Consider the following 57,671-nt stretch of genomic DNA (forward strand, 5'->3'; position numbering starts at 1 on the left):
CATGCCTTCGCTGACGCCGATCGGGGCATCGGAGGTGGTGTCGGTGCCGCCGCCGACACCGGCATCAATGCGTCCGGCGGCGATCGCGTCACCGACGGTGACGATCGCCTGCAGGCCGGTGCCGCAGGCCAATTGGAGGTCGTGGGCCGGGGTGTAGGGGCTGAGCTTGCTGCCGAGCACGCTCTCGCGGATCATGCCGTGCTCGCCGACGCGCTTGAGCACAGCGCCGCCGACGACCATGCCGAGGCGCTCGCCCTGCAGGCCGAACCGGCTCACCAGACCGTCCAGCGCGGCGGTGAACATGTCCTGGTTGGAGGCGTGGGCGTAGGCCTTGTCGGAGCGGGCGAACGGAATCCGGTTGCCGCCCACGATCGCAACCGGGCGCGGGCCCTTCTTTGCCGTGCTCTTCGCTGAACGGGCTTTGGTTGTCACTCGAGTCTCCAAGGTCTCGTCGGGTGCCCGGTGGGCCGTTCGGCGCGGAAGTCTGCGCGCGGATCGGCACCCCGTCGCGGTTGGTTTACTTTAAACTTACTCTGGAGTAAGTTAATTGTCGACACCGTACCCCGGAAGTGTGCGTGAATTCGCCCCGGGGCATGTACGTGAGCGAAGCGTCAGCCAGTGAACAATTAAATACAGCCGATCTGATCGGTCATGACGGAGCCGAGCGCCAGCGAGGTGCAGTCATGAGCGATCAGACCATTCGGCAGCGCAGCCACCGGCGAGCCGAAACCATGACACACGAGACAGAAAAGGGAGAAACAGTGGCAGCCAGCAAGAGCAAGGGTGCTCCCAATCTCTACGGATCGTTCGTACACTCCGCTCCCGGTCAATTCCTGGCGAGCAAGCTCGGGTTGCCGCAGCCGGAGAACCTGCGCCGCTACCGGGCCGGTGAGCCGCCGCTGCCCGGTCCGGTGCTGCTCGGCGGCAAGGGTCGGGTCGCCGAACCGGTGCGTACCCTGCTTTCGGACTACACCTTCGCCGACGCGCCCGCGTCCGGGCAGAAGTACGGCGCGCTGGTATTCGACGCGACCGGCATCGGATCGGTCGAGGACCTGTCGCAGCTGTTCGAGTTCTTCCAGCCCGCCATGCGCAGCGTCGCCGGGTCCGGGCGCATCGTCGTGATCGGCACCACCCCCGAGCTGACCGCCAGCGTGGACGAGCAGATCGCCCAGCGCGCGCTCGAGGGCTTCACCCGCTCGGTGGCCAAGGAGCTGCTGCGCGGCGCCACCGCCCAGCTGGTGTACCTGCACCCGGAGGCCTCCGCGACCGCGTCCGGTCTGGAATCCACGCTGCGCTTCCTGCTTTCGGCCAAGTCGGCCTTCGTCGACGGTCAGGTCATCCGGGTCGGCAAGGCCGACGCGATCGCCCCGGCCGCCTGGGACAAGCCGCTCGACGGCAAGGTCGCCGTGGTCACCGGCGCCGCGCGCGGCATCGGCGCGACCATCGCCGAGGTGTTCGCCCGCGACGGCGCGACCGTGATCGTCGCCGATATCCCGGCCGCCGGTGAGGCCCTCTCGGCCACCGCTAACAAGGTAGGCGGCACCGCGCTCGCGCTCGACGTGACCGCGCCCGACGCCGCCGAGAAGCTGGCGGAATTCGCCACCGAGCGCTTCGGCGGCATCGATATCGTCGTGCACAACGCCGGCATCACCCGCGACAAGCTGCTCGCCAATATGGACGAGGGCCGCTGGAAGTCGGTCATCAACGTGAATCTCGCCGCACCGCACCGCATTACCGAGGGGCTGGTGGCGCGTGGCGCGCTGAAGGAGGGCGGTCGGGTTATCGACGTGTCCTCCATCGCGGGTATCGCGGGCAACCGCGGCCAGACCAACTACGGCGCCTCCAAGGCCGGTGTCATCGGCATGGTCGATGCCGAGGCGCCGAAGCTGGCCGAGAAGGGCATCACCATCAACGCCGTCGCGCCCGGTTTCATCGAAACCGCCATGACCGCGGCCATCCCGCTGGCCACCCGTGAGGCCGGTCGCCTGATGAGCTCGCTGCTGCAGGGCGGCCAGACCGTCGACGTCGCCGAGACCATCGCCTACTTCGCCAGCCCGGCGTCGAATGCGGTGAGCGGCAATGTGGTTCGGGTCTGCGGGCAGAGCCTGATCGGAGCATGATGTCCGAGATGATCACGCTCACCGAACCTCCCAAGAACAGCAGCCTTTTCGTGAAGGCCGCGCTCGGTGCGGTGCCGGTGCCACCGATCTCGGCGCGCAAGTCGACGGTGCCCGACCGCGTCGTGCGGCTGGACGGCGTGCGCGTGGATCCGGATCACCTGGCCGCGTACTGCCGGGCGACCGGGCTGCGGTTCGGTGATTCGTTGCCGCTGACCTATCCGTTCATCCTCAGCTTCCCGCTGGCGATGCAACTCGTTGTGGCACGCGACTTTCCGTTCGTCGCGGTGGGTGCGGTGCACGCGCAGAACCTGATCGAGCGCAGCCGCGCGATCTCGGTGAGCGAGCCGCTGGACTTCGAAACCCATATCGAGAACCTGCGCGAGCACCCGAAGGGGCTGCTCGTGGACGCGATCACCGAGGTGAGTGTCGGCCGGGAACAGGTGTGGCGTCAGGTCACCACCTTCCTGCACCAGCAGCGCACCTCACTCTCGGGTGAACCCAAGCCCGAGCCGAAGCCGGAAGAGGTTCCGCCGCCGCCGATGCGGACCACTCGGGTGGATCAGAAGATGATCACCCGATATGCCGCCGCCTCCGGTGACCACAACCCGATCCACACCTCGGCATTGGGCGCCAAGGCATTCGGCTTCCCGAAGGCGATCGCCCACGGCATGTGGTCGGCCGCGAATATCCTCGCGAATATCGAGGGCCGGATTCCCGACCAGACCACGTATGCGGTCAAGTTCGGCAAGCCGATCCTGCTGCCGTCCACGGTGAATGTGTACGCCGACCAGGTCGACGGCGGTTGGGATCTGGCGTTGCTGCACCCGAAGAAGGGCTACCCGCACCTCACGGCCACCCTGCGCTGAGCCGACGCCGAAGCCGCACCCCGGGTCCGGGGTGCGGCTTCGGCGTTTCCGGGCTGCCGCCGCACGAGTTCGCCTCCCGCGCATGGAATCGCCGGGCCAACCAGCGCGCACCGCAACAAAACGGGCGCGCCATTCGGCAAGCGCCGATCGGTACGGGTCGCGCCGCGCAAGAATTCACTTCACGCACACACGAAATAGCCGGGCAATCAGTGCGCGCCGCGATAGAACGGACACGCCATCGACGAAGGCGAGCGCCGATCGGTTGCGGGTCATGCCGCCCAAGAATTCACTTCACGCACACGGAATGGCCGGGCAATCAGTGCGCGGCACGACAGAACGGGCGCGGCATCGGCGAAGCAGCGAGGCTGACCGGCGGTCGGGTCAGCAGTCGCAGCAGCAGTCGCATCCGTCGCAGCCGCAGTCACAGCAGTCGCAGCAATCGCCGCAGCCGCAGTCGCAGTCGCAGTCCTTGATCCAGGCGTCCTTGCGCTTGCCGTTGCATGGGTTGGTGTGGTCGGCGCAGCAGGCGTAGCCGGTGCAGTAGACACCGAGGACCAAGGCGAGCGCCTCGCCGATTCCCGGGCGGCTTGGCGGCTTCTCGAATCCGGTATTCGGCGGCATGGGGTACTGCATGGTCGCGGAGTGCCGGGATGTGCTGCAGGCGTGGGCGGTTGCGCCGATGCCGCGGCCGACTCTGCGCACTAGGGCGTGCAGTGGGTCGAGCAGCATCCAGCGGATGGTGGGGACTTGGTCGAGTCCGGTCTGCGTGACTGCTGTACGGAGGTGCGAATCCGACTGCCGCAGCAGTTCGTAGGCCTCGGGCATGGTGGTTCCGGTGGCCGCGAGTGGGTTGAAACGGCCGCGGGTCCGGTCTTCGTCGAAGTCCTCGACGGCGTCGGCGAGGTGGGCGATGCGGCCGAAATGCCTACCCGCCTCGCGCAAAGCGGCGACGTTATCCGGGCGGTCGGCCAGAACCGCTGTGTGAGCGAAGAATTCCGACGCACAAATCTGCGTAGGTGCGGTCAGATCGTCGAGAGAGATTGTGCGAGACGCATTTTCCGTCGTTTCGCGCATACTCCGTGGCAAAGCGTTCGCCGCACCATTGCGTTCAACACCGGCCGAAGCGAGAGCTTCCAGTTGCGACTGCGCATTGATCGCGGCGACAAGCGGTTCCACATCGAGGCCGATCAGAGATGCCTGCGATCGCGCTCGGTCTGCCCAGCGGCTGGATACCTTCGTCATCGGACGGCGGGTGAGTACGGAGCTGTCACCGTCGTCGACGTGATCGCGAATCTTGGCCGATCCCAATAAGAGTGACGCGGTGGAAGCCAGCAGTACGCCCGGCGAATCCGCGGTCGCCACCTCGGCCCGACGCATTCCGCGCAGCGCGCACGGGCCGGCGGTGGTCCGCCCCATCGGACCGGACATCTGTGCCTCGGTCAGCACACTCAGCACTATCGCATCGGTATTGGTCGCCGCCCGCGCCAACTGCCCGTGCCCATCCCGCAACCCCAGACACAGCCCACACATATGAGTACGCCACTCGGCCGCATCGATCCCGTACTTCTCGGCACCATGCGCACACGGCCGCAACATCCCGAACAAATCCGCCCCGTTCCCCGACCACTGCGCCGGTCCACTCTCTTGATCTCCCGCACTCTCGCAGCCCATCAACATCGCCGCAAGCCGGGCCGCCGCCCACCCATGCGCGCAGCCTGTGCATAGACCTCATACCCTCATACCTACTGCCCCTATGCGGGGTGCGTCGTCCAGGGATCAAGATCAGGTGGCACTGGTGGCGGGGGGTTCTCGGGCGATGCCGCCATAGATTCCACGTGATCACGTGTCCAATTGAGGGGGGTGGTGGCGTTCGGGTTGGGTGGGCTGCGGTGGGTCCTGTTGTTCTGCACCGACTTCCAGAGGGTGCTCGACCCGGATGGTTTGGCGTTCCGTGGTTTTGCCGTTGCAGTGCTGGGCGCGTCGTGTGCCGTACCCGACTTACCTCCCGCAGTCGCGTAGGCAGGCGGACGGCTTCCAGCTCGGTCGACTGGCTGTGGTTGCGTTCTCGAGCGTTTGGAAGGGGGGTGAGTGGCGGTTGTGGGTGAGGGGTGCATTCAACCGCGTTGTCACTGCGCTCGGGGAGCTGTTGGAGCGGGTAGCGCTGTGAGCTATCTGGACGCGGCACCAGCCCACCGGCTTATGGTCCGCTAGATCCCGTTTCGCCCACGTGACCTGCTCGGAGCCAGGAACTACTCGGCCTTCTTGCGACCCGCCAGACCGCGCCAGGCCAGGTCGTCCAGGAGGTCTACTGCCTCGGCTACTTCGATGCGGCCGCTGGCCACTCGGTCGGCGATGGCTTCGCCCGCGCCGATGACGGCTACGGCGACTACGTCGAAGTTGGTGCCGGGTTCGGCGTGTTTGGCGCTGGATTCGAGGAGTTTGGCGGTCAGTTCGATGACTCGTTCGCGGGCGTTCTCGATTTCCGAGGCGAAGGCTTGCTGGCCGATCGCCTGGCGATAGAGCACCTGCCAGGAGTTGCGGTTGCGGTCGACGAAGCCGAGGAAACCCTCGAGGGCCGTGCGGACCTGCTCATGGGGGGACAGCTGCGGGTTGCCCGCCGGTGCCACCGATTCGATGAAGCGCAGTCCCTCTCGCTGGATGCAGGCGCGGAAGAGTTCATCCTTGGAGCCGTAGTAGAGGTACAACATCGGCTTGGAGATCTTCGCCTCGGCGGCGATCGCGTCCATAGACGTGTCGTGGAACCCTTTACGCGAGAACACCTCGACTGCGGCGTCGAGCATCTGCTGCTCACGAACCGCCCGAGGAAGTCGCTTCGTCCCGCCCGCCATTCACTCTCCTACCGCATGGTGAAACTCTTATATTACTCCAAGGTAAGTTCGGCGGGTCGGATTGCGCATTCGTGACATCACGCGCTATCGGCGCTGAGCTCGATTTCCTTCGGACCGCGATGTCCTTGGATTTGCTGGCGCAGCTGTTCAAGCGTCCAGCAGAGCGATACTACGGCGCTCCGCAGACAGGGCGGCTGTACAACATACGACGACGCCGCTGAAGGGCCGCTCGGAAAGGTCCGCTCAGCAGGACTGCAGCGCGCCCTTGTACCGGGCCATCCGTAGCACCGATGCGTCGACCCGGGCCGCGCTCAGGCGTCCACTCGACACCGCCTGCTCCAGGCGGTCCAGCACCTGTGGCACCGCGTCGGTGGTGATCCAGAGCGCGTTGTCGGCACCGGCGATCAGCGCGGCCTCGACCGCGTCCTCGATGCTCATCCGGCTGGTGATGGCGGCCATGCCGCCGAGGTCGTCGGTGAAGATGGGGCCCTGGAACGGTGCCGCGCCGTAGCCGGTGCCGTCGCGCAGCAGCGCCATGGCCTGCGGGCTGATGCTGGCGGGGACGTCGGGGGTGGTCAGGCCGGGGACGTCGAGATGACCGACCATGACGGCCGCGCCGGAGTCGGTCAGCTGCCGGAACGGCACGAGGTCGACATTCTGCAACTGCGACAGCGGCGGGGTGCGCACGGCGCCGGTATGCGAATCGCCCGATCCGGAGCCGTGGCCGGGAAAGTGCTTTATGACCGTGCCGACGCCGACCTCGTTCATGGCGCGGATGTAGGCGGCGGCGTATTCGGCGACCACATCGGGGTCGTCGGAGAAGGACCGGTCGCCGATCACGGAGTCGTCGGGCTGGCTGCTCACGTCGACGTCCGGGGCGAAGTCCACCGTCACGCCCAGATCCTTCAGCTTGCGCCCGCGAGTCACGGTGGCGTCGTGGAACTCCTCGGGAGTCATGGTCTGGGCGGTGACCCGGGCCGATGGAGCCGGGCCGATCAGGTCCTTGGCCCGGGAGACCCGGCCGCCCTCTTCGTCGATGGTCACCATCAGTGGCACCTTGGCCGCGGCCTTGACCTGGTCGATCAGGCCATTGGCCAGCAGCGACCTATCGGTCCAACTGCCCACGAAAATCCCGCCGACCTGCGAGGTACGCACCACGTTCGTGGCATCGGCGGCGCCGCTGACACCGACCGTCAGCAGCTGGCCCAGCTTCTCGCGCAGGGTGAGTTTCGCGAGATAGTCCGCATCGCAGTCGCGCTTGCCCGTGGTGGCGGCGGGTGCGGCGGAACCGGTCGTGGCGCCGGGAGTTGCGGAACGCGACGGCGCGGGGCCGGAGTCGCCGGCGGAGCAGCCGGTCGCGACGGCGGCGAGGATTGCGAGCAGGACGAGAGGCGTCTTCCGCATGAGTGCCCACGGTAATCGGCGCGCTCGAGTGGGTCCGAGTCAGGTACTGCTAGCGGCCAGTCGTCGAGTCCGGCGGGCCAGGTCGGAAATTCGGCTGCCGTCGTAGCCGAACACCGCACTGTGCAGCCGGTCGTGGAATGGGTCGGTCCAGTGGGCCGGGATTCCGACGCCGCCGACGAGGACTCCGGCGACCGAACCCGCGGTGGCCCCATTCGAGTCGGTATCGCAACCGCCTTGCACGGTGAGTCCGATGGTGCGCGTGAAATCGCCTGCGCCCCAGAGTAGACCGGCGGTGACGAGGCAGGCGTTCGGAATGGCGTGCACCCAGTTGTAATGGTCGTGGCGGCGGTGGATGGCGTCGACGGCCTGCTCCCATGGCATGCCGGTCTCGTGGTCGGCGATCACCTCGGCGACCGCGGCGTGCAACCTCGAACCTTCCGGAAGGCATTGCTGGGCAATGGATAGCGCCGACGCCATGTCGTCGGCGGTGAAGGCGGCGGCGACCAGCGCGGCCGCCCACATCGCCGCGTACACACCATTGCCCGTATGCGAGAGACCGGCGTCGCGGGCAGCGAGTTCGGCGGCGCGGGCCGGGTTACCGGGATTGATATAGCCGAAGATATCGGCGCGGATCATCGCACCGATCCACTCGCGGTATGGATTTCGGTATCGAGCCACCTGCGGCAGGGTCGAGCCGTCGATGAGATTGCGGTAGGCGACCCGCTCCGCGGTATAGGTCTGCAGGAACGGCAGATGCCCGAGCCACGCGTCCGCGACATCGGATCGGGTGAAATTCGTTCCGCACGTTTCCAATAGATGCAGACCGAGCACGGTGTAGTCGATATCGTCATCGCGCGGAGCGCCGTCGATGCGATCTTTCACCGATTCCGGCCAACTCGGATTCAGCGGATACTCCGCCGACGACGGTAATAATGCGGGCACAAAGTCGGTCAGCGGATAGGCGCGGGCGCGTTCGAGATAGGCGCGGATTCGCGCGGGCGTCCAGACGAAGCCATTCTCCAGCGGCTTACCGAGCGTGCAGCCCGCGCATCGACCCAGCCAACCACCGTGAATCCGCTCGAATAGTTCGGTTTCGGATAAATCCGAGGGCACCGATTCGAATGCTTGCGGCGCAGTCGGTTCGGTTGCGTCGGACTCGTCATAGCTCCAGTCGGGGTCGCGCTCGGCGCTTTCGAGCCGGTCGAATAATGCCCAGCACGCGGCGGGGTCGGCGTGATCCGCGGTGGCGAGGGCGCGCACTTCGGGCTCGAACTCGGTCACCAGATGGCCCGATTCGAGCCGTTGCCGCCATTCGTAATACAGCAGCGTCCGCGGATCGATCTCGTGCCTGCCGAAGAACACCAGTTCGTTCGCATTGGACATATGCGCAGATTATCCGCGCGCGCCGACCCTCGGGGCATGCTTGTCCGGAGTAATCTTGTGGCGTAGCCATGTGACTCCCATCAGGAGGTCATCGTGCCGTGCGATCTAATGCTCATCGCCTATGACGGTTCCGAGAATGCCAAGCGGGCCATCGAATACGCAGGCCGGTTCCTGTCGGCGAATAGAGCCGTGGTGCTCACCGCGTGGGAACCGATGGTGCGCCAAGCCGCTCGGCTGTCCGGACTCTCCGGTGTGATGCAGCCGGAGTGGGTCCCCGACGAGGAGATCGAGGACATCGCCTACGTCGACGCGCGCCATATCAACACCGAGGGCGTGCGCCTCGCTAAACTCGCCGGACTCAATGCCGAGGCGCGCACCGCCGAATGCACTTCCACGATCTGGAACGCCATCGTCGAAACCGCCGACGACCTGGACGTCGACATCATCGTGGCGGGCACCCGGGGCGCCACCGGCATTCGCGCCCTGATGCACAGCAGCGTCGCCGACGCCGTGCTCAAGCATTGCCACCGTCCGGTGCTCATGGTGCCGCCCGGTAAGGAACCGCGCCGCTGAGATTTGGGTCGCTCGGGTAGCTCCGCTCCGGGTTTGCGGGGTTAGGGTCGAGGGATCATGAACGGTTTCTTGCTCGCTCAGCCCGGTGGGGTGTTCCGCGCGTCGGGGACCCTGGTCGCCTTCGACGAGGCGGCGCGGGCGATGGCGGCGCTGCGGGACGGGTCCGCGGAGCTGATCGTCGGGGCATTGCCGTTCGATCCGCGGAATCCGGCCGCGCTGAGCGTGCCCGAGCAGGCGCAACGCACCGTCGGGCGGTGGCGGCCCGCGGCGCTGCCCGAGTTGCCCGCCGTTCGGGTGATCACCGAAATACCCAGTGCGGCAGAGCATGTCGCGCGGGTGACGAAATTGGTCGAGCAGTTGAACGATCCGGTGCAGCCGCTGCGCAAGGTCGTCGCCGCCAGATCCATACTGGCCGAGGCCGATAGCGCACTGGATCCAGAGCTGGTCGCGGGTCATCTGCTGACCAGGCATCCACATGCGAATGTGTTCGCGGTCGATCTGACCGCCGCGGGTCGGCCGGGTGCGACGCTGGTCGGCGCCACACCGGAGGTATTGGTCGCACGGCACGGCACGACCGTCACGCTGCACCCGCTCGCTGGCACGTTGCCGCGCCTGGCCGATCCCGACGCCGATGCCGCGCAGGCGCGAGAGTTGTTGGCCAGCACCAAGAATCGCGATGAGCATGCCTTCGTCATCGATTGGATCCGTGAGGTGCTCGCACCAGTCTGCGCGGAACTCACGATCCCGGACAGCCCGCAGCTGATCAATACCCACGAGGTCTGGCATCTCGCCACTCCGATCACCGGCCGTCTGCGCGATCCCGCGACGACCGCGCTCGACCTGGCGATTCGGCTGCACCCCACCCCCGCGGTCTGTGGCACGCCGACCGATCTGGCCCTCGACACGATCGCGCATATAGAAGAGGAGCGCGGCTTCTACGGCGGCGCGGTCGGCTGGTGTGATTCGCGCGGCGACGGTGAGTGGGTGGTCGCCATTCGCAGTGCGGAATTGTCCGCCGACGGTCGCTCGATCCGCGCCTTCGCGGGCGGCGGGATCGTCGCGGCGTCCGACCCGCATGCCGAGTTGGACGAGACCACCGCGAAGCTGCGGACGTTGCTGGGCAGTTTGCACTGCGCGATTCCGAGCGACTGAGCTCAGCGGCGTGGCCATTCGATTCGGCTATCGGTGGCCTGAACGTAGGCGATCGCGCGCGGCCCTGCTAGGTTGACCCAGAATGTGCCTGCATCGATGTATTGGAGTGCCGCGATGAAGTTTGCTGTCCCTGGTGTTGCGAGTGCGGTCGCTGGCGCCGTTCTGGGCGCGGTCGCGGTGTTCGTCATCACGATGGCAGTGCAGCAGAACACGCGGCCGAATATCGAGCGCTCCGACTCCAGCTCCTCGCTACTCAACAACGTTGAGTACGGCAGCCGCTGATCCGCTGACCTCCAGCCCACCCACCGACTCGCTCGGTTCTGCCGGCACGGGACGTCAGCTCGACGGTTCCCCGCTCGGCAGACGCTGGTTCGCCGGGACCGTGGTCGCGGCGTTCCTGCTCACCTTTCTGCAGGCGCCCGGTCTGACGGTCGCCGACACCAAATACGACCTGGCGCAGAATCCGCTGGGTTTCCTCGAACGCGCCGCCCACCTGTGGAGCAGCCAGGCTCCGATGGGTCAGGTGCAGAACCAGGCCTACGGGTATTTCTTTCCGCACGGCGCGTTCTTCTCGGCCGGGCATGTGCTCGGCCTGCCCGCCTGGGTGACCCAGCGGATCTGGTGGGCGCTGCTGCTGCTCGCCGGGTTCTGGGGGATCGTCCGGCTGTGTGAAACGCTCGGCATCGGCAGTCGCGGGTCCCGGGTCGTGGCCGCGGCCGCGTTCGCGCTGTCACCTCGGGTGCTGACCACGCTCGGATCGATCTCGTCGGAGACACTTCCGATGGTGCTCGCGCCCTGGGTGTTGCTCGCGCCCGCCGCGTTGGGCACTGCCTATCGCAATCGCAAGCGCGGCGGTGCGGCCTCGCCCGCCGGGAGTGCGCTGGCGCTGGCGTTGATGGGCGCGGTCAATGCGGTGGCGACGGTCGCCGCATTTCTGCCAGCGCTGCTGTGGTGGGCGTCGTACCGCCCGAACCGGCGCTGGTGGCGGTTCACCCGAGCCTGGATTCCGCTGCTGGTTCTGGCCACGTTCTGGTGGGCGGTGCCGCTGCTGCTGCTCGGCCGGGTCAGCCCGCCGTTCCTGGATTACATCGAATCCTCGGGTGTGACGACGCAGTGGGCGTCGCTGGGTGAGGTGCTGCGCGGCACCGACAGTTGGACGCCCTTCGTCTCGCCGGAGCGGATCGCGGGCGCGGTGCTGGTGACCCAGCCCGCGGCGGTGCTGGCCACCGGACTGCTCGCGGCGGCGGGGATGGCCGGGTTGGCCATGCGGTCCATGCCGTTTCGCGGGCGGCTCGCGCTGATCCTGCTGGTCGGATTGGTGGGGATCTGCGCCGGATATGTCGGTGAGTTGAGTGGGCCGTTCGCGGATTCGGTGCGGATATTCCTGGATGCCGGTGGCGCGCCGCTGCGCAATGTGCACAAGCTGGAGCCGCTGATCCGAATTCCCCTGGTGCTCGGCCTCGCGCATTTGCTCACCAGGGTGCCGTTGCCCGCGTCGGTCCCGATGCCGGTGTGGCGCAGCGCCTTCGCCCATCCCGAGCGCGATAAGTCGGTGGCGGTCACCGCCTTGATCCTCACCGCGCTGGCGCTGTCCACCTCATTGGCATGGACCGGGAAGCTGGCGCCGCGCGGCGCGTACGACGAGGTGCCCGCGTATTGGAAGCAGACCGCGCAGTGGTTGTCCCACAACGCCGCCGACACCCGCGCCTTGGTCGTGCCCGGTGCGCCCTTCGGCAGCCAGGTGTGGGGGCTGACCCGCGATGAGCCGCTGCAGGCGCTGGCGAGCACGCCGTGGGCGATCCGTGATGCGGTGCCGCTGAATCCGCCGGGCACCATCCGCGCGATGGATTCGGTGCAGCGGTTGATCGCCGACGGCAGGCCCTCGACCGGTCTCGTGGCGACGTTGGCCGAGCAGGGCATCGGAATCCTGGTGCTGCGCAATGATCTCGACCCGGAGACGTCGCGTTCGACCCGGCCGATGTTGGCGCATCAGGCGATCGACGGTTCTCCGGGATTGAGCAAGGTGGCCGAATTCGGCGACCCGATCGAGACGGCCGTCATATCCGATGATCTGGTCGCGGACGGCGATCTGCGGCCCGCCTATCCGGCGATCGAGATCTATCGGGTCCAGGCGCGGTCACCGGGCGCGCCCGTCGAAATACGCGGCGGCACTGGTGCTCCGACGTCGTTCCCTGGCGCCTACACGGTGCCTCTGGCCTCGGTCGGGACGGTCCAGGGCGGGCCCGAGGTGCTCGAACGGCTGCATCGCGATTCCGGTACTTCGCCGATGCTGCTCGCATCCGATGCGGCCGCGGCCGGACTGCCGATCGGGCCGTTGACCGTCACGGACACTCCGATGGCCAGGGAGGCCGATTTCGGCCGGGTGGACAACCACAATTCGGCGCTGCGCGCACCGGACGACGCGCGCCGCACCCACAATCTGGTGCCCGACTATCCCGTTCCCGGTGCGGAGCCGGTGCGCGGGGAATGGTCGGGCGCGACGATCACCGCATCGAGTTCGGCCGCCGATGCCACCCAGTTGGGCGGATCCGCGCCGGGCAGCTCGACCGCCGCGGTCGTCGACGGCGATCCGTCGACGGCGTGGATCAGCAATGGCGCCGAACACGCACTGGGACAATGGCTTCGGCTCGATCTCGACCAGCCGATCAGCTCCGGGCTGCTGCAGCTGAGGACCAGCGCCGCGGCGATCGGCGACCCGGTGAAATGGGTGGAGGTGCGGACCGCGGACGGCAGCGTCTCCGCCCGGATTCCCGAACCCGGTGCGCCGGTGTCGATTTCGTTGCCCGCAGGGAAGACCGACTGGCTCAGCATCACCGCCATCCGCACCGAAGACGGCACGCGGGGTGGGCAATTCGGCATCAGCGAACTGACCCTGGACGATTACACCGTCCGCACCGCGCCGGTGCGGGTCGATATCCGGCATCGGACCGTGCTGCCGCCGACCCCGGCGGGCGCGCAGGTCCAGGGCTGGGATCTCGGTCAGGAATTCCCCGGGCGCAGCGCCTGTTTCGATGCGCCGGACCGGGTGCGGTGCAGTAAGGGACTGGCACTGGCGCCGGAGGAACCCGGCGCGTTCGAGCGCACGTTGTCGGTGCCGGGACCGGTGACCGTCACGCCGCAGTTGACGGTGCGGACCCGGCAGGGCCCCGCGCTGGAGGCGCTGCTCACCGACCACACGCGTCCGGTGGCGCGCGGCAAGGCCGATGTCGGCGACCTGCGCGGTTCCGCCTTCGCGGCGACCGATGGGGATCCGCGGACGAGTTGGACGGCGCCGGAGGATTCGGTGCGGAATCCGGCGGGCGCCAAACCGACGCTCACACTCGAACTGCCCGAACCCGCGCTGGTGACGGGGCTGGATGTGACACCGTCGCTCGGTGGGCTGCCCGCGGCACCGCTGTCGGTGGCGGTGAATCTGGGCAATGGCCCGCAGGTCCGCGAACTCGAACCCGGTGCCGCTACCCGAATCTCGTTGCAGCCCACGGTGACCGACCGCATCGAACTGAGCATCCAGACTTGGCGGCCGGTGCTCGATCGCACCGCGCTGGGTTTCGCCCTCGCACAACCCCCCGGGCTCGCCGAGGTGTCGGTGCTCGGACCCGAGTATCCCGCGCCCGCCGGGCCGGACCGGTTGATCACCGTCCCGTGTGCGCAGGGCCCGACGGTTGCGCTCGGCGGGCGGTTCGTCCATACGACCGTCACCGCGACCGCTGGCGAGTTGCGCTCTGGTGCACCGGTTCCCGCGCGGGTGTGCACGACTTCCGAACTTCCCCCCGAGCTGGCCGGCAACCCGAATTCCATTGGCTCCGAGTTCGATTCCGACCAGATCGCGGTGCCCGCGGGACGCGCCGACGTGACCGTCGCACCGACAGAGCTCTTCTTCGTCGACCGACTTCGCCTGAACCGCACCGATTTCACCCCTGCCAGTGCTGGGCAATCGACGCCACCGGACCAACTGCTCGTCCTGCCGCTCAGCACGAACGTGGGCTGGCAGGCACGCACCGGCGACGGCAGCGAACCGAAGCCGATCGTGGTCAACGGATGGCAGCAGGGCTGGCTGTTGCCCGACAACTCCGGCTCCCCATACGCCCCGATCACCATCTCCTTCCCCATCGACCGCTGGTACCGCCTCAGCATTTTCGGCGGCCTGCTACTTCTCATCCCCCTCGTCCTACTCGCCATCCCCCGCCGGGCTCGCGGTCGCCGAATCCCGACAACCGTTGGACCGGAACCGGGTCCCGTCGCGAGCGCGGACGCCAGTCCCACTGATGCGGGCGCGAGTGCCGCGACCGCAACACCTGAATCCGGTGCGGACAGCGGTGACGACTCAGAGATGAACCCGGCCGACGGGACTGTGGAAGGCGGGTCGATCCCGACTACCTGGGGCAATCGCATCGTGGGCGCGATCGGAATCGGCGCTGTCGCAATGGTCATCGCCGGGCCGGTCGGCATCGCACTTACCGCGGTCGCGCTCGCCGCCACTCGGTTCTACGCACGGGTGACGTCGAAAGTCCTCGCGGCCGTCGCGGGTCTCGGCACCGCCAGTGCTGCGGCAGCACTGTCCACCGGACCATGGCGTGCCGCGAGCGGATACATGGGCGGCTCACTTTGGGTGCAGCTCCCGGCTCTACTGGCCGTGATCGCCGTCGGAATCGCTGCTCTTCCGGCGCGACGCACAGGCCGTTAGCTCGGCGCTTGTGTGCCCGAAGCGGCGGCCGCCTTCGCACGGTCACGATCGCGAGCGAAGCGGCGGGCTGGTTCTTCGATGAGGGCATAGCTGGCCGCGGCGATGGGGAGGGTGATCGCGATGGTCAGGATGAGAACCCTGATGAAATTGCCTTGGAAGGGCAGGATTCCGAAGACCGGGAAGACCACCGACAGCACCGCGAGGTGCCAGAGGAAGATGCCGTAGGACCAGCGGCCGATGGTCGCGGCGACCGGGGATTCCAGCCAGCGATGGGGGCGGGCGCCGGGTGGGCGCAGCACCAGCGGGGCGAGCAGCGCGAAACCGATGATCGCGCCGAAGCCCATCTTGGCCGCGTACTGCCACGGTTCGGCCCGGGTCAGTCCCGCGGGTCCGCCCAGGTCGGTGGCGGAGAACAGGAAGGCGATCAGCGCGACGCTCCACATCACCGGTTGGTTGGCGAGCAGCCGAAGTCGCGGTGATAGCCGTTCCCTATTATCAATGAGCTCGGCGAGCAGCATGCCGCCCGCGAACCACGGCAGATAACCGGGCAGCCAATTATCGGCGTGAATGGCGTCGGGAGTCGGTACCGGAATGAAATTCCAACTCAGGCTGATCAGCGCCAGCGTCAGGATCGCGGGTATGCGCCAGCGAGCGGCGTCGCCACGCAGCCGCACCGCCGCGAAGGCCAGCAGGGGCAGCGCCAGATAGAAGGCCACCTCGACCGACAGGCTCCACATCTGGGTGAGTCCGTCGGTGAGCGTCAGCGGCACGAATACCTGCGTCAGGGCCAGATTCGATACCCATACCCGCAGGCCAGCGGTGTCGGCCGCGCTCGGCACCAAGATCAGAACAGCGGCCACCACAACCCAATACGCGGGCAGAATGCGCGCAGCTCGGTGCCGGAGGTAGTAGCCGACCGAAGGCGCGGTCCCCAGCCCGCGCGCCTTCGCGGCATGCGGACGCCACAGCAGGAAGCCCGACAGCGCGAAGAACACCGCGACCGCCATATCGAACCGCTCCCAAATCCGGCCGAGCACAGGCGTATTCGCGGCGCCCGTCTGGAATGCGACGTGTGTCAGCAGCACACCGAGCGCGGCCATGCCGCGCATACCTTCCAAGGCGGGCACGAAACCGCGCGTGCGAGTGGGCACATCGGCGGTCGGTGCGGGCAGGGTGGCGGTCATCGGGCTCCAGTCTGCCGGTCCTTTCGAGCGACCTGCAAGCAATCGCTACGGGCGCGCCTACCAGCTGGTAACCCGACGTTTCAGATTTCGCGTTAGACTCGGGCGATTTCTGGGTCGAATCCGGCCTCGGCACCGCATGGTACGACATCGGGCTGTTAGTGTCGGGGCTCACGAGTGCCGCGGCGCGCCCGCAGTGCTCGGCGTACAGACCTGTGTTCTACGACGAGGAGAGTTTGCATGGCACTGAGTGCCGGTACCCGAAGGACGGTGGCCTGCCTGCTCGTGGGTCTGGGCGCGTTGCTGATCGTCGCCGCGGTGATGATTCCGACCTACACCGTCAGCAAACTGGCGAAAACTCCCCTCGATCTCGAGATCACCACCATCGCGACGAACCAGCCGGGTGAGGACAGCCTGGTCCTGGACGCCAAGTCGCTCACCGCACCGGAGGGCGCGGCCAAGATCGACACCAATGTGCCGCTCGTCTCGCAGCGGTTCCTCACCGTCGAGGACCCCTCCGATGCCACCGAGATGACCGTCCAGGCCGGTCAGACGCTGCGGCGCATCGATAAGCAGGGCGACACCGGCCTGCTTACCGCGACCATCGACCGGGTCACCATCGACCGCAAGTCCGGCGAACCGGTGGCCAAGGACCCCAACGGCTCCATCGCCGTCACGGTGAACAAGGATCTGCAGAGCATCGCCGACCCGGTGCAGCACACCGGCCTGCAGTACCGCTTCCCGATCGGCACCGAGAAGAAGACCTATCCGTACTTCGATGTGAACTCGCGTAAGACCTACGACGCCAAGTTCATCGAAGAGACCGAGATCAACAGCACGAAGGTCTACCACTTCCAGATGTCGGTCCCGGCGACCAACCTGTGGGACGTGGTCCAGGCGCCGAGCAACAGGGTGAGCCTGCCCGCGGCCAAGTGGGGCCTCGAGGGCGACGAGCCGGTCACCATGACCCGCTTCTACACCAACACCCGGGACCTGTGGATCGAGCCGCAGACCGGCACCGTGGTCAAGGGCGGCGAGCAGCTGCACCTGTACTACGCGCGCAGCGGCGACCACCCCGACGTCACCGCGCTGAAGTCGCACCTCGTCTTCGACGAGAACACCATCGAATCGCAGATCTCGGTGGCGAAGGACAATATCGACAAGCTGGCGCTGTACGGCCGGATCATGCCGATCGTGCTCGGCGTGCTCGGTGTCGCCGCCCTGATCGGCGGTTTGTTCCTGGGAATCCGCGGCGGCTCGACCCCCGTCGCGGCGGGTCGGCGTGGCGGTCCGACACCGCGTCGCGGTGGCGATGACTCGCCCACCGAGCAGATCAGGATCCAGAAGAACCTCTGACCTCAGCTCGTCCGACACTCGGCTCCCCCGGCATTACGCCAGGGGAGCCGAGTTCATTTCGGACTGAAAGGTGGTGGGCGGCGGAAGACCAACGCGGGGTGTCGCAATCGGTATCGGCCGCTGACCCGCCCACCGGCCCCGATTCGAACGGGCGGCCGATCGGGTTCGGATCAGGACACTGACCGCCCCGAGGGGTAGGCAACTGGGTGCGAGGGTTGGTAGAGCAGCATCAGACCGGCGCCCGGGATCTTCATATCGATGCAGCGCCCGAAGCTTCGCTCGGCGACCGCACCCTCGAACTGCGCCCCACGCCCGGCCAATTCGGCGATCGTCTGTTCGATGTCATCACACATCAGCGAAATCTCATGGCGCGGTGGGCCATCCGCGGGATGCACCCCGAGTTCGCTCGGCCCGGTACCAAAAATCAGCCACCCACCATGGGCGTCCACATTCGGCCACCCTAGAACGTCGCGGAAGAACGCGCGAGCCGCATCCGGATCCTCCGCATAGACCAGTGTGTGCACAGCGGTGATCATGACGGTGATCGTAAGCGAGCCCACCTGCCTCCCGTTGTCGAAGCCCGCCAACGCGGTGTCATGAGTGCAGACCGTCTATGCGGGGTGTGGGTGCGGTGGGGCGGACGGGGTCAGGCGCGCGACGCGGAGTTGTCGGGGGTGTCGACAGGCGGAGTCAGGCGCGCCACGCGGAGTGGTCGACGGTGCCGACAGGCGGAGTCAGGCGCGTGACGCTGCCCGGACGACGGAGCACACAGGCGGAGCAGGCCCCGCGACACAGCCCGGTCGACGGCGCACACAGGCGAGGTCAGGCGTGCGACGCGGAGGTCGGCGACGCAGACAGCAGAGTCACGCCCGCCACACAGCCCGGACGACAGCGCCAGGCCCGCGACACGGCTCAGTCGACGGCACGCGCAGGCGAGGTCAGGGGTGCGACGCCGGAGGTCGGCGGCGCGGACAAGTGGAGCAGGCCCGCGACACGGCCCGGACGACGGCGCACACAGGCGAGGTCAGGCGTGCGACGCGGAGGTCGGCGGCGCGGACAGCGGAGTCACGCCCGCTACACGGCGCCCGGACGACGGTGCGCACAGTCGAGGTCAGGCCCGACACGCGGCCCGGACGACGGTGCCGACAGGCAGAGTCAGGCCCGCCACACGGCCCGATCGACGGCGCGCACAGGCTCACGCCCGCCACACGGTCGGTCGACGGTGCACACAGGCGGAGTCACGGCCGCGACGCGGAGTGGTCGGCGGTGCGGAGGACGATGACCGCGACCAGGAGGGTGGTGGCGGCCGCGACGCCGACGGCAGTGGTGATCAGGGCGGGTACCGAGCGGGCGAAGGAGGTCATGAGGACCAGCTCGACCGCGAGGCCCAGCCATGTCAATGCGGCGAGGGCGGTGCGATCTACCGCGATCGCCGAGAGCAGCGCGCCTTGCAGCACCGCGAGAATGGCGCCCTGCAGGGCGAACAGCCAGAGCATGCCTTCGATCGGCGCGTAGTCCTGCCCCGCGAACAGTGGCGCCACCGGTGCCGCCACCGCCGCACCCACTACCGCGACAATCCCGATACCGGATAGAACAGCCAGCGCATCCCGGATCGCCCGAGTCGAATGCGTCGGCTGGGCCATCCGCGGATACAACACCACCCCCACCGCCTGCGGCAACCAGAACGCGATCTTCGCGGCAATCGCCCCGAGCGCATACCGGCTCGCATCCGCCTCCCCCAACACGATCCGCGCAACGATCAAATCCGCCGACGACAACGCCATCAACGCCGCCTGTACCTGCGCCGCCCGCAACACCGGCAGCACCCCAACAGAATCAGCGGTGGGGCGGGGGCGGGGTGGGGGTGAGGCTGCGGTGTAGCGGGCGAATGCGGCGGCGGCGATGATTCCGAAGGCCGCGGCCCAGAGGGCAGGTGCGGCGGACCCGCCCGATGCGAGGACTACCAGAGCCGGGGCAACGCGTGCGACTCCGGCAGTGCCGAGGACCATTGCCAATGCGCGAAAGCGTCTGCCGCCCTGCAGGATTCCCTGTTCGCCGGATAGCAGGACCAGGGCGGGAGCCGCGCCGAGCGCGGCGGCGCAGGCGATCACGCCGACATTCAGCACCGCGGTCACCAGCGGGACCAGCGCCGCGGCAACTACCGCGACGATCACCGCGCACCGCCACTGCAACCCCCGCAAAGCGGCGACGCTCGCGCCGCGCACCAGTTCCCGGGCCACCACGTTCTGCAATGCGAGCGCGGGCACCGCGCACAGCAGCTGCACTGCGAGCAGACTCGCGAATTCGCTGTACCCGGTGACCCCCAACCACCGGCTGGCCAGCATCTGCAGCAGATAACCCGCCACATTGGCCGTCATCGCCCCCGCCGTCACCAACGTCAGATCCGCCACAACAGGAAGACGACGGACAGCAGGCACGCGGCAATCGTCCCACCCACACCCCCAAGCCCCACACACCCCCGCCCCACACGCCACGCTCAACCGACATGCGCCCCGCGCAACCAACCGATAAACACCACGCCACCCACCCAACCGACAAGCACCGCTCCCGCGCCCGCACTGCGGTGCCACCACAACCGCTTGATCCACAGGCTCACCCCGCACACCACCGACATTCCGGCGTCCGTGCAACGCCGCGCATCTTGGCACCCGCCGCGCCGCACACCGCCCGACCAACAAACGCCGCACCACCAGCGCGACCGACGGCCACCGCTCCCGCCACAGCCCTGCCGCAACCGCTTCGCCACACGCCCACACCGGCCACCACCGACATTCCGCCCCCGCGCCGCAACATGCTCGGCTCACAGGCACCACGCCGCACACCGCCCGACCAATGGATTCTTCCCCCGCACGGCCTGGCCTAGCTGCGACGACGGCACGGGAAACGTGTTCGACGGTGTAGCGGTGGCCATCTGGGCGGTGGCGCGTGGCTGCTCACGCCGAGGTCGGGGGGCGGCGATGGCCCGGGGGGCTTGGGTTCGGGGTCGGAACGTAGGGTGCACGCGTGAGTGACAGGGTGGCTCGGCGCGCGCGGTGGGTGCGGTTCGCACCGGCCGGGTACAGCGGGGTGCTGTCGCTGCTCATTGGCGGTCCGCTGCTCGGGCCTGGTTATCTGTTGCTGCGGGATGCGGTTAGCACGCCGCGCTCGTATATGACGGACTCGGCGTTGGGGCTCGGTGATGCGGCTCCGCGCGCGGTGCCGCAGGACGCGCTGGTGGCGGCGCTGTCATCGGTCATCGACGGCGGACTGATCGTCAAGGCGATCCTGGTCGTCGCGCTGTGGGCGGCCGGATATGGCGCGGCGGTGCTCGCCCGCGAATTGCTGCGGGTATCGACCGGACCGCAACTGGTGGCCGTTACCGTCGCCCTGTGGAATCCGTATGTGGCCGAGCGTCTGCTGCAAGGCCATTGGAGTCTGCTGACCGGATACGCCGCGCTGCCCTGGATCGCGTTGGCCGCCTATCGAATTCGCACCGGTACAACGGATGCCGCGTGCAATCTGGCGCTCGACGACCCCAGCGCCGAGCGCAGGCGCATCGCGCCGACCGCCGCCGACCGCCCGAACACCACAGATCTCGCCACAGCGGGACCTCGCAACCGAAACCCCGCACCGACGGCCACGACTGTCAGTCGCCGCGCACGATTCCGCCGCACGAAAACCACAGACCTCACCACAACGACACCAGACAAACAAACTCCCACACCCGCGACCGCGATCGTCAGTCGCCGCGCACGATTCCGCCGCACGAAAACCACAGACCTCACCACAACGACACCAGACAAACAAACTCCCACACCCGCGGCCCCGATCGTCAGTCGCCGCGCACGATTCCGCCGCACGAAAACCACAGACCTCACCACAACGACACCAGACAAACGAACCCCCGCACCCACGACCACGACCGTCAGCCGCCGCGCGCGATTCTGGCGTGCTAAGACCCTGGATATGCGCACGCCCCGCAGGGCAGCCTCATGGGCCGCGCTCGCCGGATGCTTCGCCGCCGCCGGACTCACACCGACCGGCGCACTGCTCGCGGGCTGCACCGCCATCGTTCTGATCGGACGTCGAAACCTACTCGGAACACTCGCCCTCCTGCTGGCCGCATCCGCGCCGTGGTTGACCGCGACCGCACTGTCCGGCGCCGGCTCCGAGCCCTCGGACCCAGCCGGAATAGCGGCATTCGCCGCCCGCGCCGAACCTGCCCTCGGCACACTCGGCAGCTTGGCCGGACTAGGCGGAATCTGGAACGCCGACTCGGTCCCCGACTCCCGCACCACCCCCCTCGCCCTCATCGGCACCGCCCTACTCCTGATCCTCGTAGCGACCGGCATCCGCGCCACCGCCACGATGAGGTCCACACCCCGCGGTGTCCCAAGCCGCTCTACAACCCGCACCAGCCACGCACCGGACATCGCACCCGGCACGACCCCCCACCTGACACCCGCCGCACCCGAGACAATCGGCACCGCCGGCAAGGCCACAACGAGCACCACAACCGGCACCCGAGCCGAACCCAAAGCCCGCACCGGCGACGCCGCGAACATCGAAACAGGCACTTCCACAGCCGCTGCCCGCAATGCCACCCACGTCGAATCCGGCTCCGCCACAGCTCATTCGACACACCATGACGCCGAGACCGCCAACTCCAACGCCACCCAGGACACCGATCGCGCGAGCATCCGAATTCGGCGCGCATTGCTGATCCTCGCGGCTGCCGCAGTCGCGCTCCCCGCATTGGGTGCTACGTCGTGGGGGATGAGCGTCCTGGAATGGCTCGTCGCCCACGTGCCCGGCGCGGGACTGCTGCGTGATACGCAGAAGTACGTGGCACTCGCCATGCCCGCCTATGCACTGTGCGCCGCAGCTGGATGCCGGACCGTCGCCACGTGGTTCACAACAAATGCCGCCGCAGCGGAATACGGTGAGCCACAGCCCGATACCCGCACCACAACCGCCGACGCGAACCAAAAGCCCAGCGTCCGCACCTCAACCGACGACACAGACCACCACCCCAACCCCCACACCACAACCGACGACACAGACCACCCCAACCTCCGCACCACAACCCACGACACAGACCACCACCCCAACCCCCGCACCACAGCAAACGAGTCAGATCAACAACCCAACAGTCATGCCGAGGTCTGGCCACGAAGTGCTGCAAGCACTTTCGCTGTCGCCAAATCAACGACAGCCGCCGAGGAAGACCGGTGCACAGCACCAGAGACCGCTGCCGCGAGAACGTCGACGGAGCTGTCCACCCACAACTCACGCACAACCGTGATGGCGCTGATCGCGGCGGTATTCATCGCACTGCTCACGCTGCCGCTGTTCGATCTCGCCTGGGGTGTGGGCAATGAGCTGCGGCCGGTGCATTATCCGATCGGCTGGCAGCGGGTCGCTGAGCGGATCGATGGGCCGGGCGATATCGCGGTGCTGCCCGGGGGGATGTTCCGGAAGTTTCCGTACAGCGGTAGAGCGCCGGTGTTGGATCCGGCGCCGCGGATGCTGCCTCGTGACGTGTTGCAGACCGGGGAGCTCCCGGTGCACGGGCGAACTGTCGCTGGTGAAGGCGCTAGGGCTCGGGAGGTGGAATCCGTACTGCTGCACGGGGGTTCGGTACAGCAGCTGGCGGGCCTCGGAGTGGGCTGGGTCCTGCTCGAGCGCACCACGCCGGGTCCGCTGGGCGAGTCGAAAACGACGCTCGCACAACTGGAGTCGGTCTACTCCGACGCCCAGCTCGCGCTGTACCGGGTCCCCGGTACCACCGATCATCGCGCCGAATCGCACCTCACGCACCGCGTGATCGCCTATGCGGCCCACATCCTTTGGGCCGCACTCCTGGTCGGCGGACTGCTACTGGCTGCCGTGCTACGCCCGCGTGAAAAGAACGCTCCGGATTGCGACACACCGCTACGACTGGGAGAGCGCACGCAAGGGCGCTGAGCCGCGATCGCGAACCGTGGCCGATCAGGGCCCAGGCGGAATAAGTCCCGAAGTGTGCTCACCCCGAGCCGCGGCCGCGAGCACCTCGTAAACACCGTTCCCCGTTTGTTCCCAGGAGAATTCACGCGCCCGAGCACGAGCTTTCTCCCCCATGACAGCACGCGCCTCGCTGTCGTCGAGCAGTTCCCCGACGGAGTCGCTGAGCTGGCCGACATCGTCGACGAGCATCCCGGTCACACCGTCGACAATGGAATCGGTGAGCCCGCGCGAACTGCGGTAGCCGATGGTCGGCACCCCGTGCTGGGCCGCCTCGATGACCGCGAGCCCCCAGCCTTCCTTGCGGGAGGGCAGCACATGCACCCAGGCCCGCGCGAGCAGTTCATGTTTACGCCGCTCGTCGACATGGCCGTGGAAGGTGACCGCATCGGCGATGCCCAGGTCGCTGGCGTCGGCCTTCAGGTTGTCGGCCCACCAGCCGTCGCCGATCACGTCGAGTCGCAGGCCGGGGATCCGGTGCCGCAGTCGGGCGACGACGGCCAGCGCGTCTTCGATCTGCTTGTGCGGCACCAGCCGGGACAGCACCACGATGCGCGGATCGTCCGCACGGGTCTCCGCGCAGCCGGTCGGCGCGTCGGCAGGAACGGGTTCGGCACCATTGCGGACCACCGCGATCCGCGACCCGTCCACGCCCAGCGTGGCCAGTTCCTCGGCCGAGGGCAGCGAAACGGTCAGATATTGATTGTGCCGATGCACGCGCGGCGACAGCCGCGATTCGATCCACCAGCCGATCCGTCCGACGAGACGTCCGGCGACCGGCCACTGCTCCCGATGCCCGTGATGCACCAGCACAACGGACGGCGCATCGGCCGCGACGCCGGCGAAGAACGGGATGCCGTTCTGCGTGTCGATCACCGCGTCGGGGCGCAGCCCGCGCAGCGGTCCGATGCCGAGTCGGCCGAGGGCGATCGCGGCCAGCGCACGTGGGTAGACGGAGAATCGCCCACCCGCCCGGCTGATCTCGATGCCGTCGATCCGCTCCCGCTTGGGCGCGCCCGGATACCGGGCGGTGCGCAGGGTGACCTTGACTCCGCGCGCGGCGAGTTGGGCGCCGACCTGTTCCAGGTATCGTTCGCTGCCGCCGCCCTGCGGGTGCCCGGTGTCACGCCAGCACAGCAGGAGGACTTCGCGCACGGTGGAGCTTCTCTCGGTCGGCAGGTCCCGGTCGGGACGACGGATGTCGCCGTACACCCTAACCCGTGCACCCGTCCAGTAAGCTCCCGCCGCATCGACCCGCGGATTCCCATCCCGGGCAGGCGGGACTGCGGCGGCTTGCCCGCTCTGTGCGAGACTCTGCGCCGTGCCGAGAGCTGAAATCGAGCCAGCCGAGGCCGTGGCGGCGCATGCCCCACGGCGCGGACGGCCGTCCCTGTCCCGGTTCGCGCGACGGGCGACATTGCGCCGTTCGCTGCGGCTGCTCGGCAGCTTCCGGTTCGAGCAGACCGATCCCGCGCTGTTCTATGGTGGCCTCGCCGCCGACAGCGCCGCGATGATCGGCGATTTCTATGCCGATATCACCGGGCGAGGGCTCGAGGGCGCGACGATCCTGGATGTGGGCGGGGGCCCCGGCTACTTCGCCGACGAATTCGTCAAGACGGGTGCACGGTATATCCCGGTCGAGCCCGATCCGTCCGAGATGCATGCCGCCGGACTGTCGGTGCCCGGCGCGGTGCGCGGCTCCGGCATGGCATTGCCGTTCCGCGACGACGCCGTGGACATCTGCTTCTCGTCGAATGTCGCCGAGCATGTGCCGCAGCCATGGGTCATGGCCGATGAGATGGTGCGGGTGACCCGCCCCGGCGGGCTGATCGTGCTGTCGTACACGGTGTGGCACGGACCGTTCGGCGGGCACGAAACCGGTCCCTGGCACTACCTCGGCGGGGAGTTCGCCGCGCGCCGGTACCGTCGCAAGACCGGCCGGGAGCCGAAGAACCGCTTCGGGAAGTCGCTGTTCGCGGTCGGTGCCGTCGATGGGTTGCGTTGGGCGGCAAGCACTTCCGCCGATGTGCGAACCGTATTCCCGCGCTACCACCCGCGTTGGGCCTGGTGGGTGGTCCACATACCGGTACTGCGGGAGTTATTGGTGAGCAATTTGGTGGTAGTGGCGACCAAGTAGGGCGACTACTTCTCCAACCAGCCCCGGCGCCAGCTTCTGCGCCCGCATGCGTTCGCCGTTGCCACCCATGGTGATTCCTGAATCGCCAGGCCGACCGTCTCTAGTGTGGTTAGTCCGACTTGATCGGCCAGCATGCCGACGACCGCGACCGCCTCGGCGGCCTGCATCGCTGCTGTTGCCTGCTCGATGGTCAGCGTCCGGCCCGGCAGGAAGGAAACCACCCACCCGCCCGCGCCCACACTTTTAGCTTGATGCTCGGTCTGATCGCTGGTCATCAGCGACCGACCGATCACTTGCACCGCCATGACTCTGACTCCCCAATTGCCGTAATCGGTTCATGAATCGAGCGAGCTGATCAGAGCTACAAGCATGACGTTTGCAGCAACAGAACGCAATAGTGCGTTCTCTGGAAAGCGAACCAGCAGGTTGGAATTCGTCCTGTTCAGAATGTTGCCCGGTCGGAAAACTGAAACAGGTTACAGACAATCGAGCGACAAAACTGTAACGTGTTCTCATGGATTACGACAGCTTGTTCATCGGCGGCCGGTGGACCGCGCCAGCCTCCACCGAGCGCCTCCAGGTCATCTCACCGGCGACGGTCGAGACGGTGGGCAGCGTCCCGGTGGTGGGCCGCGCCGACGTCGACGCCGCCGTCGCCGCCGCCAGGCACGCCTTCGACAACGGTCCGTGGCCGTCCACCCCGCCCGAGGAGCGCGCCCAGGTGCTGACGCGCGCCGCGCGCCTGATCGAGGAGCGTTCGGCCGATCTGCTCGCCACGCTCACCGCGGAGATGGGCGCACCGCAGATGATCGCCATGACGCTCAACCAGATTCCGGCGGTGGCCGCGCTCGACGCGTACGCCGGACTGGCAAAGTCCTTCCCCTGGAACGAAACTCGCACCGGCATGTTCGGCACCTCGCGGGTCTCGCGCGAGCCGCGCGGTGTCGTCGCGGCCATCACCGCATGGAATGTGCCGCTGTTCCTCGCGGCCAATAAGCTCGCGCCCGCGTTGCTCGCCGGGTGCACGATCGTGCTCAAGCCCGCGCCGCTGACGCCACTGACCGCCAATAAGATCGCCGACATCTTCACCGATGCGGGCCTGCCCGAGGGTGTGCTGTCGATCCTGCCGGCCGAAGCCGACGCCGCCGAATATCTCGTCTCGCATCCGGGCGTCGACAAGATCACCTTCACCGGTAGCACCGCGGTCGGCCGCAAAATCGGCGCTATCGCGACCGGTCAGCTCAAGAGCGTCTCGCTCGAACTCGGCGGCAAATCTGCGGCAATCCTGTTGCCGGATATGGATATTGCGAACATTCCGGTGCTCGCCTTCTCCGGCCTGATGAACAGCGGCCAGGGCTGCGTCGCGCAGACCCGCATCCTCGCGCCGCGCAGCCGCTACGACGAAATCCTGGACGCGCTGGTCGAGCACGTGAAGACGCTGAAGACCGGCGATCCCACCGACCCGGCGACGACCTTCGGCCCGCTGATCTCCGAACGTCAGCGCGAACGCGTCGAGGGCTATATCGCCAAGGGCAAGGAAGAGGGCGCGCGGCTGGTGCTCGGCGGCGGCCGCCCGGCCGATCTGGATCGCGGCTGGTTCGTCGAGCCGACCATCTTCGCCGATGTCGACAACAAGTCGACCATCGCGCAGGAGGAGATTTTCGGCCCGGTCCTCTCGGTCATCCCCTACGAGACCGAGGACGAGGCGGTGGCCATCGCCAACGACTCCGTCTACGGCTTGGCCGGCTCGGTCTGGACCACCGATATCGAACACGGCGCGCAGATCGCGGCCCAGGTACGCACCGGCACCTATGCGATCAACTGGTATGCGTTCGATCCCAGCTCGCCCTTCGGCGGATACAAGACCTCCGGTCTCGGCCGGGAGAACGGACCGGAGGGTCTGGACGCATTCTGCGAGCAGAAATCGCTGCTGATGCCGCTGGGTTGGACGGGGTGATCAGTCTTCCGGCATGACCACCCGGAGAACGGGCTGGCGATTGTTACCCGGTGCGCTGATAGTGCGCGGCGCACCGGGGGAATCGACGATTTCGACACGCCAGCCCGGCGGCAGCACGGCCTCCAACCGGCTCGCGGCGCGCCGCAGCGGTGTGCTCGCGGTCGCTAGCTCGATCCCGGAAACCTCGGGAACCGTGAACGGGCCGATTTCCAGATCGGTCATTGCACCAACCACCTCTCACGCGTCGATCGAATCGTCAGCCGCGAAACCGCGGGTTCACGAATCGAAAGGGAAGTAGTTCAGGTCGATCTAAGTTGTACGGTTAATGCTTGGCAATCGAGCTGGCCGGTCATGAGACAGAGAACACGCGAAGCATAGGCCACTGCCGGGCAACCCCGCACAACAAGCTTCTATGTTCAGGCAAATCAACCGTAGCGCACCCGGGGCAGCCAATCCGGCGATCCGGAACAGTGCCCGCTCGGAGCCGCCGAATACCGGCCGACGATCCGCTAGCGGCGCAGCGAACGGCGATATCCGGCGGGCGTCGTTCCGGTGGCCGCGCGCAGATGCACCCGTAGCGCCGTGACGCTGCCGAATCCGGACTGTGCCGCAACGACTTCGACGGGCAGTTCGGTGGTCTCCAGCAACTCCCGAGCGCGCACTGTGCGCTGCGCCTCTAGCCAGCGCCGCGGCGTGCTGCCGACCTCGGCCTTGAACCGGCGGATGAAGGTCCGCTCACTCATCAGCGCATGTCCGGCGAGCGCCGAAACATCCGGCGCCGCAGCCGGATTCGCTGCCGCCCAGGCCATGGTGGCGGCGAGTGCGCCGGGGAAGTCGTTGCCGCCCAAGGCATCCGGGATGTACTGAGCCTGGCCGCCCTCACGGTGCGGCGGCGTCACATTCCAACGGGCCAGCTGCGCAGCCGCGCCCGCGCCGAGTTCACGCCGCACGATATGCAGACACAGATCCATCCCCGCGGACAGACCGGCCGAGGTGAGCACGTCACCATCGTCGACATACAGCGCGCCCGGGTCGAGCCGCACCGCTGGGAACAGCTCAGCGAATTCGTCGCAATACGCCCAATGCGTGGTGGCGGGGCGACCGTCCAGCAAGCCGGCCCGCGCCAAGATGAACGCGCCGGTGCAGATGCTCACCATCGTCGCACCGCGCGCCGCGGCGGCTCGGAGCGCAGCCACCGCCGCATCGGGCGGCGGCAATGTGGGCAACCCGATGCCCGGAACCACCACGATGTCGGCGCTCTGTAGCGCTTCGAGTCCCTCGTCCACCGCGAGCCCGAATCCGTTCGGCGTCCACACCGGGCCCGGCCGCACCCCACAGGTCCGCATCTCGAACCCCACCGGCTCACCGGTCTTGCCCGGACCGTGCCGGAACGCCTGCACGGCGCACGCCAGGTCGTAGGTCATGACCCCGTCCAGCGCCAGCGCGACTACCTGCTTCACACACTCAGTCTGGCACGAATCCGAGCATTACTGAGATCCCCGCCAATCGCCAGATCACCGCCTCGGGGGTTAGACCTGAATGGCCGCATGGGTTGTCAGGAACTCCCGACAGCGCTGGAGGTCATCGGGTTTGCCGGTCGTGGTGGCGCTGGGCGGTCACCACCTCGACAGTGTGCTGACGGATCCACTCCAGAAACCGGTGCAGCGACTCGGTGAGGCCATGGCCGAGTTCGGTCAGCTCGTAGCTGACCCGAGGCGGTGTCGTCGGCTCCACGGTGCGCGAGATCAGTCCGTCCCGCACGAGCGTGCGCAGGGTCTGCGACAGCATCTTCTCGCTGATACCGCCGATCCTGGCGTGCAGTTCGGAGAACCGCTGCGGCCCGCCGCCCAGCGCGGTCAGAATCAGCATGCCCCAGCGGCTCGTGATGTGGTCGAGCACCTCACGGGCCGGGCATTCACTGTTGAATGCGTCACTCATGCCCTGCCAGACATCGCGCTGGACCTGCGGACCTACCACCATATCTGGAGCTTACCTGAAGGTATGTCCTTACCGAAGGAAAGCCTCTCGGCCTACGCTCCCGCCATGGTCACAGTCATTTTCGGAGCCAGAGGCAATGTCGGCCGCCACGTCGCGGCGGGCCTGATTTCGGCGGGCGAGCAGGTCCGTCTGACGAGTAGGGAACCCGACACCGCGGACTTCCCGCCGGGCGCGGAGGTCGTCGCGGCCGATCTGGAGCAACCGGATACGCTGCCCGCCGCACTCGAAGGCGCCGAGCGGGTATTCCTCTATGCCAAGCCCGAGGGGATCGACGGTTTCGTCGCGGCGGCCGAGTCCGCTGGAGTACAGCACGTGGTGCTCCTCTCGTCCGGGGCGGTCCTGCTGGCCAATGCCGCAGACAACCCGATCGCCCAGATGCACGCCGCCGTCGAGTCCGCCATCGAAAAGTCCGATCTGGCATGGACATTCATCCGGCCCGGCATGTTCGCCACCAACGCACTGTGGTGGTGGCAGCGGTCCATCCGCGACGAAGGCGTCGTCCGGGTCCCGTATCCCGACGCCCGGACGGCGCCCATCCACGAGAAGGACATGGCAGCACTCGCGGTAACCGCGCTGACCGAACCAGGTCACCGAGGCCACGCCTACCCCGTATGGGGTTGCGCGGCACTGACCCTGCGCGAGCAGGTGCAACACATCGGTGCGGCGATCGATCGCGATATCACCTTCGAGGTGATCCCCGTCGAACAGGCGCGGGTGGAACTGGGCAAGACCATGCCCGCGATCGGCGTCGAGGCCGTCCTGGCCGGATGGACGGCCGGGCTCACCGCGGCACCGCCGGTCTCAACGGTCATCGAGGAGGTCACCGGCCGCCCCGCGCACACGTTCGCGCAATGGGCGAAGGACCACGCATCCGACTTCCGCTGAGCAGTCGCTTCGTTCATTCGATCGGAGGACTCGGGCCGCGACTACAACAAGCCGATGGCCCGGTCCTCGGATTGGCGGAAATCCGAGCATTACTGGCATTCCTGCCACTCGTTCGGAGCACTGCCTCGGAGCTTCACTGAACGGCGAGGAACGTTGGATACGAAGGAGAACGACGTGGGTGCGCCAGCTGGGATCGATTGGGAATGGGCGACGCGGACCGGGGGGACGCTCTCCGGCGGACAGCATCGACAGCTCGCGGTCGAGCTCGCGCGGACGCTGCCGAAGCTGGGTGGCGCTCAGCTCAAACGGGTGCTCGGCAGGAGCGGGACCGGACGCCTGGAGTTCGCAGGGCTGCGGGTGCCGGATTCGAAACTCGCCAAGGCGGCGGAAACAGAAGCGCGCGAATCACTTTCGATCCAGATGCTCGAACATTCCTATCGCACTTATTTCTTCGGCCGGGTACTCGCCGACCTCGACGGTGTTCGCTACGACGACGAATTGGTTTACGTCGCCTGCCTGCTACACGATTTGCAGCTCGAAAGCCCCACTCCGGGTAAGTGTTTCGCGGTGGCAGGCGGTGAACGGGCGGCGGCGTTCGCGGTGCGCGAGGGCGCGGAACCCGAACGCGCACAGGCGATCGGAGCCGCGATCGCCGCGCACATCACCCCCGGCGTTGCCGATGATCTGAGCGATCCCGGCGGGTTCGTATCGGCGGGTGCATCGGTGGATGTGATGGGCGCGCGCTTTCCGGAACTGGACCCGGACTGGGTCGCGCAACTGTTGCGACGGCATCCACGTCACGATGCCAAGCGGCATCTGATCGCGGCGTTCAAGGCCGAGGCCGCGGCGGTGCCGAAGGGCCGCGCCGCCCTGCTGAACAGTGTCGGTTTTCTGCAACTCGTCCGGTTGGCCCCGTACTCCGAATAACCTGTCGGATAAACGAATTCGCCCGCACCATCTGACGAGGACGGTGCGGGCGAATCAGTTTCGGGGCGCTATCAGCCCAGGCGCTCCTTCAGCGCCTCGAACTCGTCGCGCACGCCGGAAGGCAGCTTGTCGCCGACGAATTCGAACCACTCCTCGATGAGCGGGATTTCCTTGCGCCACTCGTCGGCGTCGACGGCCAGCGCCTCGTCGACATCGGCGGGATCGACCTTCAGACCATCGAGGTCCAGCTGCGCGGCGGTGGGCACGTTGCCGATCGCGGTCGACTCGGCCTGCGCCGAACCCTCGATGCGGCCGACAATCCACTCCAGCACCCGGGAGTTCTCACCGAATCCGGGCCACAGGAAGCGGCCGTCGCCACCGCGACGGAACCAGTTGACGTAGAAGATCTTCGGCAGCTTGTTGGCATCGGCGTTCTTGCCGACGTTGATCCAGTGGTTCAGGTAGTCACCGACGTGGTAGCCCATGAACGGCAGCATGGCCATCGGATCGCGGCGCACGGTGCCGACCTTGCCCTCGGCCGCGGCGGTCTGCTCGGACGACAGCGTCGCGCCCATGAAAACGCCGTGCTGCCAGTCGAAGGACTCGGTCACCAGCGGAACCGTGGTCTTGCGGCGGCCGCCGAACAGGATCGCCGAGATCGGCACGCCCTGCGGGTCGTCCCATTCGGGAGCCAGGATCGGGCACTGCGACATCGGCGTGCAGTAGCGCGAGTTCGGGTGCGCGGCAAGGGTTTCGGTCTCCCGCAGGTACCAGTCGTTACCCTTCCAGTCGATCAGGTGATCGGGCTCGCCCTCCAGGCCCTCCCACCAGACGTCGCCGTTGTCGGTGAGCGCGACATTGGTGTAGACCGTATTGCCCGCCTCGATGGTCGCCATGGCGTTCGGGTTGGAGCTGCGGTTGGTGCCCGGCGCGACGCCGAAGAATCCGAACTCCGGATTCACCGCGTACAAGCGGCCGTCCTTGCCGAAGCGCATCCAGGCGATGTCATCGCCCAGGGTCTCCGCGCGCCAGCCGGGAACCGTCGGCTGGATCATCGCGAGGTTGGTCTTACCGCAGGCGCTCGGGAAGGCCGCGGCGATGTAGTACGCCTTGTTCTCCGGGGAGATCAGCTTGAGGATCAGCATGTGCTCGGCCAGCCAGCCCTCGTCGTGGGCCATGGCCGAGGCGATGCGCAGCGAGTAGCACTTCTTGCCCAGCAGCGCGTTGCCGCCGTAGCCGGAGCCGTAGCTCCAGATCTCGCGGTCCTCGGGGAAGTGGGTGATGTACTTGGTGTCGTTGCACGGCCACGGCACATCGGCCTGGCCATCGGCCAGCGGCGCGCCGACGGAGTGCAGCGCCTTGACGAACGGCTTATCGGTGCCGAGCTTCTCCAGCGCCGCGGCGCCCATGCGGGTCATCACGCGCATCGACACGACGACGTATTCGGAGTCGGTGATCTCCACGCCCAGCTTGGGGTCCTCGGCACCGAGCGGGCCCATGCAGAACGGCACCACGTACATGGTGCGGCCCTTCATCGAGCCGCGGTACAGCTCGGTCATGGTGGCGCGCATCTCGGTCGGGTCGACCCAGTTGTTGGTCGGGCCTGCATCGGCCTCGGTCTTGGAACAGATGTAGGTGCGGGATTCGACACGCGCCACATCGGAGGGATCGGAGAGGGCGAGGAAGGAGTTTGGCTTCTTGTCCTCGTTGAGCTTCTTGAAGGTGCCCGCCGCGACGAGTTGGGCGGTCAGCCGATCCCACTCTTCGTCGGAACCGTCCGCCCAGACCACCCGCTCTGGCTGAGTCAGTTCTGCGACTTCCTGTACCCAGGCGAGTAGTTCGCTGTGCTCGGTCGGCTGCTTGCCGTCGGAATCGCGAAGACCAGGAATGGTCGCTGAGGTCATGAAAACTCTCCTGAGATGGGCGGTTCACGGTGTAGCCGCCTAGGCTGACCATTTCGAGCGACCTGCGAGCAGTCGCTACGGTAAAGGCCTATGACCAGCGCGAACACACCGAGCGCCACCGTTGGCGGGAAGGCACCCGCTACGACCAGTCGAGAGCGCGTCATGGCTGGACCGCGTACAAGGACGAAGCGGACGCCCAGGTTCCTGCCTAAGAGGTTAACGCGATGTGACGACCAGTACGGAATCGGGTTCCCCCAGGCGTACCCACTAATTACCTAATCAAAAGATGCTCTATACCTATCGAGGATGGCGATATCGCGTTCGCAGGCCGCAAGCTGTCCGGGTTGCTCCGCCGCGGCTCGGCGCAATTTGGCCTCCAATTCGGCCACCTGACGGTCTATTTCGACGATTCGCTCGGTGCTCGCGCGCATCACCCGATCCGATAGCGCGGTCTCCGATTCCACCAGTGCGGTGGCGACCCGCTGCTCCAACTGGGCCTTGACGTTGACCAGCGCGTCGGCGACCCATTGACGCAGATGGGCGCGGTCGGCCACCTGCCCGCGCGCCCGCACCACCCAGGCCGCCGCACCCGCGCCGAGCAGCAACGTCACCGGCACGCTCGCGAAATCCAGCGCCTGCACCAACGAGAACGGGGCCACCAGTAGGCGTCCGATGCCGACTCCGGCGGAGGCGCCGAGCGCGATCATGAGGTGATCTTCGACACCCCGATGCCTCGGCTCCGGATCCGGGCCGACGCGGGGTGCGGGATCGCGCCAGCGCGGTGGTGTGCCGCGGTCGGGTTCCGATGCCGCGTCGAGCCGGTCGTTGAGCTGCCGCAGCCGCTGGTCGATCGTTGCGTCCACGGCATTGGTCAGCTCGTTCACGGCCTGCTGCAGGCGTTCGGGATAGTCGCCGGATTCGGCGCGGCGCAGCCGATCGAGTTCGCCGCGGGCGGCGGTATGCAGTGCGCGCACCCTGGCCCCGACATCGGTCATCAGATCGACCCTGGCCAGGTGCAGCTGGCTGCGCAGTGTGGACATGGCCGTGGCCCGGCCGCCGTCGCGTCCGGCGAGCAGTACCGCACGCTCCTCGCGCCACTGAATCGGTTCCGCGCCGGAGCGCAGCACCGCGACCTGTTCGGCGACCCGCCTGCGGGTATCGGCCAGCACGCGCGCGGTGACGGCGGCGACCCGGTCATCGGATTCGGCGCCCGACGTCGCGGCGGCCAGTTCCGCATGCAACGCGCCGAGTCCGGAGCGATCGAGCAGGCTCGCATCGCCCGCCGCGCGGCCCGCCACCGCGAGCCGCGCCGATACCGGCACGACCTCCAGATCGTCGATGCCATGCGCGGCGAGCAGTTCGACGTTGTGCGCGTGCACCGCGCGCCAGTCCTGATAGGCGTGAATCCCGTTCATGGCGAGCAGGATTCGCGTGCCGTCGGCCCGCAGGCGCTGCACCAGGTGCAGCGCGTCCGAGCCGAGGGCGCTGCCGGCGTCCAACAGGATGAGCGCGACCGCCGAGGGCGCGTTGCCCGACGGCGACGTGGTTTCGACCGCGGCACTGGCATCGGGCACCGGATCGGATAAGGCGATCCGCGGCTCGAAACGCGCCAACTCCGTGCGCAGCAGGCTCGTATTGGCGTCATCGGGCCCGATCAACGTGACCGCCGATGCCACCCCCGTTCCCTGCACCGCCCGCAGGAGCGCCATCCCCTGCGGGTTCCAGCGCGCGATGACCGCCTCGACCTCTGGAGTCAGCGACGGCTTCTCGGGCGCGGGATCCCGCGCGACGGTCGGCACCGGAGTCGATCCGCGTGACGCAACCGCCGACCGACCCGCCGCGGCGGCCGGTGCATCCGCTGATCCACTCGACGGCGATGGCTGCGGGTCCCGCGCAGCCGACCCATTCGGATCACTCGCGGATTCATCGCGCCCGAGCGCACCGGGGCCCGACGGCTCCGCATGCGTGGAATCCGGTTGTTCAGAGTCCGGCACTGCTCATCCGTTCCCATAGCCGGATATAGCCGTTGTGGACGCGCAGGGCCGCGCGGCGGGCGACGGGTGACATATCGCTGGAGACGACCGCGCGCCAGCGGGCGGCGCGGGCCAGGGCGTCGTCGGCGTCGGCCGGTGCGGGCGCGCGATATCCGGCGGCCAGGTGGGCGACCTCCGGACAGGCCAGGCCGGCACAGAGACCCAGCCAGCGGGCGTCGTCGCCGAAGAGATAGTCCTCCAACATGTCTCGCGCGTTCGCGCCATCGACCGGGACGGCCCGCGCGGCCAAGCGGGCCAATTCGTCGAGGAGTTCGCCGCCGCGCAGCGCGCAGACCTGTTCGTAGCGGCGGTGCAGCAGGCGGTGCAGGGGATCGATACCGCTGGCCGCGTGCATGATCTGCAGCAGCGCGTGCGGACCGAGGTCGGGGTCCTGGCGCAGCGCGGAGAGCGCGCAGGTCACGCCGTAGAGATCCCAGCGGTGCAGCAGTTCCTCGCGTTCGGCGACATCGGGACCGGCCGATGCCGCGACGAACAGGTCGGGCGAGAGGGTCAGCGCGGGATCCGCGGTCTCGGCGAGGCGGCGCAGTGTGGCCATATCGGCCTCGGTCACCGCACCGGCCCTGGTGCGCACGGCCAGCGAGGCGACCACCGGCAGCGTAATGGTCCCGAGGCCGCCGCTGTACTGCTCGGCGGCGGTGACCGCATCGGCCCAGCGGGATCCGATCGCGTCGGCCTTGTTCAATACCGCGACCGTGCGCTCGGGCGGCAACTCCGCGAGAATCCGCCGGTCAGCCGGCTGCGGCGCGCCCGAGAGGACATAGACGATGATGTCGGCGTCGAGTTCGGGATCGGCCACCCCCGGCTCGTCCACCGGCGCCGTCTCCACCGCCGACATCAGTGCCAGCGCGTGCAGCACGGTGCTGCGGCCGGTACGCGCGCGGCCGGTCACCTGAATGCGCGGCGGCCGACGCCAGCGCGCGATGGCGGCCCCCACCTGGCCCACGATCCGCGGATCCGCACCCGAGCGCAGCGTGGCGAGCAGTTGGTCGAGTTGGTCGAGTTCCCGCGCGGGCCCGCCCGGGCGGATCCGGGGCCCGTCGGATTCGGTGGCTGTCGGCAAAGCTGCGCACCCCCTTTTCGGTGCGCAATTCTTGCAGACGCGGGGCCGACGTACCGGGCGGACGGGCACCTCCGCAATTCACTCGAAAGGATCAGCTGCCGCTGAAGTATTTGTTCGCGGTGCGCACGGCCCAGTTGGGCGCGTATTTGGCGGCGGTCGCCAGTACCTTTGCCTGCGTACCGATTTCGTAATGCACGCGCGGCAACCGACCGCGCTTGCGGGTCGCGTCCCAGATTCCGTGCGCGACATCCTCGGCGGTCAGGCGCACGCCCAGCGATTTGGTCGAGGCGGTCTCGACCCCGTCCACCATGGCGGTGGCCACGAACAGCGGCCACACCGCGATCACCCGGATATCGTGTTGTTCCCATTCGAGATCCAGGGCCTCGGTGAGGCTTTTGACCGCCGACTTGGTCGCGCCGTAGCTGGCGAGTTCGGGTTGTCCGTAGATCGCCGAAGCCGAGCAGAGATTCACGACCTGCGCTCCGGGCGTATCCCGCAGATAGCCGAACGCCGCATGCGTGCCGATGATGACCCCGCCGAGATTGACATCGACGATGGCCTGGTGGGTGGCGAGGTCGATGGATTCGAACGGACCCGCGCGCAGGATGCCCGCATTGTTGATGAGGATGTCGAGCCGGTTCTCGTCACCGTGGAACTCCGCGAGACGTTCGGTCCAGTGCGTGTCGTTCGTCACATCCAGCACCCCGGTCCGCACGCTGCCGTCGGTGGCGTGGATGTCGGCGGCTAGGCGGGTCAGGCCCACCTCGTCGATGTCGTAGGCGCCGACGTGATACCCCTGTGCAGCGAAAAGTAGTGCCGTGGCCCGGCCGATACCCGCCGACGCACCGGTGATGAACACAGTCGGTCTGCTCATGCGCGCAGTCTAGTGCCGCGACAAGCCCCCTACCTCAGGGTTCCCAGAGATGCCGCCTTCACTTAATCTGACGTGATGGTCGGCACCATAATCGGTGTGCAGCTTCACTTTTCGAGCCCACGGCACGAACGACGGTCCCGAAGAACAAAACTTACATAACCCCCCGAGGCCCCAGGAAGCGCCGCAAATCGAATAGCCTGCCGACCACGCGGAACGCGTTCCGCACAGGTCTCGATGAGGAGGTTGCCGTGGCCGTCGATGTCGTCGGTGCTGTCGATCCGGATGCGTCCGGCAAACCACTGCTACCCAGTGACGATCCGTTCCTGCGGCCGCCGAAGGGTTTCGCGGCCCGTCCGCCCGGCACCATCCTGCGCAGCCGCCGCGTCGAACTCGCACTGTTCGGCCTTGTGCCGCAACAGGTCTCGGCATGGCAACTGCTGTACCGCAGCTGCGATCTGCACGGCACACCGGAGGCGGCGATCACCACGGTGCTGTTGCCGCTCGACGCCGATCCGGACGAGGACCGGCCGCTGCTGGCCTTCCAGACCGCCATGGACGCGGTGGCCGAACGATGTTCGCCCTCGTACGCATTGCGTCGCGGTGCACACGCGCTCGGCTCGGTCACCCAATTCGAATGGATGCTGGTGGCCAATGCCCTGCGCCGGGGCTGGGCGGTGAGCATCGCCGACCACGAAGGTCCGCACGGAAATTTCGGCGCGCCACGCGAGCCCGGTTACCGCGGGCTCGACGGGATCCGCGCGGCACTGCGCTTCACCCCGCTCGGTCTGCGGCCCGATACCCGGGTCGCGGTGTGGGGTTATTCCGGCGGCGGCATGGCCAGTTCGTGGCTGGTCGAGATGGCGCCGACATACGCACCGGAAATCGATATCGTCGGCGCGGTGCTCGGCGCGCCGGTCGGTGATCCCGGACAGGTCTTCACCAGGCTCAACGGCGGGTACTACGCCGGACTGCCCGCGATCGTGGTCGCGGCGCTGCGCCGGTTGTATCCGGCGCTGGCCGCGGTATTCGACAGCGACTGCGACGCCGAGGGACATCGCCTGATCGAACGCGCCGAACGTGCGACGCCGTTCTCGGCGATACTCGGACTGATCAATAGAGATGTCGGCCACCATCTGACCCGGCCGCTGGCGGAGGTGCTCGCCGCACCCGATATGCAAGCCATGCTCGCCGACCTGCGGCTCGGCCACTCCATCCCGACCTGTCCGCTGCTCGTACTGCAGCCGGTGCACGACCAGATCATCCATATGGACGGGGTCGACGGCCAGGTCGAGCGGTATCGGCGCGGGGGCGCGCAGGTGACCTATGTTCGGGACCGGCTCAGCGAGCATTTCTCGCTGCTCCCGCTGGCCACTCCGATCAGTCTGGACTGGCTCGGCGACCGGCTCGCCGGAAAACCGGTGCGGGAGGAGAGCGACAGCACGGTGTGGTCGGTGGCCGCCTCGCCCGCCGGGGTGCGCGGCCTGGTGGAGATGCTCGGGACCGCGCTGAAGGTGGCATTGGGCCAGCCGCTGCGTCAGGAGACCGCGCCCGCGACGCGAATCCGCCGCGTACGCGCCGCCTGACCGGGCGAGGAGTGCGGCTGCCCGCAGTCGCCACCAGACCTGTTCGAGCGACCTGCAAGCAATCACCAGCTGACCCTTTCGAGCGACCTGCGAGCAGTCACTAGCTGGCCCTTTCGAGCGACCTGCAAGCAGTCGCTAGCGGCCGATTGCTGCCCTGATCATCCGATGCTGGACAATGGACCGCGTGAACGACGCCGCGAACCACACTGCCGAGTCAGTTCCCGGACCGCCGTCCACAGCTTCGGCTCCGGCGGACGGTGGATCCCGAAAGGGGTCGGGCTCCCGCCTGTACCCCCGAGTGACGAGCTTCCGCTCGCGCCGGGGCGCGCTGACCGCGACCCAGCAGCAATCCTGGGATCGCACCTGGCCGCGCATCGGCCGCGATGTGGCCGATGAACCGTTGGACGCCACCGCCTGGTTCGGCCGCGAGGCCCCGCTCGTCATCGAGATCGGTTGTGGCACAGGCACCGCCACCGCCGCGATGGCACAGGCGGAACCGCATCTGAATCTGATCGGCATCGAGGTGTACCAGCCCGGTCTGGCCCAATTGGTGCAGCGCATCGAGCGAGAGAACATCGAAAACATCCGGCTGCTGCGCGGCGACGCCGTAGACGTGCTGGAAAACATGATTGCTGAGCAGTCGCTCACGGGCGTCCGAGTCTTCTTTCCCGACCCGTGGCCGAAGGCGAGGCACCACAAGCGACGGCTACTACAACCCGCGACCGTCGCGCTCATCGCCAATCGCCTACGGCCGGGCGGCGTCTTGCACGTCGCGACCGACCATGCCGACTACGCCGAGTTCATCGCTACGGTCGGCGCGGCAGAACCCCAGCTCATCGGCCTGAACGAGACGACAGGCGGCGTCAGCGCGGAACATCGCGACAGCGCTCCGATCGGCTTCGAAAGGCCGGTAACCAAATTCGAAGGCAAGGCACATCGGGCCGGAAGCGCCATCAACGAGTTCATATGGGGGAAGATCGGATGATGAGCGAGCGCAGCGAGCGAGCAATTAGCTCAGCCGTCATGACGGTCATGACGGGGGCGAGCGCCGGCGAGGCGGAGTCATGAGTGTCAGCGAGATCGTGGATGTTGCCGGGGAGGTGCAGGGACCAGCAGCCGAGGTGATCGGCGCCGCGACGCCCGATGTGCGTCGGGTGCTGCTGGTCTGGGACGCCCCGAATCTCGATATGGGACTGGGCGCCATCCTCGGCGGCCGTCCGACTGCCGCCTATCGACCGCGCTTCGACGCACTGGGCCGCTGGCTGCTCGCGCGCACCGCCGAGCTATCGGTGGGCAGCGTGACCCGGGTCGAGCCGGAAGCCACCGTCTTCACCAATATCGCGCCGGGCACCGCCGATGTGGTGCGGCCGTGGGTGGAGGCGCTGCGCAATGTCGGCTACGCGGTCTTCGCCAAGCCCAAGATCGATGAGGACTCCGATGTCGACGCGGACATGCTCGCGCACATCGAGCTACGCAGTCGCGGCGCCGGACTGGCCGGCATCATGGTCGCCTCCGCCGACGGCCAGGCCTTCCGCGAACCACTCGAACGACTGGCCGCCAACGGAATCCCCGTTCAGATACTCGGCTTCCGTGAGCATGCGAGTTGGGCGGTCACATCCGATACCCTCGAATTCATCGACCTCGAGGACATCCCGGGTGTGTTCCGTGAACCACTGCCCAGGGTCAGCCTCGACTCGCTGCCCGACGAGGGTGCCTGGCTGCAGCCGTTCCGGCCGCTGTCGGCGCTGCTCACCTCTCGCCCTGCCCAAGGAGTCGCTTAGTGTTCACACGCTGGGGCGATCTGGTCTACCGGCTGCGCTTCGCCGTCATCGGCATTGTCGCGGCCGCACTCTTGGCACTGGGCGGTTACGGCCTCGGCCTGGAAGACCATCTCAGCTCCAGCGGGTGGGATGATCCCACGTCACAATCGGCCAAAGCGGCAAAGTTGTCCGACGAGGCGTTCGGGCGTGATCACAACAGCGATGTCATCGTGCTGTACACCGCGCTGGACGGTAAGACGATCGATGATCCCGCATTCCGGCAGAAGATCGTCGACAGCCTCAATAAGCTGCCGCGCGAACATCCGGATGAGATCGCCAAGATCAACGGCGCCTACTGGCAGACCGAAACCGGTCCGGCGTCACCGATGACGTTCGGTTCGAAGGATAAGAAGTACACCTTCGCCTCCATCGCCATCCAGGGCAACAACGACACCGATATGGTGCGCAACTTCCGGAAGGTGAAGGATGCCTTCGCCATTCCGGGTGTCGATGTGCAGGTCGCGGGTCTGCAGGCGGTGGCGGGCACGCTGAACGACACCATGGCCGCCGACCAGAAGCGGATGGAGATCCTGGCCATCCCCGCGGTCGCGGTGCTGCTGTTCTTCATCTTCGGCGGCGTGGTCGCGGCGGCGCTGCCGCTGATCGTCGGCGGTCTCACGGTGATCGGCGCCTGGGGCATCGTGCGGTTCGCCACCGAGTTCACCGAGGTCAACTCGTTTGTCTCACCGGTCGTTTCGATGATCGGTCTGGGTCTGGCCATCGACTACGGCCTGTTCATCGTCAGCCGGTTCCGCGAGGAACTCGCCGAGGGCTACGACACGCGCGCGGCCGTGCGCCGATCGGTGATGACCGCGGGTCGCACCGTCGTGTTCTCCGCGACCATGATCATCGCCAGCCTCGGCGGCATGCTCCTGTTCCCGCAGGGCTTCCTCAAATCGATCGCCTACGGCTCCATCGCGACCGTCTCGTTGGCCGCGCTGACCGCCATCACCATCCTGCCCGCGATGCTCAGCATTCTCGGGTCGCGGGTGGATATGCTCGGGCTCAAGCGATTCCGCAAGACCAAGACGGCCGAGGAAGTCGAGAACGGCTTCTGGGGCAAGTCGACCCGCTGGGTGATGCAGCATCCGCTCAAGATCGCCATCCCGATCTGCATCCTGTTGCTGCTGTTGATCATTCCGGTCAAGAACCTGGCCTTCGGCGGCATCAACGAGCGGTATCTGCCGCCGGATAACACGACTCGACTGGCGCAGGCGAAGTTCGACTCGATCTTCCCGCTACGCAAATCCGATCCGATCCAGCTGGTTTTCGTCTCCGGTAGCAGCAATGACGTCGGCAAGGTGTGGGCCGCGGCCAAGCAGGCGCCCGGATTGACGGGCACGTTCGACGTGCCTGCTCAGTCGAACACAGACAAGGAAGTGTTCCGCACGAGCGCGACGCTCGCGGATTCGGAGAACGCGGATCCGACCATCGACTATCTGCGCTCTCTCGAAATCCCCGACGGCGTGCAGATGTATGTCGGCGGACAGCCCGCGATCCAGAAGGACAGCATCGACGCGCTGCTGCACCGGATGCCGTGGATGATCGCGCTGGTCCTGTTCGTGACCACGCTGCTGATGTTCCTCACCTTCGGCTCACTGGTGTTGCCGATCAAGGCCGCGTTGATGAGTGCGCTCGGATTGGGTTCCACGCTCGGCATTTTGACGTGGATCTTCATCGACGGGCACGCCGCGAGTCTGCTGAATTTCACTCCGCAGCCGATCATGTCGCCGGTGCTGGTGCTGATCATCGCCGTCATCTACGGTCTGTCGACCGACTATGAGGTATTCCTGTTGTCGCGCATGGTCGAAGCGCGCACGCAGGGGGCCTCGACTACCGAAGCGGTGCGCATCGGTACCGCGCAGACCGGGCGGATCATCACCGCCGCCGCGCTCATCCTGCTCGTGGTCACCGGCGCGTTCGCGTTCTCCGATCTGGTGATGATGCAGTACCTGGCCTACGGCATGATCGCGGCGCTGTTCATCGACGCCACCATCCTGCGCATGCTGCTCGTCCCCGCCACCATGAAGCTGCTCGGTGACGACTGCTGGTGGGCGCCCGCGTGGATGAAGAAGGTGCAGCAGAAGGTCGGGCTCGGCGAGCCGATCCTCGACGACGAGCGGCCCGGTGGGGGTGAGCTGGTCGACCTGGTCAAGACCACGCCGATCACCGATCCGGTGACGATGCAGATGCCCGCGCTCTCCGATAGCGCGGTGAGTCGGGCGCGCAGCCCGCGTCGGCCGCGCACGATCGAGGAGATCGAGGCCGAGGCGCCGACGCAGCATATGGCCAAGATCCCGGCCGAACCGCCGGCGCCGCCGCGACCGGTTGTGGCGCCGCATGATCCGACTCGGCCGCGGGCGACTCCGCCCGCGCAGTCCCCGCCACCCGCGCCGCTCGGGCAGGCCGTTCCGCCTGCGCAGGCCGCACATCCTGCACCGCCCGCGCAGTCCGTGCCACCCGTTCGTCCTGCGCCAGAACCCATTCGGCCGCGGCCGCTGCCGAGGATTTCGGAGTCGTTCGAGGCGACGCGTCCGATTCCCCCGACGCCTAGCCCTGCGCCGCCCCCGCCGCCTGTCCAGCCCACACCGGCGCCAACGGCTTCGTCGGACCACCCGACCCACCACGCCGCACCAGAGCAGCCCGCCGCCGCGCATTCGAATGACGAAGCGCCGGACCAGAACCGGAGCAGCATCGAAAACTGGATGGCCGAGCTGCGCTCCAACCGCCGCCGCATCGGCAACCCCGAGGAAGGCCGCCACCACAGCGGCGACGGCCGCACCGTCAGTGTGAACGAACTGCTGCGCCGCCGAGACCGGGAGTAACCGAGCTCCGCTGCGCCGACTTCCGGAAGCGTCCTCCGTCACGACCTGCCGTATAGCAGCTGACCTGCGACGTTGACATTTGGCAGCCGATGCGTTCGAGCCGCGTCGAATTCCTCGGTACGGAATTCTCAGTGGCAACGACTTCGGCAAGTCCTCAGGCGTAGCGGGTACCAGCCGGGAGCACAGACGCGACTGTGCGGCAGCAACTTCGCCGGTTGCGGCCGCACATCTGCGTCGGCGGAGTGTGGCGTCGAGTCCCCTCGTGGCCCGAACCTGCGGTTACCGTCCGGCGGCTGATGCCCCAGGTATGGCCGTGGGTGAGAAGAGCGGATCAGCCGGTCGGATGTTGGGGTGTCAGTTGGTGGTGTTCTCGGAATTTCGGTTTGTGGCACCGGCTTCGGCGAAGGCTCGGGCGTAGCGGGTGCCGGCCAGGAGTAGCAGGATGCCGACTATCAGGAAGGCGGCTACTCGGACCAGGCCGTCGAGGGTGGCGAGGTCGAAGAGGAACAGTTTGGCCAAAGCGGCCGCGGTGACGAGAAGCCCGGAGCCGAGGGCCAGTTTGGCGACCGCGGCCGAGCCGGACAGGTTGCGCAGGCCGAAGAGCAGGGCGCCGGTGGCGGCGGCCATCCAGATGATGGTGGCGGCGCTGTGGCCGATGATGAAGCCGTCGGCGGCGGTGGTCGCGATGCCGATCGAGACCGTCGCCGCGGTCACGGCGTACAGGCCCGCGATGCTCGCGACGACGAACAGGGTCGATTCGTCGCTGCCACCCCTGCGCATGCCGGGGAGTCTGCGGGCGCACCAGACGGCCGTGGCGATCACTGCCAGTGCGAGGACTGCGCCCAATGCGGTCGGGATGCCCATGCGCTCCTGCGCGATCCGTTGGGTCGCAAGCGCTTCCGGTGTCACCGTGGCGAAGTACGCCATCGCGCCGACCACCGTGAAGGCCACACCGATGGCGGCGGTGACGCGCGAACGTTGCTGACCGGCCAGCCCGAGATAGCACAGCGCCACCAGCAACAGCGCGATCGGCAGCGTCCGCACCTGGGTTACCCCGATGCATGCTTCGAGCAATGCGAACGAACCGGCGATCGCGGCGACGAACCCGATCGAACCCGGAATCCGCACCAGCTCGGGCAGTTTCGGCACCGTCCGCGATGCCGCCACGGCCAACAGCACCGCCGCGTAGATCCCCGCGACCAGGGCCGCCGAATGCCGCTCGAACATCGCGGGCGCGGTCAGGAGCGGAACCGTCGACAAAGCGAAAGTCAATGCGGCGACGATATCCCCGGATCGCTTGCGCACCACCAGCACACCGCCGACCAGCCCGATCGAGACGATCGCCACCGCGGCGGTGAGCACCCAGTACACCCGCCCCTGCGCCGGATCGCCGAGGGTGGCCACCGCAATCGCGACCAAGGTCGCCAGCGTCACGGGCACCGTGCGCACCACGTGCAGGAACGGCCAGTCGCGCGCCAATTGCACTGGCACACAGGTCAACTGCAGCACGATGAGGAATGCCAGCAGCACCAATTCCGAGGTGACGAACGGTGACAGCACCGCCGCACCCACAACCACCAGCACGGCGAGCGGCTGCGACTGCCACCGCATGGCCAGCCCGACCCCGCCCGCCGCGACAGCCAGCGCAACCGCGAGCCCGAGCACCGGATGCAGCCACCCGTAGATCGCCGTCACCGCAACCACATCCAAATAGGCCCCCGCAATCCCAGTTGCGGCCAAGGCAATTCCGCCGACCCGGCCGCCAGCCCGCCCGAACACCCGCACCCCGACCCCAACCAGCGCCACCGAGAACCCCGCCCCGGCAACAACTCTCGGCACCGGCCCGAAGAACCCCGCCTGCGCCGCGAGCACCAACAGCATCACCACCCCGATCAGCGTCACCGCCACCCCGGCCACCGCCAACACCCGGCTGATCATCCCCTCCCGCTGCCACCACGGCGTCCGCGGCACCCCCGCCCCACCCCGCACCGGCGGCCGCGGTGGCCGAATCCCCGGCGGACCGGCAACCCCCGACCACTGCGGCGTGGCCATCGGCGGCCGGTACCCACTCGGAGGAACCGGACCTCCCGGAGGCACCGCCGCCCCGCCTGGCACCGCACCCGGCCGCACATAGCCAGGCCCATACCCAGGCGCGAACTGTCCCCAACCCGAAGGCGCAACTGGCGGCACATGCGTCGCGCTACCGGCCGTCCCCGAGGTTCCGGAACCGGCATCGGGCTTCGAGGGCGCTGCCGCAGCAGGTGCGTCGGGCGACGCACCCCGCGGCACGGGAATGGAACTGTCCGGGGCATCCTCGGCAGCCTGTGCGTCTGCCGAATCCTTCGAAACACCCAATGCCGCAACGGAACTCGCGGCGATCTGACAGCGCAGCAATTCCAGGTCTCGGCCGAGGACGCCCATTTGCGTTCCCAACGCAGTGAACTCACCCGACAGCCGCGAAATCAGCGCGGGATCGATAGACGTAGTCATGTCCCCAATGCTGATTTCCGCACCGCTCGGAAACATGAGTAGAAACCCACAGTCGGCACCCGAGATCTACCCGACTTGCCCAGCGCACCCCTGATCGTTGAGCCGATCTGCCGACCTATCCGTACGGAGCACCAGCCGCCCGTCGGCCTTACACCCCTTCGCTCCACCGGAACCACCCGCAACAATTTCTCCAGGCCGACATAGTCATTCGGATTGGTTGTGAAAAGTGGGAGGTCCTCGACGTTGCAGTCGAGGTGATCATCAGGTCCGCCAGACGCCGCCGAGGCTTGCGTCCGATGGCAACAACCGACGCGGACACCGGGCCGAACACCCTGGCCGCCGGTGACATGCAACCGACAGTTAGCCGACGTCGCCGATTGACCCCCGACCTGACGGTCGCAGGCGGGGGTCGGTCGATTCGGTCACCTGCTCGGGGCTCGCATGGTGGTGACCTGGTGGACGGCCTTGATCACCGCGGAGCGGGGTGGGATCCGAAGGACGCCGGGCGCCGGTTCGCCTGCCCAGTGCCAGCCGAGGGGAGAGTCGGTGGAGGGGAGCAGGACGTGGCGGCCACCGGGGATGACGGTGACGTGATGTCCGGCCAGGCACTGGCGCACGCTGATCTCGACGGGATGCGGCGGGCTCGGGGGTGCCACCAGGAAGGTCCAGGTGCGCTCGCCGGGATCGGCGACCACGGGGGCCGTAAAGGTCCGGTCCAGCGTGGCGAGGACCTTGCGGCCCAGGTCCGGTGGCATCACCAGGGCGCCGAGGATGGAGCCGGTGGTGATCATCGGGCGACCGGCCAGCAACTGGACCGGCAACCCGTACCGATGTCGCAGCATATGCGCGATTTCATGGGGAGAGTGACAGCGCTCGAACATGGCTTACCCCTCACCCCGTCCGCAGACCGGGCAGCCTCTCGCGCGTAGCGGTCCGTGCTGTTCGCGTACGCGCTGTGTGTCGCGCGCGGATCGATTGGTGTGTGCACCCGGCTCGAACGCGCGATCGGCGCGGGGAGCTCGCACGGTGTCAATCGGCATGGTGATCATTGCCGCCGCCCTTTGCATTCTCAAAGTTGCAGAAAGGCAACGGTATTCCAACTGAGCGTGAACGAGTCGTACGTAATGTCCCACTTTGGGTGAGCGCAATCACTTAACGTCGTACGCTGAAACAAGGATGTAACAAAGGACTTGGCTACATGGATGATTCGTCGATCGGCGTGCGGATAAGACTCTTCCGTGGAAAGGCGCTCACCCAGCGCCAACTCGCCGACCAAGCCGGTGTCAGCGTCGATCTGGTGCGCAAACTGGAACAGGGTGGCCGCCAGACCGCATCGATCGCCAGCCTGCAGAAACTCGCGCTCGCACTGGATGTCGACATCGCCGACCTGGTGGGCAAGCGGCACGGCATTCCGTCCGGCAATCCGGATGCGGGCATCGTCGCGATCCGGCGCGCACTGACCCCGGTCGACGATCTGGTCGGCGAGCTTCCCGACGAAGACGCGATCGGCCTCGACGAGGGCAGTCGCACAGTCGATTACGCGTGGGGCGCGTACTGGACGGGTCGCTACGAACTGCTCACCTCGATCCTGCCGTCGGGGCTCACCCAGCTGCGGGCAACGGTGCACGCCGCCCGCAACGGCACGGTCGCGCCCGCGAATGAACTGCTCGCCCGGATGTATTGGGTCACCGGCTGCACGCTGGTCCATCTCGGTCAGACCGATCCGGCGTTCCTGGCGATCCGGCAGGCACTGGCCGCCGCCGAGCTCGGCAACGACCCGCTGCTGCTGGCCACCATCCGCGGCTCGGTCGCCTGGCAGCTGCTGGTGCAGGGGCGTTACGAGGAGTCGCGCAAGGTCGCGCTGCGTGCGGCGGCGAACCTGGAACCCGAGGGCGACGAAACCCCGGCGCATCTGTCCGCGTACGGGTCACTGGTTCTGCAGGGCGCGACCGCGGCCGGCCGATCGCAGGACGTGCCCGAGGCGTTGTCGCTGGTGCAGGCGGCGGGTGAGGTCGCGCTGCGCATCGGCGTCGATCGGCGCGACTACGAAACCTATTTCGGCCCTTCACAAGTCGTCATGCAGACCGTCGATGTGAACGTGAGCTCCGAACGCTATCCGGAGGCGCTGGCCGCCGCGAAGGATATGCCCGTGAATTGTGGTCTCCCGCAAGCCTCCCGGGCCCGCCACCTCACCGATACCGCCGTAGCCTGGACCCGCACCGGCCAGCACAAGCGGGCGCTGGAGGCGCTGCTCAACGCCGAACGCGTCGGCGGCGCCGACTGGATCAAATACCAGACCCTGCCCCGGCATATCGTCTCCGAACTGCTCGACCACGATCGCCGAGTCCCGCTGCGCGCCTTCGCCCGCCGCATCGGGGTCAACGACTAGAGGCGAGAATCAGCTCCCCATCAACTTGCGCCACTGGGCGCGCAGGGTGTGTTTGGCGGTGACCGAGCCGAAGCGGATCCGGCCCTGCACGACCACATGCAGCGGGCCGAAGGGCGGTCCGGTGCGGACCTTGTTGTTGACGCTGGAGCCGATCAGGTCGACGGCATTGAGGTCGACGGTGGCCTCGGCGGGAACGATCAGGGTGAGCGAGCTGAGATAGTCGTCGACATTCACCTCGACGACCTGGGTGGACATGATCGCCTCGGTGAAATCGAGGGTGATGCCGGAGAGCCAGTTGTTCAGGTGCAGCGATGGCGCCACCTGCCAGGGGCCGCGCCGGTTGACGCCGGACAGGCGGCTGCGGATCACATTGCCCGGCGTGGCCTGCGCCGGGACCGACGGCGGCGGCGATACGGGCCGCTTCGCGAAGGCGGGTGCGGCGTTGACGAATGTCGACGGCGGCGCGGCGGGCTGACCGACGAGCCGGACACCGGGCAGATCGACCAGGACAGCGTTGAGTTCGCCGCGCGTCTTGGCGGCCAGCGCGGTATCCATCCGCTCGGTGAACTCCCCGAGTGAGAGCATGCCGAGCCCGACGGCCCGCTGCAGCAGTTGACCGACATGCTCGCGTTCGGCGTCGGAGACGCGCAGTTCACGGTCGCCGACCACGTCACCGGGGCCGAGGCCATTGGATACCGATTCTGGGCCACCCATGAATTCGAGATTACCGAGGCCCGGGCGCTCAGTACATCAGGGCAATCCCCGATTCCACCGCCGACCTGGGCCCTGACGACGTGAATCCACCGGCCCTCATCTCGCCTCCGGACGCCCGACCGGTGGCCGAATCCCTCGGCCGCCGAGCTGGCATGGCACTATTCGAGCCCTTGCTCGATCGCGTAGCGGGTCAGTTCGACCCGGTTGGCCAATTGCAACTTGCGCAATGTCGCCTGCACATGGTTCTCCACGGTCCGATGGCTGAGCCCGAGCCGAGACGCGATCTGCTTGGCGGACAACCCCTTCGCCACCATCCGCAAAACCTCGGTCTCGCGTTCGGTGAGCGCGGGCCGATGCGGTTCGTCCGGTTCGGCGGGTGCGGTCGCCATCCGCCGGTACTCACCGAGCACCAACCCCGCCAGACCGGGCGTGAACACCGGCTGCCCCGCCGCAGTGGCCCGAACGGCATCGATCAACTCCGCCGCGGACGCACTCTTCACCAGATATCCCGAGGCTCCCGCCTTGATCGCATCCAAAACATCACCACGCTCAGCCGAGGCCGACAGGACGAGCACTCGACTCTCGGGCGACACCCGCAGCACCGCCGCGGTGGCCTGCGCCCCATTCCCATCGGGCAACTGCATATCCATCAGCACCACATCGGGCCGCACCGCCGCCGCCCGCCGGGTCGCCGACCCGACTCCGTCCGCGGTGGCGGCCACCTCGAACCCGGCCTCGGCCAGATCCCGGGACACCCCATCTCGCCACATCGGGTGGTCGTCCACAACCATCACCGAAATCGCATCGCCATCGGTCACCCCGCACCTCCTGTATGTGGCACCCGGAACTCCCATTCGGTGCCGAATCCGACACCGCCCGCCTCCTCGGTCAGCAAAACCGCTGTCCCGCCCAGCGTCTCGATCCGGCCGATGATGGAGCGCGAAACACCCATGCGCCCTTCGGCTTCCGCCTCTGCCAGGCGACCCGGGGCGATCCCGACGCCGTCGTCACGCACGCTGATGATCAGCTCGTCGCCGGTGTCCTCGAGCAGCACATAGGCTTTCGCCTCCGCTCCGGCGTGCAGCGCGACATTGGACAGTGCGTTCGCCACGACCGCCGCGATCTCACCGGCTGCCCAACGCCCGACGGGCACCGGCTCACCCGGCGTCGAGACGAATACCGACGGTGTCGCGTGCACGGTCAGCAGCGGCCGCAGGTCGACATCGGCGCCACCGGTATCGCCGTGTCCGCCCTGTTCGGAGATCAGCACCCGCAGCGCCACTTCCTGTTCCGCGGCCCGCTGCGCCAATTCCTCGGTGGGCCCGCCGATCTCGTTGCCGCGCCGCTTGATGTAGCTGAGCACCTGCAGCACACCGTCGTGCACCTCACGGGCCAGCCGTTCCCGCTCCTCGGCGGCCGCGGTCAGCCGCACGGCCCGTTCCAGCTGGCCCTGCGCCCGACGCGCGGTATCGGCCGCGAGGCCGAGCGCCAGACCGATGGAGACGAGCACCGGCGCGGTCGCATCGGCCCATACGTCCTGCCCCCACTGCTCACGCACCGTCACGATGACCGAGGCGATGAGCACTCCGGAGAGCACTCCGGCGAGCGGGCCGCGCAGAATCGCCGCCGAGACAACGGCATTGGCGACCCACAGGGTGGTCGGCAGCGTCTGATGCCCGTGGTACCAGCCGTAATCGGCGACCAATCGGGTCGAGGCGATGAGCGCCGTCACCACCACGTGATCCCCGATCACCACCCACGATCGCAGCCGCGCCACATCGGGAAAGTGCCACTGCGACAACATGAATGCCGACGCGCCGGACCACACCGCCATCACCGCGATCAGCACCCAGCTCAGCTGCTGATGCTGGTAGTACCGCACCGACGCGAACTGCTGACCGACCGCGTAGAGCAATGTCACCAGCCGCAATGCCTGCACGGCCCGCCACAGCGGCGCGGTCGCCGCATCGGCCGTGCTCAACTCGGCCGGTCGGACCTCAGCCGGGCCCGGCCGAGTCATCGGAGTTGCCCTGGTCCTCCCGGATCATCTCCCGGGTCAGCGTGTCGTCCACATCGAACCGGCCGGAATCCGGTTTGTCCGGCTCCGCCGAAAACATTCGGCCCCCTTCGCCGGTGTGCAACTCCTGGAACGCCTCCTCCGCGTTATCGGACAGCAACGACCGGACCGCGGTATTCATCACCGCGACGAACGGCACCGCCAGCAAACCGCCCGCGATCCCGCCGAGCACGATGCCAGCGGCAATGGCCAGCACCACCGCCAGCGGATGGATGCTCACGGCCCGCCCGAGCAGCAGCGGCTGCAGCACATGGCTCTCCAGTTGCATCACCGCGATGATGATGCCGAGCACGATCAGCGCGGTCACCCAGCCCTTGGTGACCAGCGCGATGAAGACCGCGATGGTCCCGGCCAGAAACGCACCGACGATCGGGATGAACGCGCTGATGAACACCAGCGAGGCCAGCGGCAGCGCCAGCGGCACCCCGAGAATCGCCAGGCCGGCTCCGATGCCGATGGCGTCGACGAGCGCGACCACCACGGTGGCCCGGACGAATCCGACCAGCGTCCCGAAGCCGAGTTGCCCTGCGGTGCGCACCTTCTCGCGATGCGGTGTGGGCACGATCCGGGTGACGAAGTGCCAGATCTGATCGCCGCCGTAGAGGAAGAAGATGAGAATGAACAGGGTCAGGAAGGCGCCGGTGAGCATGTGCCCAATCACCGTCGCGGTGGTCAGCGCCCCATTGGTGAGATTGGCCTGATTGTCCTTGATCGTGTTGACGATGGTGTCGCCCGCATGGCGGATCTGTTCATCGCTCAGATGCGGTGGACCGTTGATCAGCCAGTCTTGAATCTTGTGAATGCTGTGGGTGATTTCGTCGGAGAGCTGTGGTACGCCCTCGATGAACTGCTCGACGACGAAGGTCATGATGCCCGCGACCAAACCGAGCGAGCCGATCAGCGCGACGAAAACCCCCACCGACCTCGGCACCCCGAAACGCTGCATCCAATCCACCAGCGGTGCGAGCAAGGCGGCGGCCAGCAGGCCGATGGCGAGCGGAATGACCACCGTCGCCAATTTCTGCACCACCGCCGAGATCGCGATCAGCGCGGCGAACATGACCAGCAGGCGCCACGACCATTCCGCGGAGACTCGGACGAATGGGTGGACGGAATCAGCAGCCGACCGCGCAGCAGTGGCTTTCCCCGTAGCACTTACCTTCTGGTCGGTCACCTCCGCGAGCCTAATGGCTGATCCTTTCGAGCGACCTGCAAGCAGTCGCTACGGCCAGACCGCCGCGGATATGCTCGCTGATCGAAACGCTAGATTGGTCATCGTGTCAGCGCCCTTGGAAGCGGTCAAACAGACCATGCGAACGCGCTGGCCGCTGTACCTGACATCGATGCTGTTGGCCAATGCCTTCGGCGCGGTCCTGGTGTGGGCGTTCATCCAATATGGACTCCCGGTTCCCGAGGGTGAGGCGGCCGGTGCGCGACGCACCGGCCTGGTGATTCCCGGTCTGGTCTTCACCACCGGCGGTCTGCTGAGTCTGGCGGCGTCGGCGCTCATGCTGCGTCCGGTCATGCGCTGGCAGATGCGCGGCGGACCACCGAGCCGCCAAGAGCAGATGGCCGCGCTGCACGCGCCACTGCGACAGGCGATCCTGCATCTGGTGCTGTGGTTGATCGGCGGCGCCATCCTGGCGGCCACCATCATCGTGGACGCGCCGGAACTGGCGGGCGCGGTCATCGTCACCGAATGTATGGCCGCGACCATCGTCTTCGGCTTCACCTACATGCTCGGCGAACGGATTCTGCGCCCGGTCGCCGCCGAAGCCCTCACCGAGGGCTCGTTCGACCACACCCTGACGCCGGGCGTCGGCACCAGGATGGCGATGACCTGGGGCATGGGCACCTTCGCACCGACCATCGCCATCGTGCTGCTGTGCGTCACCCAGATCTCATCGGAGGTGAAGTTCTCCGCGCAGTCGCTGGCCATCTCGATTCTGCTGCTGTGCGGTGTGGTGATCATGCAGGCGCTGGCGCTGTCCATGCTGACCGGATCGAGCATCTCCGATCCGGTGCGCCAGCTCAGCCAGGCCATCGACCGGGTGCAGGAGGGCGCACGCGACGTGCAGGTCGAGGTGTTCGACGGCAGTGAGATCGGCCTGCTGCAGGTCGGCTTCAACCGCATGATGGAAGAGGCCGCCAAGCGTCGCCAGCTGCAGGAACTCTTCGGTCAGCACGTCGGCGAGGAGGTGGCGCAGCGCGCACTCGACTACGGCACCGAACTCGGCGGGGAGACCCGATTCGTGGCCGTGCTGTTCGTCGATATGGTCGGGTCCACCGCGACCGCGGCGGAGCGACCGCCGACCGAGGTGGTCAGCCTGCTCAACGAGTTCTTCCGCATCGTCGTCGATGTCATCGACCGGCACCACGGATTCGTCAACAAATTCGTCGGCGATGCCGCGCTGGCGATCTTCGGTGCGCCGCTGGACCGCCCGGATGCGCCGACCGCCGCCCTGGCCGCCGCCCGTGAACTGCGCGAAGCCCTGCGCGAGGTGCCCGGACTCGATATCGGTATCGGGGTGTCGGCAGGTCTGGCCGTCGCCGGAAATATCGGCGCCGCGAATCGTTTCGAATACACCGTGATCGGCGATCCGGTGAACGAGGCCTCGCGCCTGACCGAACTGGCCAAGGATCGACCAGGCCGCGTACTCGCCTCGGGCAGCGCGCTGTATTTCGCCGATGAAAGTGAGCAGGACTTTTGGATAACGGGGGACGAAGTCCAGCTGCGCGGGCGGCGACGAAAGACCAGATTGGCCTGGCCGAAGGACGGTACGGATCCGCACGTCGATGCAGACAGCGAAACTGTCGGTTCGTTAGGCTGACCGCGTGACGGCCAACGGGGAACTAGCAGGCGATCCCGCACCGCGGCCGCCCGACGACCCCGCCAGCAGACATACGAAGCGGGGTAAACGGGGGAAATTCTGGTGGGCCAAATGGGTTGCCGGTATCGCATTGCTGGCATTGCTGATCGGCGAGGGTTACTACCTCTGGCCACGATTGCACGATTCCTGGAATAAGCTCACCGAAATTCATTGGGGCTGGGTCGCCGCCTGTATCTGGATGCAGGCGCTGTCGATGAGTGGATTCAGCCGGGTCCAGAAACAACTGCTGCACGCGGGCGGAGTCGAGGTCCGCCAGCACAAATCCGTCGCCGTCGTCTACGGCGCCACCGCGATGTCGGTGACGCTGCCTGCCGGACAGGTCTTTTCCACCGCCTTCACCTATCGCCAGACCCGCCGCTGGGGTGCGAACCCGATCGTCGCGTCCTGGCAGTTGGTGATCTCCGGCGTGGTCGCCACCGCCGGACTCGCCCTGCTCGGCGTCGGTGGCGCGCTGCTGGTCGGCAATCAGGTAGGGCCGTTCAAACTCATCCTGTCGCTGGTCGGCGTGATCGCGCTGGTGTGGGCGGGCAACCACCTTTCGAAGAATCCCGGCGCGCTGGAGGCCGTGCTGCGCCGCGGGCTCGGCCTGCTCAACCGAATCCGTAAACGCCCCGCCGACCAGGGCATGAGCAAGATCGCCGATATGCTCTCGCAGCTGGAATCGGTGGATCTCGGCAAGCGCGATGGCGCCTTGGTCGCGGCCTCGGCGCTGGTGCACCGCTTCGCCGATGTCGCCTGCCTCGGCGCCGCCTGCTACGCGGTGGGCGCCGATCCGAAGCTGGCCGGTCTGCTGATCGCTTTCACCGCGGGCAAGGCCGTCGGCTCCATTCCGTTCGCGCCCGGCGGCATCGTCTACGTCGACGCGACGCTCATCTACGGCCTCACCGCGGGCGCGGCCCTGCCCGCCTCCCAGGCCGTCGCCGCCGCCTTCGTCTACCGCTTGGTGAGCTTCATCCTGGTCGCGATCATCGGCTGGATCATCTTCGCCTTCCTCTTCCGCACCCCACAGGCCGACGATGCGGAATTCGAGAAGGAATTCGAACAGCGCCGACTGTAATATTTGCCGCGCCTTCGGCGCGACCCGTTCGTAAGACTCGCTCCGTGCGGGGTAACTGAGCACGGGTGTGACGAGGCAGGTGTCGAGTCCGGGGGAGGTTTGCGGGCACTACTACGCTGGCCCGCGTGAAGAAACTGGTGCCGCTGCTGGTCGATGCACTGCTGGTGATCTTGTTCTGTGCGATCGGCCGTCGCAGCCATGACGAGGCGATATTCACCGGACTGCTGAAGACGGTGTGGCCGTTCGCGATCGGACTCGCGCTCGGCTGGGTGTTGGCCGTCGCCGCAGCGAGCCGGAGGTCCGGCGAAGCGGGGCGCGCCGCGCGCTTCGACGGAACCACCCTGTGGCCCACCGGAGTTCTGATCTGGTTCGGCACCCTCTGCGGCGGCATGGTGCTGCGCGTGATCAGCGGTCAGGGCACGGCGTTCAGTTTCATCATCGTCGCGGCCTGTGTGCTCGCACTGTTCCTGCTCGGCTGGCGCGCGGCGATCAAGGCCATCAGATGAGGCGTCACGGCTGCTCGGGCTTGGCGAGGTATTGGAGCAGCCTGGCCGCCATGCGCGCGGTCGCGTCGCCGCTGTCGGCGTCGTTGATGTGAATCGCGAAGGCCAGATCCCCCGCATTCGCTATGAGCCAACCGTCGTTGCCAGCGGTGGCGACCAGCCCCGTGACATCGCGGAACGGCCGCAGCGGCGCGAATTCCGGTCGGCCCGCGCCGTCGCGCAATAGACCGCGCAGGCGGTCGGTCAGCTCCGGTGACATCGCGTTGACCTGCGCGTCGGTGGTGCTCGGCCGTCCGGCCTCGATCATCGGCGGCGGCACCTGGCCGCGCGCGATGGCGGCCGCCGCGATCGCCATGCCGAAGGGGCTGGCCAGCACCGCGTCCGTGCCGCCGCCCTGACGCACCTGCTCGGCGCTGCGACCCGCGACCGCGACCCGTCCGGTGACCTCATCCAGTCCGGGCACCTTGTAATCGACGCCGACGCCCAGACTCGGCGCGGCCTCGGCCGCATCCTGCACCGAAACGTCCTGCGGGGCCTTGTTCTTCTGCACCGCGGCGACATTGCGGAACAGGTCGATATTCGTGCCGACCGGATAGAGCCCGGTGAAGGCGACCGAACCGTGCTCGCTGGCCTGGGTATTCTGCGCGACCGCGACGACCGCGCCACTGGAGGGCTGGATCGCCACGATCGAGGCGGGCGTGCCGACGCTCACCACGGCGTCCTCGGCGGCCCGCTGCAGGCGCTGATCCATGGTGGCCGCGATATCCGGACCGGGCGGTCCCTGGTATCCGGCGATCTGACCGACGAAGCGACCGTCCTGTTCGAAAATCTGCACACCCCAACCGGCGTGCTGATCCTGGCTGTCCTGCCATTGCTTGCGCAGCGCGTCCAGCATCGGCGACCAGGTCCGACGATCGGCGGAGATGAGCCGCGGCTGCTTCTCCATGACCACGCCGGGCACCCGCGCCATCGCGGATTCCAGGATCGCGAAATCGGGTTCGCGCAGATTCACCGCGACGATCGGTTTGCCCTGCGAGGTCGACAGTTGCTGCATCAGCGATGCCCCGGTGATCAGCGGCGCGACCGGTTCGATGGCCTTGGCCAGTGCGTTGGTCGAGGCGACCGGATCGGTCGTCTTGGCCGGATCCAGCTTGATCACATTGATGACCTGCTCGGTCATCAGCGCATCGCCGACGATGTCGATAACCCGCGGCGGCGGGGTGGGCGTGGTGCGTACCAGCCGGACCGTGCGGTTGTGTTCCAGTTGCGGCATGACGACGGCGGGGTCCCAGGAGATCCGCCAGCCGATCGCCAACTTCCGCACATTGCCCTGCAGGCTGTATTTCCAGGTCTTGTTCTCGCCGAAGTTCCAGGCGACGTCCATGCTGAACAGTCCGGCCTCGCGGTCCAGACCGATGAATTGGGTCTTCTGGTAGTCGACCTTGCCCGGCTGCAATCCCGCGAACATTTGCTTCAGCGTTGCCGAAGCGGCCGTGGGATAGGAGGTCAGCTCCGCTGCCTTGGCGTAGTTCTGGTCGTCGAGCAGTTCGGTGAAGCGGTCGACGACGCTCTCGGCTTCACTGCGCTTCTCACCGGATCCACACCCTCCGATCAAGATAGCCAGCGCCGCCACCCCCGCGAGTGCGATTGCGCCCCGGACGCGATAGCGGCGGGATCCCCACACATCCATGTCGCCCACTCTTCACTCTTGTCACTCCAGTAACAAGACCACCGTACCTGAAATTAGTTGCCCGCCGCGCCGCCCCGGCCGGGACGTTACCAATGCTCAGCATCTCCAATTGTGCCCGAAGCCTATCCTTCGGGCGGCCGATCATGGGCGTTCCCCGGTCCCGCTGCGACACCCGGCGCCGCAACCGTACCGGCCGGAACGCAAAGTTGGACGAAAACGGCGGACGTCGGCGTTTCGGGGGCGA

The 57,671-nt window shown here is 67.4% G+C and carries 44 protein-coding genes (1 of these 44 only partly in view); 20 read left to right on the forward strand and 24 right to left on the reverse strand.

Going from position 1 to position 57,671, the window contains the following annotated elements; genetic code table 11:
- On the reverse strand, nucleotides 1-432 hold the start of the coding sequence (locus ACHQ4I_RS06330; protein ID WP_420770709.1) for an acetyl-CoA C-acetyltransferase. 885 nt of this gene lie to the left of the window's left edge; 432 of the gene's 1,317 nt are visible here — the first part of the coding sequence; the start codon lies at nucleotides 430-432; its stop codon lies off the left edge, out of view.
- 299 nt (nucleotides 433-731) lie between these two features.
- Here ACHQ4I_RS06330 and ACHQ4I_RS06335 point away from each other — a divergent pair, with 299 nt between their 5' ends.
- Nucleotides 732-2,120 (forward strand): 3-oxoacyl-ACP reductase, encoded by a 1,389-nt coding sequence (locus ACHQ4I_RS06335; RefSeq protein WP_420770837.1) that lies wholly within the window; start codon nucleotides 732-734, stop codon nucleotides 2,118-2,120.
- Nucleotides 2,117-2,986, forward strand: coding sequence for a MaoC family dehydratase (locus tag ACHQ4I_RS06340; RefSeq protein WP_420770710.1), 870 nt, complete (start codon nucleotides 2,117-2,119; stop codon nucleotides 2,984-2,986). Before ACHQ4I_RS06335 ends, ACHQ4I_RS06340 begins: the two co-directional genes overlap by 4 nt.
- A 381-nt stretch (nucleotides 2,987-3,367) precedes the next feature.
- On the opposite strand, the gene ACHQ4I_RS06345 is transcribed toward ACHQ4I_RS06340, so the two are convergent.
- The 4 genes from ACHQ4I_RS06345 to ACHQ4I_RS06360 form a co-directional block, all read right to left on the reverse strand.
- Nucleotides 3,368-4,582, reverse strand: coding sequence for a DUF5685 family protein (locus ACHQ4I_RS06345; RefSeq protein WP_420770711.1), 1,215 nt, complete (start codon nucleotides 4,580-4,582; stop codon nucleotides 3,368-3,370).
- A 653-nt stretch (nucleotides 4,583-5,235) separates the two neighbouring features.
- Nucleotides 5,236-5,835: a TetR/AcrR family transcriptional regulator gene (locus ACHQ4I_RS06350; protein WP_357475766.1), complete on the reverse strand. Its 600-nt coding sequence runs from the start codon at nucleotides 5,833-5,835 to the stop codon at nucleotides 5,236-5,238.
- A gap of 243 nt (nucleotides 5,836-6,078) precedes the next feature.
- Nucleotides 6,079-7,239 carry a glycoside hydrolase family 3 N-terminal domain-containing protein gene (locus ACHQ4I_RS06355; protein ID WP_420770712.1) on the reverse strand — a complete coding sequence of 387 codons (1,161 nt, stop codon included), beginning with the start codon at nucleotides 7,237-7,239 and terminating at the stop codon, nucleotides 6,079-6,081.
- A gap of 39 nt (nucleotides 7,240-7,278) precedes the next feature.
- Nucleotides 7,279-8,622, reverse strand: a complete 1,344-nt coding sequence (locus ACHQ4I_RS06360) for an ADP-ribosylglycohydrolase family protein (RefSeq protein WP_420770713.1) — start codon at nucleotides 8,620-8,622, stop codon at nucleotides 7,279-7,281.
- A 93-nt stretch (nucleotides 8,623-8,715) separates the two neighbouring features.
- On the opposite strand from ACHQ4I_RS06360, the gene ACHQ4I_RS06365 reads away from it, so the two are divergent.
- The 4 genes from ACHQ4I_RS06365 (at nucleotide 8,716) to ACHQ4I_RS06380 (ending at nucleotide 15,052) form a co-directional block, all read left to right on the forward strand.
- The gene (locus ACHQ4I_RS06365; protein ID WP_420770714.1) at nucleotides 8,716-9,195 is read left to right on the forward strand and encodes a universal stress protein; all 480 of its coding nucleotides are present in this window, start codon (nucleotides 8,716-8,718) and stop codon (nucleotides 9,193-9,195) included.
- 57 nt (nucleotides 9,196-9,252) lie between these two features.
- Nucleotides 9,253-10,347, forward strand: a complete 1,095-nt coding sequence (locus ACHQ4I_RS06370; RefSeq protein ID WP_420770715.1) for an isochorismate synthase — start codon at nucleotides 9,253-9,255, stop codon at nucleotides 10,345-10,347.
- Nucleotides 10,348-10,461: 114 nt separating this feature from the next.
- Nucleotides 10,462-10,629 (forward strand): DUF2613 domain-containing protein, encoded by a 168-nt coding sequence (locus tag ACHQ4I_RS06375; RefSeq protein ID WP_420770716.1) that lies wholly within the window; start codon nucleotides 10,462-10,464, stop codon nucleotides 10,627-10,629.
- A gap of 100 nt (nucleotides 10,630-10,729) precedes the next feature.
- A complete protein-coding gene (locus ACHQ4I_RS06380) occupies nucleotides 10,730-15,052 on the forward strand; it encodes an alpha-(1->3)-arabinofuranosyltransferase domain-containing protein (protein ID WP_420770838.1) in 4,323 nt (1,440 codons plus the stop codon).
- Here the strand turns inward: ACHQ4I_RS06380 and ACHQ4I_RS06385 are convergent.
- Nucleotides 15,049-16,236 (reverse strand): acyltransferase family protein, encoded by a 1,188-nt coding sequence (locus ACHQ4I_RS06385; RefSeq protein ID WP_420770717.1) that lies wholly within the window; start codon nucleotides 16,234-16,236, stop codon nucleotides 15,049-15,051. The genes ACHQ4I_RS06380 and ACHQ4I_RS06385 overlap by 4 nt on opposite strands.
- 237 nt (nucleotides 16,237-16,473) lie before the next feature.
- Here ACHQ4I_RS06385 and pgfA point away from each other — a divergent pair, with 237 nt between their 5' ends.
- Entirely contained in the window at nucleotides 16,474-17,589 is a 1,116-nt protein-coding gene (pgfA, locus tag ACHQ4I_RS06390; RefSeq protein ID WP_420770718.1) for a cell envelope lipid trafficking protein PgfA, read from the forward strand.
- Between the two features lie 170 nt (nucleotides 17,590-17,759).
- Here the strand turns inward: pgfA and ACHQ4I_RS06395 are convergent, their stop codons facing one another.
- Both ACHQ4I_RS06395 and ACHQ4I_RS06400 read right to left on the reverse strand, forming a co-directional pair.
- Entirely contained in the window at nucleotides 17,760-18,125 is a 366-nt protein-coding gene (locus ACHQ4I_RS06395; protein WP_420770719.1) for a VOC family protein, read from the reverse strand.
- Nucleotides 18,126-18,827: 702 nt separating this feature from the next.
- Nucleotides 18,828-20,027, reverse strand: a complete 1,200-nt coding sequence (locus ACHQ4I_RS06400) for a polysaccharide biosynthesis protein (RefSeq protein WP_420770720.1) — start codon at nucleotides 20,025-20,027, stop codon at nucleotides 18,828-18,830.
- Between the two features lie 586 nt (nucleotides 20,028-20,613).
- Here ACHQ4I_RS06400 and ACHQ4I_RS06405 point away from each other — a divergent pair.
- On the forward strand, nucleotides 20,614-23,556 hold the full coding sequence (locus tag ACHQ4I_RS06405; RefSeq protein WP_420770721.1) for a hypothetical protein: 2,943 nt from the start codon (nucleotides 20,614-20,616) through the stop codon (nucleotides 23,554-23,556).
- Nucleotides 23,557-23,580: 24 nt separating this feature from the next.
- On the opposite strand, the gene ACHQ4I_RS06410 is transcribed toward ACHQ4I_RS06405, so the two are convergent.
- Nucleotides 23,581-24,747 (reverse strand): glycosyltransferase family 4 protein, encoded by a 1,167-nt coding sequence (locus ACHQ4I_RS06410; RefSeq protein ID WP_420770722.1) that lies wholly within the window; start codon nucleotides 24,745-24,747, stop codon nucleotides 23,581-23,583.
- A gap of 199 nt (nucleotides 24,748-24,946) precedes the next feature.
- Between ACHQ4I_RS06410 and ACHQ4I_RS06415 the strand changes: the two genes are divergently transcribed.
- Complete coding sequence (locus ACHQ4I_RS06415; RefSeq protein ID WP_420770839.1) at nucleotides 24,947-25,729, forward strand: class I SAM-dependent methyltransferase; 783 nt, start codon at nucleotides 24,947-24,949, stop codon at nucleotides 25,727-25,729.
- Nucleotides 25,730-25,734: 5 nt separating this feature from the next.
- On the opposite strand, the gene ACHQ4I_RS06420 is transcribed toward ACHQ4I_RS06415, so the two are convergent.
- Nucleotides 25,735-26,034: a hypothetical protein gene (locus tag ACHQ4I_RS06420; protein ID WP_420770723.1), complete on the reverse strand. Its 300-nt coding sequence runs from the start codon at nucleotides 26,032-26,034 to the stop codon at nucleotides 25,735-25,737.
- A gap of 209 nt (nucleotides 26,035-26,243) precedes the next feature.
- Between ACHQ4I_RS06420 and ACHQ4I_RS06425 the strand changes: the two genes are divergently transcribed.
- On the forward strand, nucleotides 26,244-27,686 hold the full coding sequence (locus tag ACHQ4I_RS06425) for an aldehyde dehydrogenase (protein WP_420770724.1): 1,443 nt from the start codon (nucleotides 26,244-26,246) through the stop codon (nucleotides 27,684-27,686).
- Here the strand turns inward: ACHQ4I_RS06425 and ACHQ4I_RS06430 are convergent, their stop codons facing one another.
- The 3 genes from ACHQ4I_RS06430 to ACHQ4I_RS06440 all read right to left on the reverse strand — a co-directional run bounded on the left by ACHQ4I_RS06430 (nucleotide 27,687) and on the right by ACHQ4I_RS06440 (nucleotide 29,666).
- Complete coding sequence (locus tag ACHQ4I_RS06430) at nucleotides 27,687-27,908, reverse strand: hypothetical protein (protein WP_420770725.1); 222 nt, start codon at nucleotides 27,906-27,908, stop codon at nucleotides 27,687-27,689. It abuts the gene before it with no gap.
- 287 nt (nucleotides 27,909-28,195) lie between these two features.
- Entirely contained in the window at nucleotides 28,196-29,146 is a 951-nt protein-coding gene (locus ACHQ4I_RS06435; protein ID WP_420770726.1) for a GlxA family transcriptional regulator, read from the reverse strand.
- A 121-nt stretch (nucleotides 29,147-29,267) separates the two neighbouring features.
- Entirely contained in the window at nucleotides 29,268-29,666 is a 399-nt protein-coding gene (locus ACHQ4I_RS06440) for a winged helix-turn-helix transcriptional regulator (protein WP_420770727.1), read from the reverse strand.
- Nucleotides 29,667-29,729: 63 nt separating this feature from the next.
- On the opposite strand from ACHQ4I_RS06440, the gene ACHQ4I_RS06445 reads away from it, so the two are divergent.
- Together ACHQ4I_RS06445 and ACHQ4I_RS06450 are read left to right on the forward strand one after the other, a co-directional pair.
- A complete protein-coding gene (locus ACHQ4I_RS06445; protein ID WP_420770728.1) occupies nucleotides 29,730-30,569 on the forward strand; it encodes an NAD(P)H-binding protein in 840 nt (279 codons plus the stop codon).
- Between the two features lie 174 nt (nucleotides 30,570-30,743).
- Nucleotides 30,744-31,496 (forward strand): HD domain-containing protein, encoded by a 753-nt coding sequence (locus tag ACHQ4I_RS06450; protein WP_420770729.1) that lies wholly within the window; start codon nucleotides 30,744-30,746, stop codon nucleotides 31,494-31,496.
- Between the two features lie 71 nt (nucleotides 31,497-31,567).
- On the opposite strand, the gene ACHQ4I_RS06455 is transcribed toward ACHQ4I_RS06450, so the two are convergent.
- The 4 genes from ACHQ4I_RS06455 to ACHQ4I_RS06470 form a co-directional block, all read right to left on the reverse strand.
- A complete protein-coding gene (locus ACHQ4I_RS06455) occupies nucleotides 31,568-33,400 on the reverse strand; it encodes a phosphoenolpyruvate carboxykinase (GTP) (RefSeq protein ID WP_420770730.1) in 1,833 nt (610 codons plus the stop codon).
- A gap of 275 nt (nucleotides 33,401-33,675) precedes the next feature.
- Nucleotides 33,676-35,199 (reverse strand): hypothetical protein, encoded by a 1,524-nt coding sequence (locus tag ACHQ4I_RS06460; RefSeq protein ID WP_420770731.1) that lies wholly within the window; start codon nucleotides 35,197-35,199, stop codon nucleotides 33,676-33,678.
- Nucleotides 35,200-35,380: 181 nt separating this feature from the next.
- A complete protein-coding gene (locus ACHQ4I_RS06465; RefSeq protein ID WP_420770732.1) occupies nucleotides 35,381-36,514 on the reverse strand; it encodes a hypothetical protein in 1,134 nt (377 codons plus the stop codon).
- A gap of 91 nt (nucleotides 36,515-36,605) precedes the next feature.
- Nucleotides 36,606-37,388 (reverse strand): SDR family oxidoreductase, encoded by a 783-nt coding sequence (locus ACHQ4I_RS06470; RefSeq protein ID WP_420770733.1) that lies wholly within the window; start codon nucleotides 37,386-37,388, stop codon nucleotides 36,606-36,608.
- A gap of 248 nt (nucleotides 37,389-37,636) precedes the next feature.
- Here ACHQ4I_RS06470 and ACHQ4I_RS06475 point away from each other — a divergent pair, with 248 nt between their 5' ends.
- The 4 genes from ACHQ4I_RS06475 (at nucleotide 37,637) to ACHQ4I_RS06490 (ending at nucleotide 43,616) form a co-directional block, all read left to right on the forward strand.
- Entirely contained in the window at nucleotides 37,637-38,971 is a 1,335-nt protein-coding gene (locus tag ACHQ4I_RS06475) for a lipase family protein (protein ID WP_420770734.1), read from the forward strand.
- 175 nt (nucleotides 38,972-39,146) lie between these two features.
- The gene (gene trmB, locus ACHQ4I_RS06480) at nucleotides 39,147-39,956 is read left to right on the forward strand and encodes a tRNA (guanosine(46)-N7)-methyltransferase TrmB (protein ID WP_420770735.1); all 810 of its coding nucleotides are present in this window, start codon (nucleotides 39,147-39,149) and stop codon (nucleotides 39,954-39,956) included.
- 79 nt (nucleotides 39,957-40,035) lie between these two features.
- Nucleotides 40,036-40,752, forward strand: a complete 717-nt coding sequence (locus ACHQ4I_RS06485; RefSeq protein ID WP_420770736.1) for an NYN domain-containing protein — start codon at nucleotides 40,036-40,038, stop codon at nucleotides 40,750-40,752.
- Nucleotides 40,752-43,616 (forward strand): MMPL family transporter, encoded by a 2,865-nt coding sequence (locus ACHQ4I_RS06490; protein ID WP_420770737.1) that lies wholly within the window; start codon nucleotides 40,752-40,754, stop codon nucleotides 43,614-43,616. Before ACHQ4I_RS06485 ends, ACHQ4I_RS06490 begins: the two co-directional genes overlap by 1 nt.
- A gap of 354 nt (nucleotides 43,617-43,970) precedes the next feature.
- Here ACHQ4I_RS06490 and ACHQ4I_RS06495 read toward each other — a convergent pair whose 3' ends face one another.
- Both ACHQ4I_RS06495 and ACHQ4I_RS06500 read right to left on the reverse strand, forming a co-directional pair.
- Entirely contained in the window at nucleotides 43,971-46,106 is a 2,136-nt protein-coding gene (locus ACHQ4I_RS06495; RefSeq protein WP_420770738.1) for a DUF2339 domain-containing protein, read from the reverse strand.
- Between the two features lie 422 nt (nucleotides 46,107-46,528).
- Nucleotides 46,529-46,948: a hypothetical protein gene (locus tag ACHQ4I_RS06500; RefSeq protein ID WP_420770739.1), complete on the reverse strand. Its 420-nt coding sequence runs from the start codon at nucleotides 46,946-46,948 to the stop codon at nucleotides 46,529-46,531.
- Between the two features lie 356 nt (nucleotides 46,949-47,304).
- On the opposite strand from ACHQ4I_RS06500, the gene ACHQ4I_RS06505 reads away from it, so the two are divergent.
- Nucleotides 47,305-48,495 carry a helix-turn-helix domain-containing protein gene (locus ACHQ4I_RS06505; protein ID WP_420770740.1) on the forward strand — a complete coding sequence of 397 codons (1,191 nt, stop codon included), beginning with the start codon at nucleotides 47,305-47,307 and terminating at the stop codon, nucleotides 48,493-48,495.
- A 9-nt stretch (nucleotides 48,496-48,504) separates the two neighbouring features.
- On the opposite strand, the gene ACHQ4I_RS06510 is transcribed toward ACHQ4I_RS06505, so the two are convergent.
- From ACHQ4I_RS06510 to ACHQ4I_RS06525, 4 genes are all read right to left on the reverse strand, one after another.
- Nucleotides 48,505-49,209 carry a DUF1707 SHOCT-like domain-containing protein gene (locus ACHQ4I_RS06510; RefSeq protein ID WP_420770741.1) on the reverse strand — a complete coding sequence of 235 codons (705 nt, stop codon included), beginning with the start codon at nucleotides 49,207-49,209 and terminating at the stop codon, nucleotides 48,505-48,507.
- Nucleotides 49,210-49,367: 158 nt separating this feature from the next.
- Nucleotides 49,368-50,000: a response regulator gene (locus ACHQ4I_RS06515; RefSeq protein WP_420770840.1), complete on the reverse strand. Its 633-nt coding sequence runs from the start codon at nucleotides 49,998-50,000 to the stop codon at nucleotides 49,368-49,370.
- A gap of 23 nt (nucleotides 50,001-50,023) precedes the next feature.
- The gene (macS, locus tag ACHQ4I_RS06520) at nucleotides 50,024-51,229 is read right to left on the reverse strand and encodes a MacS family sensor histidine kinase (RefSeq protein ID WP_420770742.1); all 1,206 of its coding nucleotides are present in this window, start codon (nucleotides 51,227-51,229) and stop codon (nucleotides 50,024-50,026) included.
- Nucleotides 51,207-52,460 (reverse strand): AI-2E family transporter, encoded by a 1,254-nt coding sequence (locus ACHQ4I_RS06525; RefSeq protein ID WP_420770743.1) that lies wholly within the window; start codon nucleotides 52,458-52,460, stop codon nucleotides 51,207-51,209. Before ACHQ4I_RS06525 ends, macS begins: the two co-directional genes overlap by 23 nt.
- Before the next feature lie 136 nt (nucleotides 52,461-52,596).
- Here ACHQ4I_RS06525 and ACHQ4I_RS06530 point away from each other — a divergent pair, with 136 nt between their 5' ends.
- From ACHQ4I_RS06530 to ACHQ4I_RS06540, 3 genes are all read left to right on the forward strand, one after another.
- Entirely contained in the window at nucleotides 52,597-54,117 is a 1,521-nt protein-coding gene (locus ACHQ4I_RS06530; RefSeq protein ID WP_476445384.1) for an adenylate/guanylate cyclase domain-containing protein, read from the forward strand.
- A gap of 4 nt (nucleotides 54,118-54,121) precedes the next feature.
- Nucleotides 54,122-55,234 (forward strand): lysylphosphatidylglycerol synthase transmembrane domain-containing protein, encoded by a 1,113-nt coding sequence (locus tag ACHQ4I_RS06535; protein ID WP_420770745.1) that lies wholly within the window; start codon nucleotides 54,122-54,124, stop codon nucleotides 55,232-55,234.
- Nucleotides 55,235-55,359: 125 nt separating this feature from the next.
- A complete protein-coding gene (locus ACHQ4I_RS06540; RefSeq protein ID WP_420770746.1) occupies nucleotides 55,360-55,740 on the forward strand; it encodes a DUF3054 domain-containing protein in 381 nt (126 codons plus the stop codon).
- Nucleotides 55,741-55,744: 4 nt separating this feature from the next.
- Here the strand turns inward: ACHQ4I_RS06540 and ACHQ4I_RS06545 are convergent, their stop codons facing one another.
- Nucleotides 55,745-57,427 carry an NTF2-like N-terminal transpeptidase domain-containing protein gene (locus ACHQ4I_RS06545; RefSeq protein WP_420770747.1) on the reverse strand — a complete coding sequence of 561 codons (1,683 nt, stop codon included), beginning with the start codon at nucleotides 57,425-57,427 and terminating at the stop codon, nucleotides 55,745-55,747.
- Between the last annotated feature and the right edge of the window lie 244 nt (nucleotides 57,428-57,671).

The organism is Nocardia nepalensis, from assembly GCF_048910785.1.
GTDB classification, from domain to species: Bacteria; Actinomycetota; Actinomycetes; order Mycobacteriales; family Mycobacteriaceae; genus Nocardia; species Nocardia nepalensis.

Coding starts and splice junctions, on each gene's coding strand:
- ACHQ4I_RS06395 (WP_420770719.1), bottom strand. CDS start 18,125: ATGATCACCGCTGTGCACACACTGGTCTATGCGGAGGATCCGGATGCG.
- ACHQ4I_RS06455 (WP_420770730.1), bottom strand. CDS start 33,400: ATGACCTCAGCGACCATTCCTGGTCTTCGCGATTCCGACGGCAAGCAG.
- ACHQ4I_RS06515 (WP_420770840.1), bottom strand. CDS start 50,000: ATGGTTGTGGACGACCACCCGATGTGGCGAGATGGGGTGTCCCGGGAT.
- ACHQ4I_RS06385 (WP_420770717.1), bottom strand. CDS start 16,236: ATGACCGCCACCCTGCCCGCACCGACCGCCGATGTGCCCACTCGCACG.
- ACHQ4I_RS06350 (WP_357475766.1), bottom strand. CDS start 5,835: ATGGCGGGCGGGACGAAGCGACTTCCTCGGGCGGTTCGTGAGCAGCAG.
- ACHQ4I_RS06445 (WP_420770728.1), top strand. CDS start 29,730: ATGGTCACAGTCATTTTCGGAGCCAGAGGCAATGTCGGCCGCCACGTC.
- ACHQ4I_RS06505 (WP_420770740.1), top strand. CDS start 47,305: ATGGATGATTCGTCGATCGGCGTGCGGATAAGACTCTTCCGTGGAAAG.
- ACHQ4I_RS06375 (WP_420770716.1), top strand. CDS start 10,462: ATGAAGTTTGCTGTCCCTGGTGTTGCGAGTGCGGTCGCTGGCGCCGTT.
- pgfA (WP_420770718.1), top strand. CDS start 16,474: ATGGCACTGAGTGCCGGTACCCGAAGGACGGTGGCCTGCCTGCTCGTG.
- macS (WP_420770742.1), bottom strand. CDS start 51,229: ATGACTCGGCCGGGCCCGGCTGAGGTCCGACCGGCCGAGTTGAGCACG.
- ACHQ4I_RS06355 (WP_420770712.1), bottom strand. CDS start 7,239: ATGCGGAAGACGCCTCTCGTCCTGCTCGCAATCCTCGCCGCCGTCGCG.
- ACHQ4I_RS06360 (WP_420770713.1), bottom strand. CDS start 8,622: ATGTCCAATGCGAACGAACTGGTGTTCTTCGGCAGGCACGAGATCGAT.
- ACHQ4I_RS06500 (WP_420770739.1), bottom strand. CDS start 46,948: ATGCTGCGACATCGGTACGGGTTGCCGGTCCAGTTGCTGGCCGGTCGC.
- ACHQ4I_RS06430 (WP_420770725.1), bottom strand. CDS start 27,908: ATGACCGATCTGGAAATCGGCCCGTTCACGGTTCCCGAGGTTTCCGGG.
- ACHQ4I_RS06425 (WP_420770724.1), top strand. CDS start 26,244: ATGGATTACGACAGCTTGTTCATCGGCGGCCGGTGGACCGCGCCAGCC.
- ACHQ4I_RS06345 (WP_420770711.1), bottom strand. CDS start 4,582: ATGTTGCGGCCGTGTGCGCATGGTGCCGAGAAGTACGGGATCGATGCG.
- ACHQ4I_RS06420 (WP_420770723.1), bottom strand. CDS start 26,034: ATGGCGGTGCAAGTGATCGGTCGGTCGCTGATGACCAGCGATCAGACC.
- ACHQ4I_RS06335 (WP_420770837.1), top strand. CDS start 732: ATGACACACGAGACAGAAAAGGGAGAAACAGTGGCAGCCAGCAAGAGC.
- ACHQ4I_RS06440 (WP_420770727.1), bottom strand. CDS start 29,666: ATGGTGGTAGGTCCGCAGGTCCAGCGCGATGTCTGGCAGGGCATGAGT.
- ACHQ4I_RS06545 (WP_420770747.1), bottom strand. CDS start 57,427: ATGGATGTGTGGGGATCCCGCCGCTATCGCGTCCGGGGCGCAATCGCA.
- ACHQ4I_RS06485 (WP_420770736.1), top strand. CDS start 40,036: ATGAGTGTCAGCGAGATCGTGGATGTTGCCGGGGAGGTGCAGGGACCA.
- ACHQ4I_RS06370 (WP_420770715.1), top strand. CDS start 9,253: ATGAACGGTTTCTTGCTCGCTCAGCCCGGTGGGGTGTTCCGCGCGTCG.
- ACHQ4I_RS06340 (WP_420770710.1), top strand. CDS start 2,117: ATGATGTCCGAGATGATCACGCTCACCGAACCTCCCAAGAACAGCAGC.
- ACHQ4I_RS06530 (WP_476445384.1), top strand. CDS start 52,597: ATGCGAACGCGCTGGCCGCTGTACCTGACATCGATGCTGTTGGCCAAT.
- trmB (WP_420770735.1), top strand. CDS start 39,147: ATGGACCGCGTGAACGACGCCGCGAACCACACTGCCGAGTCAGTTCCC.
- ACHQ4I_RS06510 (WP_420770741.1), bottom strand. CDS start 49,209: ATGGGTGGCCCAGAATCGGTATCCAATGGCCTCGGCCCCGGTGACGTG.
- ACHQ4I_RS06495 (WP_420770738.1), bottom strand. CDS start 46,106: ATGACTACGTCTATCGATCCCGCGCTGATTTCGCGGCTGTCGGGTGAG.
- ACHQ4I_RS06470 (WP_420770733.1), bottom strand. CDS start 37,388: ATGAGCAGACCGACTGTGTTCATCACCGGTGCGTCGGCGGGTATCGGC.